The sequence below is a fragment of the Pseudomonadota bacterium genome (assembly GCA_039028155.1).
Lineage (GTDB): Bacteria > Pseudomonadota > Alphaproteobacteria > SP197 > SP197 > JANQGO01.
This window is the reverse complement of the sequence record JBCCIS010000014.1, coordinates 57,672-100,953: the sequence shown is the minus strand read 5'-3', so window position 1 is coordinate 100,953 and position 43,282 is coordinate 57,672. Positions and strand designations below refer to the sequence as shown.

Here is a 43,282-nt window from a genome sequence, read left to right as displayed (position 1 = left end):
GGGGTTGCAGGCATTCATCTGATGGCGTATCGCCAGGAAGAAGCCGTCGCCGAAATTATTGAACAATCGGGCGTCTTGCGGGGCCGTGACCCCCATGCCGTTCATCCCACCATTCCCGGCTATATGCAGGATAGAGCAAAGGCCCCTCAATGACCGACACCGTCATCAGCTCAGCGACCAAAGAAGTCGTTATCGGTTTCGACCGCCCGTTCACCGTGATCGGCGAACGCATCAACCCGACCGGCCGCAAGAAACTGGCCGAGGAAATGGCCGCCGGTGACTATAGCCGCGTCGAATCCGACACCATCGCCCAGGTCAACGCCGGCGCGCACATGCTGGACGTCAACGCCGGTGTGCCGCTGGCCGATGAGCCGCAGATGCTGGCCGACAGCATTCAGCTCGTGCAGTCGCTGACCGACGTGCCGCTGTCGATCGACAGCTCCATTGTCGCGGCGCTGGAAAAGGGCTTGTCGGTCTATCAGGGCAAGGCGCTGGTCAACTCGGTGACCGGAGAGGAAGAACGGCTTGAGGTCGTCCTGCCCCTGGTGAAGAAGTACGGCGCCGCCGTCGTCGCCATCTCGAACGACGAGACCGGCATCTCCGAGGACCCGGACGAGCGCTATGCCGTCGCCAAGATGATCGTCGAGCGCGCGGAGGATCACGGCATCCCGCGCAGCGACGTGGTGGTCGACCCGCTGGTTATGCCGATCGGCGCCATCGGCGAGGCCGGGCGCACGTCATTCGCGATCCTGCGCCGCCTGCGCGAGGAGTTGAAGGTCAACACGACATGCGGCGCGTCGAACATCTCCTTCGGTCTGCCGGCACGTCCGCAACTGAACGCCGCGTTCCTGGGCATGGCGATGTCGAACGGCATGACCTCGGCCATCACCAATCCCCTGGAATCGGAGATCATGGACGGCATCATGGCCGCCGACGTCATGATGGGCACCGACAAGAACTGCCGCGCGTGGATCAAGAAACACTCCGGCGCGACACGGGCCGCGGGTGGCGCGGATGTGGCGGAAGCGCGCGCCCGACGCCGGGAGGGCCGCCGCCGTCGTGGCTGACGATCCGCTCGTTGTCTTTACCCCGTCGGGGCGTCGCGGCAATTTTCGCCGCGGCACCAATCTGTTGCAGGCCGCGCGTGAATTGGGCGTCGATCTGGATTCCGTCTGTGGCGGCCGCGGCATCTGCACGCGCTGTCAGGTCACGATCGGCGAAGGCGAATTTGCCAAGCACGGCATCTCCTCTTCCAACGACCATCTGACGCCCTATACCGAGCCGGAGCTTCGCCAACAGAAGTCGGGACAACTGAAGGCCGACCGGCGGCTTTCCTGTCAAGCGCGTATCGGCGGCGATCTGGTGATCGACGTGCCGCCGGAATCCCAGGTTCACAAACAGGTCGTCCGCAAGCGCGCGGAAGCCCGCGCGGTGAAGCTGAACCCGGTGGTGCATCTGCACTATGTCGAGGTAACGCCCCCGGACATGCACGAGCCCGCAGCCCACCTGCGGCGACTGAAGCAGGCGCTGAAGGAGCAGTGGGACCTGGACGCCGAGACCGCCGATATCCCGCTCCTGCAGAAACTGAACAAGACGCTTGAGGAAGGCGAGTACAAGGTCACGGTCTTCCTGCGCGAAGGCAAACGCATCCTGGATGTTCGTCCGGGCTTTTACGACAAGCTCTACGGCATGGCGGTCGATGTCGGCTCGACCACAATCGCTGCGCACCTCTGCGATCTGCAGACCGGCGAGGTCGTCGCGTCCGCCGGACGCATGAACCCGCAGATCCGCTTCGGCGAAGACCTTATGAGCCGGGTCAGTTACGTGATGATGAACCCGGGCGGCGATGAGGAGATGACGGCGGCCGTGCGCGAGTCGCTTAACGAGCTGGCGCTGGAGACTGCCAAGGAAGCCGGCATCAACCCGCTGGACATCATGGAAGTCACGATCGCCGGCAACCCGATCATGCATCATCTGGTGCTGGGCATCGATCCGACGCCGCTGGGCTTTGCGCCCTTCGCGCTGTCGACGGACGAATCGACGGAGCTTTGGGCGAGCGAAATCGACCTGCATCTGAACCCGGGCACCCGGGTCTATGTGCTGCCGTGTATCGCCGGTCATGTCGGCGCCGACGCGGCGGGCGTCGTCTTGTCGGAGATGCCCTATCACGCCGACGACATGACCTTGATCGTCGATGTCGGCACCAATGCCGAGATCATCCTTGGCAACAAGGACCGCCTGCTCGCTGCCTCCAGCCCGACCGGACCGGCGTTCGAGGGCGCCCAGGTCAGCAGCGGCCAGCGCGCCGCGCCCGGCGCCATCGAGCGGGTACGCATCGACCCCGAAACGCTGGAGCCGCGCTTCAAGGTGATCGGCGACGATACCTGGTCGGACGACCCCGGCTTCGCGTCGACGCCGACCGGCATCTGCGGTTCCGGCATCATCGAGGTCCTGGCGGAGATGTATCTGGTGGGCCTCTTGACCACCGACGGCGTGATCGACGGCGCCATGGCCGAACGCACGCCGCGTCTTATCCAGCAGGACCGCACCTATGCCTACGTGATCCACGAGGGCAACCCGACGATCACGGTGACCCAGAACGACATTCGCCAGATCCAGCTCGCCAAGGGCGCGCTCTATGCCGGCGCGCGACTGCTGATGGACCACATGGGCATCGAGACCGTCGACCGCGTGACCTTGGCCGGCGCGTTCGGCAGTCACATCGACACCAAGTACGCGATGATCCTGGGCATGATCCCGGACTGCGACCTCGACAAGGTCGGCAGCGCCGGCAACGCGGCCGGCACCGGGGCGCGCATCGCGCTGCTGAACAAGGACGCGCGGCGCGAGCTTGAAGATGTCGTACGCCATATCGAAAAGATCGAGACCGCGGTCGAGGCGAAGTTCCAGGAACACTTCGTCGAAGCGATGGCGATCCCGCACAAGACGGCGTCCTATCCCAACCTGACCAAGGCCGTCACCTTGCCGGAACCGAAGTTCGCGGCAACGGACGATGAGAGCCCGCGCCGGCGCCGACGCCGTAAGGCAGGTTGAGCTGGCCGATCGATCCGTAGCACGCGCGACCAAGCCCCCTCACCCAGCTCCGGCTAGGGCGCTGACGCACCCAAGCCTCTACGTCCCTCTCCCTCGTTGGGGAGAGGAAATCAAAGAAGGTCTCCCTCTCCCCTTGAGGGAGAGGGCCGGGGTGAGGGGTTGCGCGCCAGCGCGTCAACGACGTGGAGGGAGCGCGCCGTGAATTTCGTCACAGACGTCCTGCTACCGCTGGCACTGGCCTTCATCATGCTCAGCATGGGGTTGGCGCTGACGCCCGGCGATTTCCTTCGCGTTGTGCGCCAGCCGCGTGCTGCCGTTATCGGCCTTATCGCCCAGATCATCGCGTTACCCCTGATCGCCTTCGTCATGATCGTGGCTTGGCGCGCGGTTGGTGTCATGGATCCGGTGCTGGCTGTCGGTTTCATGATCATCGCGGCTTGTCCCGGCGGCGTCACCTCGAACCTCCTGACCCACCTGGCGCGCGGCGACACCGCCCTGTCGATCAGTCTGACCGCTGTCACGAGCGTTCTGGCCGGCATCACCATTCCGCTGATTGTCACGGTCTCCAACGCGTGGTTCCTGGGCGCCGAAGCGCCGCCCCTTCCCCTGTTCGGCACAATCGTCGGTATCTTCGGCATCGTGACCGTGCCGGTCCTGATCGGCATGGTCATCAAGGGCGTCGGTCCGGACTTCGCCGCGCGGATCGAGCCGACCTGCCGCCATGTCGCGACGGCGCTCTTCGTCATTATCGTCATTGCCGCCGTTGCGTCGGAATGGCAGCTGCTGACCACCCATTTCAATGAGATCGGACCGCCGGTCCTCGTGCTCAATCTGGTCTGCATGGCGATGGGCTGGTCGTTTGCCAAGGCCGCCCGGCTGGGGCGCGATCAGTCGGTCGCCATTACGCTGGAGGCCGGCTTGCAGAACGGTACGCTCGCCGTTCTGATCGCCGCCACGTTCCTGGGCAACGAACTGATGGTCGTACCCGGTGCGGTCTATAGCCTGGTCATGTTCTTCACGGCCGGCGTTTACGTCGCGATGGCTGCAGCACGGCGGCCGGTCAAGAGCGAGACTTGAATCGGCGATCAGCCTTTCAGGCGCTCGTCGATAAAGTCGTGGCACACCTGGATCGCACCCTTGCGGTCGACGGCGCCGACTTCCAGCGACAGATCGAGCCATAGTCCGTCGATCAGCGCGACGAGGCCGAGCGCCGCGCGCGATGCGTCGATATCGCAGCCGAGCTGAACCGCCGCCCTGGCGAAGAGTTTTTCGGCGCGTTCGCGATAGCCGATATAGAGCTCACGGTTGGCGTCGCGCACCGCCGGGTTGAAACGGATCTCGTGCCACAGGGCCAGGAACGCGGCGCGGTTGGTCGGCGAGAAAACGGTGGTTGAAAACATGCCTCGCGGCCAGGCATAGAGCCGGGCAACCATATCGTCACCGGCCGCCGCAATCGCCTTGCTGGTACCGTCGACGATACGCCCGAACAGGTGCTGGAGGGCCGCGACGAGCAACTCGTCCTTGTTGGCGTAATAGTGTCCGATGAGGCCGTGCGATGTCCCCGCCTGCTTCGTGATGGCCCTGACCGTCGCGCCGGCGACTCCCTTCTTCGCCAACATGTCGATGGTCGCTTCCATGAGGAGCCGCCGGCGGTACTCGTTGATCTCTGGTTGGGTTCTCGGCCGCTGCTCGGTCGTCGTCATTATCGTCCTGAAGGTCACGGATTGGCGGCTGAACCTAGCCGATCTGGACAGCGTGTCCAACTTTTCCTGGACAGTTGTCCATGTTTTGCTATGTTGCGCCAACTTCCGACCGAACCATGAGGTGACACGATGAGCGCCGCGGTGACACGCCTGCCCGGACATAGCCCGGCCGCCACGATCAGCGAGGCCCTTGACCACGACGGCGTGGTCATTATCGAGGACTTCTTCTCCGCCTCTTGGCTCAACCGCTACAACGGCGAGGTTCAGCCACTGATCGACAACCATCACCGCACCTATACCGGTGTCGAGGCGTTCGACGATTTCCTGGGCTACAAGACAGTCAGGCTACAGGGCCTGGCGGCCAAAACGCCGTCGTTCATCGACGCCCTCGTCGACGATCGTCTGCTGGCCGTCATGGATCATCTGCTGTTGCCGGTTTGCACGAGTTATCTTTTGTCAGCCGGCGAACTGATCGAGATCAGGAGCCGGGAAACGGCGCAGCGCCTGCACACCGACAACAACTCCTGGCCGACGCCGATCCAGAACATGGGGCCGCTGGTCGCCAATGCCATGGTTGCTCTGACCGATTTCACTGAAGAAAACGGCGCGACCCTGGTTGTGCCCGGCAGCCACCTGTGGGCCAAGGGCCATCTTCCTGAACCCGACGATATCGCCAAAGCAGTGATGCCGGCGGGATCGGTCGCCATCTTTAGTGGCGACACCGTTCACGCCGGCGGCACCAGCAACGCAGATGGCATTCGACGCGGTCTGTCGATCTCCTATTGCGCCGGCTGGCTGCGTCCGGTCGAAAACCACTACCTGAACCTGGACGTCGAAACAGTGCGCGCGATGCCGGAGGCCGCCCGCGCCCTGCTTGGCTACGACGTCTATGACGGCACCGGACGCGGCAACGGCGTGCTCGGTTACTACGAGATGGGCAGCCCGAAAGATCTGTTCAAAGAAGCCGCCGACTGAGCGCGCCCTCTGCGACAGCACACTGATCCTCGTCGAGCAACGGCCGGACCAACGCGACGGTCTCGGCATAGAGCGTCAGAGCCGCCGCGGCCCGATCAAAAGAACCGGCGTCACCAAATCCAGCTGCACGGCGCATCGACGAGGCCCAGTCCTTATGAGCGGCCATGAGATCCAGCGCGCTCTCGAAAAGGCGGTTTTCGGAGATGATGAAACCACGGCGGTGGACCACCATGGCTTCGGCAAGGCCCAGCACAATGCCCATTGTGGCGTAGATGATCTGGGACTCGATGCCCCGCTCCATTCCATCGACGATCTTCAGCGTCTCTTCGGCATAGCCGGTCACCTCACGTGCGACGTGGCGGTCCGGTGCCGCGCCCAGATCTGCCCAGTCGAAACGACGGGCCTTGTCGACTAATCGTGCGGCATCGCCATCGCGATCATAGAGAATGACCGCCGACGCCAAGGTCGGCGCCTGCCAGACGGCCCTGCCCGGCAGCATAAGGCCCTCTTCTTCGCTCGCCGGATCGAACGTCTTGAGTGAGATGAGGCGCCCGTCCGCGTCATTCATGTAAAGAGTCGGGTGCCGCGTGCCCTCAGCCTTCACGTGGCGGGCCAGATCGATATCGCTTGATGGCGCGTGATCGCCGCGCGCGCGGCTGCCAACAAGAAGCAATGCCGACGTTCCATCATCGACAAAACGCCGGATCAGGTCGTCACGGTTAATGTCGTCGTTGGTCAATGCGGCCGAACGGTCAGATCACCCCACCGAGCGACGCTCCTCGCGCGGTGTGCGGCCGAAGTACTCGCGGTAGCGGCGCGAGAAGTGGGACGCCGAGACGAAACCCGAAGCCAGCGCGATCGCCAGGATCGAGCTGGTGCCCTGCATCAGCATCATGCGCGCCTGGTTCAAGCGGATCTCGCGGTAATAGCGGGAAGGCGTTCGGCCGAGGTGTTTTTTGAACAGGCGCTCCAGCTGGCGTGTCGACAGGCCGACGGAATCGGCGATATCGGGAAGCGCCAGCGTCTCCTCCAGGTTCTTTTCCATCTCCGCGATGGCGGCGAGCAGCTTGGGATCGCTGACGCCAACCCTGGACTGCAGCGCCATTCGTTGATGGTCGTGGGCGTCGCGAATGCGGTCATGGATGAACTGTTCGGAGACCTTGCCGGCCAGTTCCTGCCCGTGCGACATGCCGACCAGATGCAGCATCAGGTCTAACGATGCCGTACCGCCGGAACAGGTGACGCGGTTGCGGTCGAGTTCGTAGATATCGTCGGTGACCTCGATATCGGGGAAGGCCTCCTGAAACGTCTCCAGGTCCTCCCAATGGATCGTGCAGCGGTAGCCGTTCAACAGACCGGCGCGCGCCAGGATGTGGCTGCCCGTGCACAGACTGCCAACCCGTGCGCCTTGGCGCGCCAGCTTCCTCAGCCAGGCATAGACGGAACGATCATCGAACCGATGGGCGTCGATGCCGGAGCACACGAAGATCGTCGCACAGTGATCGACATCGGCGATGCCGGCGTCGGCGATCACCTGCAACCCGTTGCTGGCGGCGACCGGCTGGCCATCGCGCGAATAGACTTTCCAGTTATAGAGCTCGCAGCCGCTCATGCGGTTGGCCGAACGCAAGGGCTCGACTGCCGCGGTGAAGGCCATCATCGAGAACTGGGGCACCAGGAAGAAACTGATGGTTTCAGGGCCCGAACGATCGGGCTGCATGGCCGGTGACGCGCGCTGAACCGGCTTTGCCCGGCCATTGCCGCTGTGACAGCTTGGTGAGATCTGCCTTCCGTCCATGCTCACGGAACCGCGCCTGTCATTCCAATTCAGACAAGTAAGTGTCGGAATCTGGCCAAGAGTCAATAAATTCCGCCGTGAGGCCGATTCAGGCGCATGCGGACCGACCGGGACCTAAAGGTCCAAGCCGGCCAAACGCAGCCCCTCGAACAGGTGTTGGTTGTCGTCTTCGTGCTCGAGCTTGGCTTCCCGACGCCACACGGCCTGCCATTGGTCCGAACTGGTCGGCACCACCGTCAGGTCACGCTCAACAGCCTTCAGGTACGCGGCCACGGTCGCGCGCGCTTCATCCGTGCGGCCGGCATAGGCTAGGCTCGCGGCAAGCCATCCCTTCGCCGTGGTGACTCGTGAGTCGATCTGCGTCAGCGTCGCAATGGCGTCGTCGTAGCGCCGCGCCGTGAACAGCATCGATCCCTTGATCCAAGGGATCCACACGAAGCTGCAGGGATCGAGGCGCTCGGCGATCTCAAGCTGCTCAAGACCGCTCTCGCCGCCGATGAAGGAACCGTAGAGCGCGCGCGTCTCGACATCATTGGGATTGAGGTCCAGGGCTCTCTCAAAATGCCGCCCCGCTTCGGCAAACCGTCGCGCGTTCTGCAGAATTTCACCAAGCTGCGCATGAACCAGGCCATCTGACTCATCAAGAGCGAAGGCCTTCTGGCCAATCTCGATCGCCATGGCCAAAGACCGCTCGGGATCGTCGGACCAGCTTTGCATGAAATCCATGTTGTGGATCGCCGCCAAGACAACGTGGGCGCGCGCATAGTTGGGGTCCAGTCTGATCGCCTCTTCCAGGATCGGGCGGGCCTCGGCGTTCGCCGTGCGGGATATCTCGTAATAGAGCGACTGCGCGCGCAGGACGCAGTCATAAGCGGTCGGGTTGCCGGTGCGCGACTGAACCGCCCGATGGCGATCCTCTGCCTGCAGACGCCCGCCGATCTTGGTCGCGACCATCTGGGTCAGTTCGTCCTGCACCGCGAAGATATCGGCGAGCTGCCGGTCGTAGCGCTCGGCCCAGACATGCTCCTCGCTGGCCGCTTTGACCAGCTGGACCGAGACCCGAACGCGGTCGCCCGAACGCCGAATGCTGCCCTGCACCAGGTGCGCAACGCCCAACTCCCGTCCGACATCCTGTGCCTTGACCTGCCTGTCCTTGAACGTGAATGACGAGTTGCGTGCGATCACGAACAGCGATCGAAACCGGCTGAGCTCGGTGATGATGTCCTCGGTAATGCCATCGGAGAAGTACGCCTGCTCGGGATCGTTCGACAGGTTGGCAAGCGGCAGGACGGCGACAGACGGTTTGTCAGGAAGCGGCAACGCGGAGGCCGCCGGCGCCGGTTCCGTCACCAGCCTGAGACCGTAGACATGGATCGGCTCGGCGATGTTCTTGACCTGCTGGCGGCCCATGTCCTCGAAGGACACGTCAAGTTTGCCCCGCACATTCTGATAGACGGTGTCGGCTACGCAGATACCGCCGGGTTCGGCCAGACCCTCAAGACGCGCGGCGACATTGACGCCGTCGCCATAGATATCGGCACCGTCGACGATGACGTCGCCCAGGTTGACACCGATGCGAAGCTGGAATTCCCGAGCGGATGACGAACCGTCGTTGCGTTCCGCCATGCCCGCCTGAATGGCGACAGCACACGAGACCGCCTCGACCACGCTGGCGAACTCGGCGAGCAGCCCGTCGCCCATCAACTTGACGACCCGGCCTTTGTGTTCGGCGATTGCTGGTTCGACGAGTTCCGCGCGCACATCCTTCAACGCCTGAAGCGTGCCGGCCTCGTCGGCGCCCATCAGACGTGAGTAGCCGACCACATCGGCGGCCAAGATCGCGGTGAGCTTACGTTCCATGCACCTTTTCCATCGCAGCGAGACTAGCGAGCGCGCCGGTTAGCGTCCATGCTGCGCCGCCTCGAATCGGGCCGCCGTGCCTGATTGAAAGTTTCTCTTAACCTACTACCGGATGGCCAGCATGGCGGACGACCAAGGTATCTTCATCGGCGGCGGCGAGAGCCCTCAGACCCTGAACCTGGGCTACGCCAACCGGCACGGGTTGATCGCTGGCGCCACGGGCACAGGCAAGACGGTAACGCTGCAGATCCTGGCCGAGGGGTTCTCGCGATCCGGCGTGCCGGTCTTTCTGTCCGACGTGAAAGGCGACCTCTCAGGTCTATCGCAAGCAGGTGTCGCCAAGCCGAAGCTGCTGCAGCGCGTCGAAGCGATCGGCATGGACGGTTTCGAACCGGCGCCGACACCGGTTGTCTTCTGGGACCTGTTCGGCAAACAGGGCCATCCCGTGCGAACGACCGTCTCGGAGATGGGCCCTCTCCTTCTGGCGCGCCTCCTGGAGCTGAACGACGTACAGGAAGGGGTCCTGTCGATCGCGTTCCAAGTCGCCGATGACGAGGGCCTCCCGATCCTGGATCTGAAGGATCTAAAGTCGCTGCTGCAATTCGTCGCCGACAACCGCAAGGACCTGTCGACCGAATACGGCAACGTCTCGGTGCAGTCGGTCGGCGCCATCCAGCGGCGCCTGCTGACGCTCAAACAACAGGGTGGCGATAAGTTCTTCGGCGAACCGGCGCTCGATCTGAACGACTTCATGCGCACCGCGCCCGATGGCCGCGGTTATGTCAGCATCCTGGCCGCCGACAAGCTGATGCTGACGCCACAGCTTTACGCGACCTTTTTGCTGTGGCTGCTGTCGGAGTTGTTCGAGGACCTGCCGGAGGTCGGCGACCCCGAAAAGCCGAAGCTCGTTTTCTTTTTCGACGAGGCCCACCTGTTGTTCGACAACGCGCCGAATGCCTTGATCCAGAAGATCGAGCAGGTCGTGCGATTGATTCGCTCCAAAGGCGTCGGTGTCTATTTCGTGACGCAGAGCCCGCTGGACGTGCCCGACGAGGTGCTCGGCCAGTTGGGCAACCGTGTGCAACACGCGTTGCGGGCGTTTACGCCGCGCGACCGCAAGGCGGTCAAGGCGGCGGCCGAGACGTTCCGCGCCAACCCGAAGCTGGATGTCGCGACGGCCATCACCGAACTGGGCGTCGGCGAAGCCCTGGTGTCGACGCTGCAGGATCGGGGCGTGCCGAGCGTGGTCGAACGCACGCTGATCCGCCCGCCGTTCTCGCGCATGGGTCCGGCCAAGCGGGCCGAGCGTCAGGCCGTGATCGCCGATAGTCCGGTTGCCGGCCTCTATGACGAGACGATCGACCGCAAGTCGGCCCATGAGATGCTGGCCACGCGCGCGGAAAAGGCCGCTGAGGAGCAGGCCAAGGCCGATGAACGCGCGAAGGCCGAGCGGACATCGTCGCGCAGTGGCAGATCATCGGGCGGGCGACGACGTCAATCGGCCGCCGAGACCATGGCCAAGAGCGTCCTGCGCAGCGCCGGGCGCACCATCGGGCGCGAACTCGTACGCGGCATCCTGGGGTCGCTGTTCAAAGGGCGCTGATCGTCGATGGGCGCGCTTTACTCGCTGTGTTTCGCCGCTATATCGCCGCGCACCTGCGGATGTTCCTCGTGGGCCTCTGATCCATCATCGGCTGTCGGGGTTTCCTGCTGCGGCGGTTCGTCATCCTCGGCATCGATGCGCACATGGGCCGGCGGGGTGCGGCCGTTCCTGACCTCGCCGAAATAGAGCGACATGTGCGGGAATGGAATTTCGATGCCTTCCTTGTCAAAGCGCAGCTTGATGCGGCGCAGGTATTCGCGCCGGACGCCCCACTGGTAGCCGGCCAGCGTCTTGACGCGCACGCGCAAGGTCACAGCCGAATCATCGAGCGAGTTGACGCCAAAGACCTCGAGATCGCCGCTTAGATGCTCGGCGAACTCCGCATCCTCGCGCGCGACCCGATCGATATCCTTGATGACGTCCAGCACGTGATCGGTGTTCTCCTGATAGGCGACGCCGATATCGATGACGGCATAGCCGTAGTCGCGCGTCATGTTGGTGATCGCAGCGACCTCGCCGAACGGCACCGTGTGCACATAGCCGTCGAGATCGCGCATCTTCAGGGTGCGGATCGAGAGGCTCTCGACCGTGCCCATCTTGCCGCCGGCCTCCACGAAGTCGCCGATTTGCACCTGGTCCTCGAACAGGATGAAGGCGCCGGTGATAACGTCGCGCACCAGCGCCTGGGCGCCGAAGCCGATCGCCAATCCGATCACGCCAGCTCCGGCCAGGAGTGGGCCGATGTTGACGCCCAACTCAGACAGGATCGTGATGATGACAATGGTGCAGATGGTCACCAGCAGCACGTTGCGCAACAGCGGCAAGAGGGTGATCAGGCGCGGGCTTGCGGCGTGATCGCCTTCGCTGGTGACGTAGTTGGTCAAGGCGCCATCGCCCAGTTCCCACACTGCGATGGCAACGACAATGATGATGAGCGTGGCAATGACCCGCCCAATGATATGCGCGCCTTCCGGCGAGGCGAGCAGGCTCAAGACGTCAATCCGCCAAGCTTCCAGAATGACGATCGCGGCGAAGATCCAGATCAACGCGCTGATGAACCAGGTGAGGACGGAGACATAGCGGTTGACGCGTTTCTTCAGACCCGGAAAGCGTCGCCGGAACTTTGTGTCGACATGAAAGATCTTATCGAACAGACGGCGCTGGCCCGTCGACAGAATCAAGGCGACAAAAAACGCCACCGTCGAAATGGCAAAAGCCCTTAAGACATAGGTAAAGTCGTCCTTCAGGTTCAGCGCATAGACAACGTAGACCAGCACGACAATCAAAACGGCGAAGATGTGCCAGATGTCGGCCAGACGGTTGCGGATCATTGCCGCGCTACCGTCGGACTGCTCGCGGATCCAACCCGAGACCGGCCTGCGCAGCTGCAGAATCAGAACAAAGGCCATCAAGCCGATGACGAGGCCAATCAACCGCTCGATAAGTTCATAGCTGCTGTTGGGAATGCCGAGTGTCAGCAGCAGATCGGCAATGAAGAAGCCGTAGACGCCCACGACAATGAAACGCGCCGCCCAGATATAGATATAGGCGGCCGTCTCGTCGCCCAGGGGCACGGGACGAACGTAGGCCAACAGCGGCGATGTCACACAGCGCGCGACAGCCAGCAGTACCTGGGCAATAGCGATCGCGTTGACGAGGGCCGAGGCGACGTTGTCCGTCAACACCGGCGGCTCGAGGAGCGCGATCAGCGCATGGCCGATGCCGGCGAAGACGACCACCGGCGCGATGGTCAGCAAGAGGCGGAAGAACGCCATCAGCAGCCGATCCGCCCACGTGGTGCCGTGCTGGCCTTCGATCTTGCGCCGTTGTCCGCGCAACAGGAATCGCAAAACGAGAGCGCCGGCCAAACCGCAAGCCAGGATCGCCGCCATCTGCCACAACGCCGTCAGCCAGGCATCCCGCTTCGCCGGGTCCTCCGCCTGGTCGACCGCCCAGGCCCACAGGTCGCCGCCGTCGTCGACATCCTGAAGCAGTTCGCCGACGTTTTGGTCCAGAACGCCCACCTGTTGGGCGATCTCGCCGACAATATCCTGGTTGCTTCCGCTATCCGCCGATGCGCTCTCGTCGGCGACCGCGCTCTCGTCCGACGTGGCGGTTGCCTCGGCCTGCGTTCCCTGTCGTTCTTTTTCCGCCTCGATCAGCGCCTTCAACTGACCGACAAAGGCCGCGCGCTGGTCAGGGTCTTCCAGCGTCGTGACCAGGCCTTCCAGTTCTTGAATGGTGACGGTCTGGGCGTCGGCGGTCGTCTCGCCGGCGCCAGAAGCATCACCGTCCTGCGCCAAAACCGGGGCGGTGAGCGCCATGGCCGCGATCACGAACAGTCCTGCCGCGACCATCGCGGTCCGTGGTAGAATTGCGGTACAGAAACGCATCAAAGACCCGGTCCAACCAGTTTTCGGCCGGGAAGCTGCCACGTTGTCGAGGCGGAAGCGAGTATGAAGAACCTCATCGCCGCATTCTTGCTGTTGATGCTGGCACAGACAACGGCTCAGGCCGGGTTTCTTGCCGGTGAAGCCGCCTTGCATGCCGGCCAATTCGAAAGAGCCCATGCGGAACTGGCGCCGGCCGCCGAGCGGGGCGATGCGCGGGCGCAGAACGCCCTGGCGCTGCTCTACCTGAACGGCTGGGGCGTCAGCGCCGATCATGGTGCCGCCGCCCGTTTGTTCCGGCTGGCGGCCGACCAAGGCTATGCCCGGGCCGAGCACAACCTGGCCCTGCTCTACCAGACCGGACGCGGCGTCGAGAAAGACGAGACACTGGCAGCCGATTGGCTGAAACGGGCGGCGAGACGAGGTTACGTTCCCTCACAATCGGACCTGGGCTACGCCTACTACACCGGCCAGGGTGTGCCACGCGACCTGCTGCGCGCCTATTTCTGGTGGACGCTGGCGGCCAAGCGGTTGGATCTGGAGGCAACCCGCGCGCGCGAAGACATCATTTTCATGATGACCGCGCACCAGAAAGACATCGCCGAACTGCTGGCCGCGCAATTCGTGCCCGACCGCTGACATGCGGGTCGACCGAAACCACTTTCCCTGACACCCTCGATTCGCCTATAACCGGCGCTGGCGCGCGGGCGCCTTGATGAGACGTCTTGGGACCGAGGTTTCGACATGGAGCATACGCCTTCGGATTGGGAAAACGCCGATAAGGCCCATTTGGGCACCTATCGCGGGTTTATGAAGATGACGCTCTATTCGACTGTTTTCCTCATCATCCTGCTTCTTTTGATGGCGCTCTTCCTGGTCTAGGCCCTGGCACCGGGCGCTGCCCTTCCTTGTCTTGGATCCCTGACCGGCTGGTTTCCGGGGGACAGACCGGCGTCGACCGCGCCGCGCTTGACGTTGCACTCACCTTGGGGGTGCCGTGCGGCGGGTGGTGTCCGAAGGGCCGGCGCGCCGAAGATGGCCCGATCGACGAGCGTTATCCGCTAAAGGAAACACCCCGTGTCGACTACGCCGAACGGACGGCGTGGAACATTCGTGATTCCGACGCCACGCTCATCATCAGCCCCGAACCGCTGGCCGGCGGCACCAAACTGACCGCCGAACTGGCCAGACGACAGCCGCGTCCATGCATGGCCGTCGATCCGGTCAGCGACCCCGACGCCGCGGCGAAAGCGCGTGCGTGGTTGGATGACCTTAAGCCGGACGTTCTCAACGTCGCGGGCCCGCGTGCGAGCAAGACGCCCGACCACTACCGCATCGCCTATGATTTTCTGATCTCGCTGCTCGGCGCCGAGACAGCCTGACGAGCCGAGTATTATTCCAATCCAACGACGCCGCTGCGCACCCGGTCCGGCTCAAGCGCCAGGGCATGGCACAGGTCGTCGAAGGTCCGGACCTCGTTGGGCAGGACACGGTTGTCGGCGGCGATGATCAGCCAGGCGACGCGCATCAAGGTGCGGGCCCGCTTCGGCTTAGCCGCCATGCGTTCAATCTTGGCCATCAAGATGCGCCGCGACCGCTCGGGCTCGGTACGCAACGCATGGATGTACTCGTCGAAGATCGAGATCGCCTTGCCGGTATCGAAGCCGGACAGGATGGGTTCGCGCTCCAGAATGGCGTCGATGCGATAACGCTCCTCCAGCGAGACGTCGCCGTCGGCCTGAGCCGACAGCGCACTGACCGCCATCGCCGCTTTTAGAAACGGCCGGTCGCGGAACCGCTCGACTTCCGCCGATAGTTTGACCATCAAGGGGCCGCGGTGTTCGCGCCTGCCCCCACTTTCGACTGCCATCACTACCCCCAACAAGAACCCAGAAACCGGCAAAGAGCCGCGAACCTACAGCCAATTTCGGGCCCTGTCCCTATCCACAGTTCGTTGGGCCCGGTGTGATCTAGCGCATTGGCAGATGGGGCGTAAGCAGACATGCTTAGGCGTTCGCCCGTTCGATGTGCCGTAACTCGCCGGAAGCCATGAAAAAACCGTCCGCCTCGACCATCCTGCCGACCGTATTCGCCGAGTATCAGCCGATTATCGACCTGTCACGTAATCGCATGGTTGGGTGTGAGGCGTTGGCGCGCTGGACGCCCAAGGGTAAAGAGCCGATCAGTATCGGCAACGTGATCCACGATATCGAATCCGACGAAAAGCACGCCATGGACCTGACGCGGCGCATGCTGACCTGCATCCGCAACGATCTGGAACCATTGTTGGCCACGCACCCTCACTTTTGCGTGCATGTGAACATCCCACCTATCGTGATCGGCAGCAGCGGGGTCGCAAGCCTCTTGGAAGAAGCCGACCTGGCCGCCTATCACAGTCAGCTCGTCGGTGAGATCACCGAACGCCAGGCGCTCGACGACCTGGGCCGCAGCGCCATTCACATGGCACGCGACGAACTGGGCATGAAGGTCGCCATCGACGATTTCGGCACCGGCCAATCCGGCCTGGAGCAATTGATCGGACTGGAGGTCGATATTCTGAAAATCGACCAGACCTTCATCGAACTGATCGGCAAGGACGAAGCGGCCGAGCGTCTGGTTCGCGCCATTACGGCACTCGCCACCGTGTTGGACAACGAGGTCATCGCCGAAGGCGTCGAAACATCGGCCCAGGCGACCTTCCTGCGCGAGATCGGCGTGACCCGGGGCCAGGGCTGGCTGTGGTCAAAGGCGATCGGTCCGTTGGAGCTGGAGACGTGGCTGGAAGCAGCATCCGTCTAGAAACCTGCACGCCAAAACGATGACGCATGGCGATATCACCCGGGGTCACCTTGTCCGAACCGAACGCGTCGACAACGCCGTCGCCGTCATCGCGCTCAACAAACCACCGCTCAATCTGATCGATATCCCCTTGCTTGACGCGCTGCTGGCCGCGCTGCGTGCGGCCCGCGACGACGACACGGTCCGCGCAATTGTCATCACGACGGATCTGGACCGCGCGTTCAGTGCTGGTCTCGACCTCGTTCAGGTGCTCGATGGCGGCTCGGCAGTCATGCGCGCCATGCTGCAAAGGCTCTATATCGACCTGTTCGATATCCAGCACACGCTCGGCAAACCATCGATCGCCGCGATCAATGGTCTGGCGCGCGGCGGCGGCTTGTCGATGGCGGTCTCGTGCAACGTGATCGTGGCGGCGTCGGATGCCAGCTTCGGCTATCCCGAGCTCAATGTCGGCATCCTGCCGGGCCTGCACTTCACCCACCTGCCCCGCGTCGCCGGCCGCCACAAGGCGTTCGACCTGCTGTTCGCCGGTGAGCCGTTCGATGCCGCCGAGGCGCACCATCTGGGACTGGTCACCCGGCTCGCGGAACCTGGCGACGCGCTGGCATCGGCACTCGCCATGGCGCGGACCTTCGCCCAAAAACCGCCCGAAGCGATGCGGCACGCACGCGAACACTTCATGCGCATCAACGACCACGGCTACCGTAATGAGATCGCCAGCGTCGTCGACACCATGGCCGCCATGATCGACAGTGCCGAGACCCGCGCGGCGCTTGAGCGGTTCCTGAAGCGGTAATACGCCGTATGATCAGGCCGGCGGCCTGATGTTCGGCCGGTGTTTGCGAGAGTAGCATCATGGAAGCAGCATCTATTCTGAAACCAGGCGCGGTGGCGCTCGTAACTGGCGCCAGCGTTGGCATCGGCAAGGCGATCGCCATGCGCTTGTTGGAACAGGACGCCAGGTTGATTGCCGTCGCGCGCAACCGCGATCGGTTGGAGGCATGTTTCAGCGATCACGGCGATAGCGTTCACGTCCTGCCGCTCGATGTGACCGACGGAGCCGCGGTCGCCGGTCTTGTCGAGAGCCTGCCGGCGTCATGGCGCGACATCGATGTTCTGGTCGCCAATGCCGGTTCGGATGTCGGCGGTCGGCAGCCGTTCTGCGATGGCGATGTCGAGGACTGGGTCTTGACCGTCGAGACCAACGTCAACGGCGTGGTCCGTGTTTGTCACGCCATCCTGCCGGGCATGCTGGCACGCGGCCGCGGCCACGTCGTGATTATTGGTTCCGTCGACGCTCTGGGGACCCGCCCCGGCGCCAGTATTTACGCGGCGACAAAACATGCGGTGCATGCGCTGGCCGACGGGCTGCGCCAAGACTATGGCTCCGATCCCGTTCGCATCACCGAAATCCTGCCCGGGCTGGTGCGCACAGGCTTCGCCGAAGCGCGCTATCGCGGCGATGTGGAACGCGCTGATGCCTACTATGACTCGTTTCCCGCCTATCTCGATCCCGACGACATCGCGCGCAGCACCATGTTCGCACTGAACCAGCCGGACCAGGTTAACGTCGCGCAGATGGTCATCGTGCCAACAGGCTACAAATAGCGGGTCAGTCTGCCTTGCCGAGCTCGGCCCGATCGCGCCGCGCGGTCCACCAGTCGCGCGCCTGATAGAACCAATAGGCCGATTGGGCCGCGATACTGCCGAACGGACCGCCGGCCCAGTCCAGGCCGAACGGCTCGAACAGGCGGATGCGGTCGCCGTCGCCCGCGATCGCCTCGGCCAACACCTCGCCCGCCACCGTGGTCGTGCCCATGCCGCTGCCGCCGAAAGCCTGGGCATACCACAGGCCCGGCTGACGCTGGCCGATCTGGGGCATGCGGTGGCGCGCATAACTCATGGTGCCCATCCACGCGGTCTCGTAGCGCGCGATGTCGGCGAGCTGCGGATAGACCCGCTTCAGGTCGCCCAGCATGCGTTCGGCCAGTCGGGCAGGCTCGCCGCGCCGCGCGGTCATCCGCCCGCCCCAAAGGACACGGCCGTCGGGCAGTGCGCGGTAGTAGTCGCCGGCATCGCGCGTATCACCGATCGCCAGATTGCATTTGATGGCATCGGCCAGTCGCTCAGCCGCAATCGGCTCGCTGGCCATGACATAGGTCGCGACCGGCAAGACGGCACCGGACACCGGCGCATAGAGGCCAGGACCATAGCCGCCCGCCGCCAGCACCACATGGCGCGCCCGCACCCGTCCGGCCGGTGTGATGACGAGCTTGTCGTCGCGGTCCGGATCCAGCGTCACGACCGGTGCGCCCTCGAAGATCCGTACGCCCCGCGCCTCGGCCGCACGCGCCATGCCCAGGCAATAATTCAACGGGTGGAACTGGAACGCGCCACGGTTCAACAGGCCGTCGAAGTAGCACGGTGAATCCGCGAACTCGGCGCGCAGCCGGTCACGCTCAATGAACTCGAGCTGCGCGCCGAAGGTCTCTGCCATCAGGTCGCGATGGGCGCGTAGACCATCAGGCGATCGGGTCCACGAGGCGACCAACACACCATCCGGGTTGGGACCGCAGGCGATTTCATAGGCGCCGATGCGTTTGCGGATCAGCGCCAGCGCTTCGGCGGTCAGATCGTAGAGCGCGCGCGTGTGGTCGACGCCGACCCACTTGATCAGCGTCTCCGTCCCTTGTGAGTAGCCCGGACCGACGAAGCCGCCGTTGCGGCCCGATGCGCCGAAGCCGACACGCTCGGCCTCCAGCAAGACAACGCCTTGAATGCCACGTTCGGCTAAGGACAGCGCCGTGTTCAGCCCCGCCAATCCGCCGCCGACAATACAGACCTCGGCATCGAGCGAACCCTCCAATGGCGGACGTTCAGCATCATCGGTGCGCGTCTGCGCGTAGAAGCTGTCGATGTAACCCATCAGCGAGAACGAGGCCTGAAGACCATTTAAGGCGTGGACACGGTCAAGGTCAGCCCCGAGCGGCGTGCAGGCGGTCGATACCGGCGCGGGCCGCGTCGCGGGCCTGGACGCGATGGCGCAGGACCTCGCCATAGATCTTGCCGAACGGACCACCGGCCCAGTTCAGGCCGAACGGCTTGAACAGGTGCCACGTCTCGTCGCCCTGAGCGATGGCGCCTGCCAGCACCTCGCCGGCGACCGTCGTGGTGCCCATGCCCTGGCCGCCGAAGCCTTGTGCGTACCAGTAGCCCGGCTTCAGCTCGCCGAGCTGGATCATGCGGTGGCGGGCATAGCTCATGTAGCCCTGCCAGGCGCTTTCGGCGCGAATGCCGGCAAGCTGTGGATAGACCTTAAGAAGGTCGCCCATCATCATCGACTTGAGGTTCTTCGGTTCGTTCAGTCTGAGTGTGCCGCGCCCGCCCCACAGAATGCGGCCATTCTCCAGGCGCCTGTAATAGTCCAGGCTGAACCGGGTATCGTAGATCGCGTGATCACACTTGATCGCCGAGCGAAGCAGGTCTTCATCAACCGGTTCGGTCGTCATGACATAGGTCGCGACCGGCTGGACTGCGCCGTTCAATTGTGCTGCCGAGCCGTTGCCGTAACCGCCGACCGTGACCACGAGCTGATCGGTCTCGACCACGCCCTTGTCGGTCGAAACCTGTTTGTCGGCACGGTCGCCGTCGATCACGGTCACGGCGCTGTTCTCGTAGATCTTGACGCCCAGGCTTTCGGCGGCGCGCGCCACGCCAAGGCAGTAGTTCAATGGATGAAACCAGAAGACGCCGCGATGCAGCATGCCGTCGAAGTAGACGGGGGAGTCGCAGAACTCCTCGCGCAGCCGCTCGCGCGGAATGAACTCGAACTGTTCGCCGAAGTTCTCCGCCGCGAAATCACGCCACGCCTTCATCTCGTCGGGGTTGTCGAACCACGATGCGCCCAGGTGCCCGTCGGGGTTGGGACCGCACGCGATATCGTACTTGGCAATCCGGCTTTTGATCAGATGCAGCGCGTCGACGGTCAGCGCGTGGAGCTCCTGGGTGTGCTTAAGGCCGACCTGGCGGATCAACCGGTCGTCGCCCGCCGCGTAACCGGTGCCGACAAAACCGCCGTTGCGACCCGAGGCGCCCCAACCGACCCGCTGGGCTTCCAAGACGACGATGTCGCGCACACCCCGCTCGGCCAGGCCGAGTGCGGTGTTCAGACCGGCAAGACCGCCGCCGACAATGCAGACCGAGGCCTTGACCATGCCTTCCAGCGCGGGGCGTGGCTCGTTTTCGCTCGCCGTTTGGGCGTAGTAGCTCTCGATGTAGTCGCTCATGATTGCCTGCTCAGGGGCATGGGTAAGTATAGCGGTGATGAATGTCTTCAATCGCCTCTAGGGTCTCATCATCCAGCGCCACGTCAAGACACGTCATGGCCGTCTCAAGCTGCGCCATGGTGGTCGCGCCGATGATGCTGGAGGTCAGAAACGGCTGGCGCGCTACCCAGGCAAGCGCCATGGCGCCTGGATCCAGGCCCTTCTCGCGCGCCAGGTCGACATAGGCCTGGGTCGCAGGCTCCGCGTTGACCGGCTTCAGGTAGCGCGTGTTGCCTGGGTTCAGCGTCATGCGCGCGCCTTCCGGGCGGGCACCGCCCAGGTACTTGCCCGAGAGCGCGCCCGCGGCCATTGGCGCGTAGGCCAACAGGCCGACGCTTTCGCGCATGGCAACCTCGGCACAACCGGCCTCGAAGGTGCGGTTCAGCAGGCTATAGGCATTCTGCACCGAGACGACACGCGGCAGTCCCATGGTCTCGGCCAGGTGCACGAACCGCATCATGCCCCACGGCGTTTCGTTGGAGAGGCCGATGTACCGCACCTTGCCGGCGGCGACGAGATCGCCGAGCACGGCAAGCGTCTCTTCGATCGGCACCATGTCCTCCTCGTGGTCATGACGATAGCCGAGTTGGCCAAAGATATTGACCTCGCGGTCTGGCCAATGGAGCTGATAGAGGTCGACATAGTCGGTCTGGAGCCGCTTAAGGCTTGTGTCGATCGCCTGCTCGATATGCCAGCGGTTCAGGCGCGGATAGCCGTCGCGGATATAGGGGAAGCGTTCACCGGGCCCGGTCACCTTGGTCGCCAGGATGACCTTGTCGCGATTGCCGCGCGCCTGCATCCATGTGCCGATGACCTCCTCGCTGCGGCCGGAGTGCTTCTCGGAGGGTGGGACGGCGTACATCTCCGCCGTATCGATGAAGTTGCAGCCGCGCTCGAAGGCATAATCCATCTGCTGATGACCCTCAGCCTCGGTGTTGCGCGAACCCCACAGCATGCTGCCAAGGCAGATCAGCGAAACCTTGATATCCGTGTCGCCCAGCCGGCGGTACTCCATGACATCCCCTCATTCGATGCGGCGGCGCATTCTAACGAGCGGACGCGGGCTTCCAAGGGGGATTACGCCGCGGCGCGGCCCAGGCCCGGCAGGCGGCTGATCAGAAACAGGATGAAGGTGGCAACGACGACGGACGGGCCCGACGGCGTGTCATAGGTCAGCGACGCACCGAGGCCGATCAGGACCGAGAGGCATCCGATCAGGGCGGCGGCCACCGCCATCTGTTCCGGGGTGCGGGTAAAACGCCGTGCGGTAGCGGCGGGAATGATCAGAAGCGAGGTGATCAGCATGATGCCGACCACCTTCATGGCAACGGCGATGACCAGGGCCAGCAGGACCATGAAGGTAAGCCGCACCGCCGCGACATTGACCCCTTCGACCTCGGCCAGTTCCTCATGCACGGTGAGCGCCAGCAGGCGCCGCCAAAGCAGCCCCGCGGCGATCAGCACAGCGGCGCCACCGGCGTAGATCCAGATGATGTCGCTGATGCCGACGGCCAGGATATCGCCGAAAAGATAGCCGATGAGGTCAACGCGCACATTGGGCATAAACGCCATGACGACGAGCCCGAAGGCGAGTGTACTGTGCGCCATGATGCCGAGCAGCGTGTCGGTAGCCAACATGCCGCGGCGCTGCATCGCGCCAACCACCAACGCCACGACGACACAGACGACGGCAACGCCGGCGATGAGGTCCACCTCCAACAGAAAACCCAGCGCGATTCCGAGCAACGCGGCATGTGCCAGCGTATCGCCGTAGTAGGCCATGCGCCGCCACACGACAAAACAGCCGAGCGGCCCGGCGACCAGCGCAACACCAATTCCCGCGACCACCGCGCGCACCATAAAGTCATCAAGCAGTGTCATCGATGGCTCACTGGGCCGCACCCGCCTTGCCGTCAACCACGTTGCCGGCCATGTCGTGGCTGTGGTCGTGTTGATGGTGGTAAACGGCGAGGTCTGGCGCATAACCGCCAAAGAGCGCGAGGTATTCGGGGTTGCTTTGGATCGAGTCCGGCCTGCCCGAGCAGCAGACGTGGCGGTTAAGGCAGACCACGGTGTCGCTCTCCGCCATGACAATGTGCAGGTCGTGGGAGACCAGCAGGACGCCGAAGCCACGCTCGTCGCGCAGCCGTGCGATCAGCCGGTAGAGCGTACCGAGGCCGGACACATCGACACCGGCCGACGGTTCGTCCAAGACCAGAAGATTGGGGCGGCGCAGCAGCGCGCGGGCCAGCAGGACGCGCTGGCGTTCACCGCCGGAAATCGCCTGGAAGGCGCTTGCGGCGACATGCAGCGCACCGACCTCGCGCAACAGGCCGTCGACCTCATCACGCCGGACGTCCGGCGCGCCAAGCGACAGAAAGCGGCGCACGGTCAACGGCAGCGTGTCGTCGACGGCGATGCGCTGGGGCATGTAGCCGATCTTCAGACCGGGCCGGCGGGTGACCATGCCGGCGTCCGGCTGCAGCAGGCCGACGACAACACGCAGCAGCGTCGACTTGCCGGACCCATTGGGCCCGATCACGGTGACGACTTCGCCGGGCCCAACCGTCAGATCAACTTGGGACAGGACCTGCGTCTCGCCGAACCGAACGTCGACACCATGTGCCTGGACCAGCGGTGAGGAATCGTTTGTCGTCACACCGCACCGGCCGAGCAGTCGGCACAGGTCCCGATGATCTCGACAGTTTGGCGGCCGATGACAAAACCATGGTCCGCCGCGCCCTTGTCGATGGCGTTCTTAATGCGGCGATCGTCCATCTCGACCGCGCGCCCGCAATCACCGCAGATCAAGAACTGCCAGGCATGGACGTGGGCGGGATCGGCGCAACCGACATAGGCGTTCAGCGACTCCAACCGATGCACCAGGCCCTGCTCGATCAGAAAGTCGAGTGCCCTGTAGACAGTCGGCGGCGCCGCCTTGCCCTGCTCTTCGCGCAACAGATCGAGCAGCTCATAGGCGCCAATCGGGCGCCCGGCCGCCACGACCAGATCGAGAACCGCACAGCGCAGCGGCGTCAGCCGAACACCGCGCTGATCGCACAGGCGTGCCGCCGCATCGCTGGGGCGATGTCTGTTGGCAGTCATGGATCCATCTCTCTCATTGGGAGTGTTACTTTATAACTCCAGCGCCCATGGCGCCAACGCCTTCTGCCCCGCCCCGGAGCCCGGCGCAAGAGTCCGGTTGTGGACGGTCCAGGATGCGACGAGAGGGGAATCACCCGCATTGATGGTGTCGCGAGGCGATTCCATCAAATCAGGATCTGCTCTAGGTTCAGCCCATGACACGAACACTCCCGCCAGTACGGCTGCATATTAACGACCGTTTCGACCCCAGCGAAGCTTATGGCGACGCGCAGCGAGCGGTCATCGGACCGGATGCGCGGACCCAGGCGCGCGACACGATCACAGCCTGGCCGCGTTATGCGCCGACGCCGCTGATCGAGCTCGACGGCCTTGCCGAACACTGCGGCATCGACCGGCTGTGGCTGAAACACGAAGGCAAGCGGTTCCATCTGAAGAGCTTCAAGGCGCTCGGCGGCGCCTACGCGGTGCAGCGGTTGTTGGGCGAGAAAGCGGGCGGCGACGCCGGTGACCTCACCGTGTGCTGCGCCACCGACGGCAACCATGGCAAGGCTGTGGCCTGGGGCGCGCAGCAGGCGGGCATCCGCTGCGTCATCTATCTACACGCCCATGTCAGCCAGGGCCGCGAGGACGCGATCGCCGCGTTCGGCGCGGAAATCAAGCGGGTCGACGGCACCTATGACGATTCGGTGCGCCAGGCCGCCGCCGATGCCGAGACCAACGGCTGGACCGTCGTCTCCGACACATCCTGGGACGGCTATACGGAGATCCCCTCCTGGGTGATGCAGGGCTACACGGTCATGGTCGCGGAGATCATGGAGCAGTTGGGGTCGGAACGTCCGACCCATCTGTTTGTGCAGGGCGGCGTCGGTGGCCTGCCGGCGGCGGTCATTGCGCCGTTCTGGGCCGACTGGGGCGCCGAACGGCCGCGTCCGATCGTCGTCGAACCCCATGCCGCGGACTGCCTCTATCAAAGTGCCGTCGCCGGCAGACTGGCGGAGGCAGAAGGCAATCTGGAGACGCTGATGGCGTGCCTATCGGCCGGCGAGGCTTCGCCCCTTGCCTGGCAGATCCTTGATCACGGCACCGCCGCCTTCATGACCATGGACGATGACTTCGTGCGCCAGGCGATGTTCACACTGGCGAAAGGCTACAGCGCCGATCCCAAGCTGGTGGTCGGTGAATCCGGTTCGGCCGGGACAGCGGCGCTGCTCGCGCTAAAGGACCAAGCCGAACACCGCGCGGCACTCGGTCTGGACGCTGATGCGCGCGTGCTGGTGATTGCCAGCGAAGGCGCGACCGATCCGGAGATCTATCAGCAGGTCGTCGGCCAGCCCCCCGAAACCGTGGGCGAAGCGGCATGAACAACGGCGACGGACTAGATCTCGTCATTCGCGGCGGCACCGTTGTCACCGCGTCCGATACGTTTCGCGCCGATGTCGGAATCCGCGACGGCCGCATAGCGCTCCTGGCCGAGACCATCACAGGCGCGCGCGAGACGCTCGATGCCGGCGGGCTGATGGTCCTGCCGGGCGGCGTCGATGCGCACTGCCATCTGGCGCAGCCGCCGAAGGGCAAGGTCGAGTACGCCGATGACTTCGAAAGCGGCACGCTGTCGGCGCTGGCCGGGGGTACCACAACGGTCATGCCGTTTGCCCTGCAGCTTCCCGACATGAGCTTGCGTGAATCGGTCGACGACTATCACGGCAAGGCGAACGGCAAGGCTGCCATCGACTACGCCTTCCACCTGATCCTGACCGATACCTCGCCGCAGATCCTGGGCCAGGAGCTGCCGGCACTGATCCGCGACGGCTACAACTCGTTCAAGATCTTCATGACCTATGACGATTTCCGCCTGGACGACCGGGAGATCCTGGAAATCCTGGCGGTTGCCGGGCGTGAGGGCGGTCTGGTCATGGTGCATGCGGAGAACCACCACTGTATCCAGTGGATGAGCGACGAACTGGTCTCGGCCGGCAAGAAGGAGCCGAAGTACCACGCGACTTCGCGGCCGATGGCGGTCGAGCGTGAGGCGACGCACCGGGCGATCTCGCTGGCCGAAGTCGCCGATGTGCCGGTGTTCCTGGTGCATGTCTCCGCGCGCGAGGCCGCCGAGCAGATTGCCTGGGCACGCGACCGCGGCCTGCCCGTCTATGGCGAGACATGCCCACAATACCTGTGCCTGAGCGAGGAAGACCTGGACCGACCGGGTTTCGAGGGCGCCAAGTTCATCTGCTCCCCGCCCCCGCGCGACGCGGCCAATCCGGCGGCGCTGTGGCGGGCCCTGCAGCTTGGCACCCTGCAACTCGTTTCGTCCGACCACTCGCCGACCCGCTTCGACGATCCCAAGGGCAAGATGGTCGGCGGCACAGATGCGCCGTTCACCAAGGTGCCGAACGGCATTCCCGGTCTGGAGACGCGGCTCTCCCTGATCTGGACTGAAGGCGTCGCGACGGGCCGCATCACCGCCAACCAGTTTGTCGATCTGACCGCGACGGCGCCGGCCAAGATGTACGGTCTTTCGCAGAAGGGTCGGATCGCGATCGGCGCCGACGCGGACATTGTTTTGTGGGATCCCGATCGGCGGACCACCATCCGCAACGAGGATCAGCACCACAACATGGACTACACGCCCTATGAGGGGTTTGACGTCACGGGCTGGCCGGTTACGACGCTGTCGCGCGGCGAGGTCGTCTGGCAGGACGGCGCCATAAAGGCAGAGCCTGGGCGTGGACGTTTCATCGTCTGCGAGACGCCGGGTCCGATGGTTCAGGCGGCCAACAAGGGGGCCTAACCAGATTTCGCCAAATTCTTGATCGACGATGGCGCGTTGACATGCTTCGGTAGGGCGTGGCCGGCACAAAGCGATCGATTGGGGCGACGATGCGACTTCTTCTTTTGGCGGCGGTGTTCATGGTTCTTGCGTCACCGTTATCGGCGCAACAGACCATGGTGCCCGATGCAACCGCGCTCGCCGTCCAGGAAGGCCTGGCCGCGCTGGGTTACGATCCCGGCCCGACCGACGGCAAACCGGGACCGGCGACAAAGCGGGCGATCGAACAGTATCAGCGCGACAATCAGCTGCCGGTCGACGGTCTCGCGACACGGGAACTCGCCGAGCATATCGATATCGCCGTCGCGCGCGCCGACAGCTCGCCTGAGCTGATCCTGGCGCGCGGCAACATGCTGCGCAGCTATACCCGCGCCATTCAGGAAAAGCTGACGATATTGGGTTACGACCCCGGCCCCATCGACGGCGCCATCGGAAGCCAGACCCGCACCGCGATCATGCAGTACGAAATCGACAATGGCCTGCCCCAACGCGGCCAGGTCAGCAAGGCGCTTCTGGCGCACATGCACGGGCTGAACGGATCGTGAAGCATCAAGGCGAAGGGGCACCCAGCGGCCGCGCTGACTTCCGCCTCCACGCACCGGCGACGGCGCGCAACCGCGATGCCATTCTGGAAAAGGTCGGCGGTCTTGTCGCCGGTGACGACCGCGTTCTGGAGATTGGCAGCGGCACCGGCGAACACGCCGTCCATATCGCGCGCCAAATGCCGGACCTGGTGTGGCAGACCAGCGACCCGGACCCGACCATGCGGGCCAGCACCCAGGCATGGATCGACCACACCGGCGTCACGAACGTTCGCGAACCGCTGTCGCTGGACTGCGGCGTCGACGGCTGGTGGCGCGAGGTCGAGGTTGAACCGGATTTGGTCATCGCCATCAACTTCACCCACATTGTGCCGATCGCCTGCACTGACGGGTTGCTGGCCGGCGCCAGTGCGTTGCTGCACCCGCAAGGTCTGCTCGCGCTATATGGCGCCTTCACGTTCAATGGTGTCTATAGCGCCGCGACCAACCGCAGCTTCGACCGCATGCTGCGCCAGCAGAACGCGGCCTGGGGCCTGCGCGACCTCAACGACATCTCGGCCAGCGCCAACCGCCACGGCCTGAAGCTGGACAAGATCATCGCCATGCCGTCCAACAACCACATGGTGACGCTGCAACATGCTTAAGGCGCGTCCAGCTAGGATGTGTCCGCAAAAACAAGGGTTTGCCAGTGCCCGCCGTCATCTGCTAGTCCCTTCACGGCAGATTGACGGTCGGATCAACGAGCACGAGAAGACCAAGGGGTAGTGAGCGTGCGTCAAGGCAGTTGGGGATTACGCGAAACCGGGCGGCAACAGCGCCGTCGGCGCATCGCCTTCCTGATGCGGATACTGATCTATGTCCTCGTCGTGTGCGGCGTCGCCTGGTTCAGTTACAGCGAAGGCCAACGTATCTCGCAGAGCCGGATCGACAACCTGGAAAGCCAGGTGACGCAGATGCGCAACACGACCGACGAGGCGGTCGCCGCCGCGATCGAGGCGGAGAGTTCCGAACAGGAACTGCGTGCCGCCGTCGACACACGCGAAAGCGCCCTGCGCGACGAAGCCGCCGCCTGGCAACAACGCTATGAGTCCGAGGTACCACACGGCGAAGCCGCCGTGTTGTGGACTCAAGTGACCGAGCGCCTGGAAGAAGGCATCAGCGTCGAGCGGCTGGGCGAGACCATCGCCCTGGTCGAGGAAGAACGAAGCTGCGACTCCGCCGAACCGACCAAGCGCATCGTCGTCAAGACCGAGTTCCATGACGACACGGTCAGCGCCGCGAGCTTCGCCGATGGCCGCATCTCGGTCACCGGCAGCGGCGAAACGGCGACCGACGAGAACGGCTATCCCGCCGCCTGGTTCGATCCGGCCAAACCGGTATCGCTGGTGTTCTCCACCATCGGCGGCGGTGCCGAGACGGTCGAGGGCGCGCTGCCGGTCTATCACAACGTGCTCATCGGCAGCGACCAGTACCGCTTTGCCGTCAGCGAGGGACCGCCCGACTTCGCCATCGTCACCGTCGAACGCTGCGACTATCCGTGAGCGATGCGATGAAGCGGGTACTCGCCTTCTGGTTCGGCGAGAATGGCGATCCTGACTGGGGCGCCATGCGCGAAGCGTGGTTCGAAAAAAGCGACGACTTCGACCGCGCCTGCCGCGACGGCTTTCTGGACCTGCACGAACAGGCAGCCTCGGACAAGCTGGACGACTGGATGGCCAGCGCGGACGGCACGCTTGCCTTGCTGATCCTGCTTGATCAGCTTCCACGCAATATGTTCCGGGGTTCGGCCCGCATGTACGCCACCGACAACAAGGCACTCGCCATCGCCGAGCACGCCGTGGCAAACGGTCTCGACGCCGAGATGACCGACGTCCAGAAGCTCTTTGCCCACCTGCCGTTCGAACACGCTGAAGATCTGGACCATCAAAAGCGCCACGTCGCCTATATCGACGCGAACTATCACGGTCCCAAACGCAAGGAATGCCAGGAGGCAGCAGCACGCCACTTGGAAATCATCGACCGGTTCGGGCGATTTCCCCACCGCAACGAGATCCTGGGCCGTGTGTCGACGGACGAGGAAATCGAGTTTCTGAAGGAGCCGAACTCCTCGTTCTAGCGCCCGGCGTAGTCTTCCAGTTTCTGGTGAAGCGCAGCAGCGATGGCGACACCCTCTTGCGCAACCCGTTCACGCGCCTTAAGCCGGCGCTCGCCCGGTAGCCGGGTGCCCGGCTGATCCAGGATCGCGGTAAACAGGGCGTCCGCGCGGGTTTCGAGATCACCGCCAAAGGCGCTGGGATCGAAGGCCAGGAAACACTGGCCGGTGCGCGGCGGACCACCCTCGTTGCCGCCGAAGGAACTGGCCTGATAGCCAAAGTTGGCGCCGCCCAATCCGGCGGCCATCAGTTCGATCAACAGCGCGAGGTTGGCGCCCTTGCGCCCGCCGGTCGGCACCATCGTGCCCTTCAGCGCCGCGTCGGGGTCGGTAGTCGGCTGGCCTTCGGCGTCGAGCGCCCAGCCCTCCGGGATCGGCTCGCCGCGCTGGGCGTGCACGACCACCTCGCTCTTGGCGACGACGCTCGACGACTGGTCGATGACGAGCGGTGGCTTGCCGGGGCGCGGACAGGCAAGCGCGATCGGATCGGTGCCGAACATGCCCTTGGCGCCGCCCCACGGCGCGATCGCCGCCGGTCCGTTGACGAAACCCAGCGCTAGCAAGCCCTGCTCCGCGATCCGTTCGACGTGATAGCCGACAACGCCGCAGTTATAGGAATTGGTGACGGTCATGACAGCCGCGCCTTGTGCATTGGCGGAAGCGAACAGCTCTGGCAGGGCAAGGTCGATGGCGGGATGGGCGAAGCCGGCGGCCGCATCGGCAACCACCGCGCCTGGCTTCGGCCTGGTGACGGTCGCCACGGCCTTGCCGTCGACCTTGCCGCACAGCACATGCTCCGCATAGGTCGGCAGGCGCGCCAGGCCGTGGCTATGAATGCCGTCGGCCTCCGCGGCAACGACCGAGCGAGTCACCGATTCCGCGTTGAGGTCGTCGGTTCCGCAGGCGCGGAGAACACGGCCGGTCAAATCGCCGACCGCGTCGAGCGTGAGTGTTGCCGTCTCCGTCATCGCCGAGGCCCCACCTGTTGAACGACCTCAGCATACGGCGAATCCTCCGGCGCGCCAGCCGGAAGGCCGCCCACCAACTTGGATCGTGACCGCCTGGGCACCCATCGTTATGATCGCGCGCCATGGAGAGGTCGGATCGTCCCCATACGCTGGTCACCATGTGCCTGCTGGCGGTTGTCGTCGGTATCGTCGCGGCCGCCGGCGCCTGGATCTTCAAGAAGCTGATTGCGTTCTTCCACAACGCACTTCTGCTTGGCCAGTTCGGCTGGTCCTACGACATCTCCGATTACATTGACGTCAATCCGTGGGGTCCGGGCATCATTCTGGTGCCGCCGCTGGCCGCGATCGTCGTCGCCTTCCTGGTCAAGACCTACGCGCCGGAGGCCAAGGGGCACGGCGTACCGGAAGTGATGGACGCGATCCACTACAACGAAGCGCGCATGCGTTGGCAGGTCGTGGTGATCAAAGCGGTCGCATCATCGCTGACAATCGGGTCCGGTGGCTCGGCGGGCCGCGAAGGGCCAATCATCCAGATGGGCGCGGCGATGGGTTCGGTTCTGGGCGCCTTTGTCGGCATGCCGCTTAACCAGCGCATCACGCTGGTCGCCGCTGGCGCCGGTGCGGGCATCGCCGCGGCCTTCAACGCGCCGGTCGGCGGTATCTTGTTCGCCGTCGAGCTGATCCTGATCTCGGTCAACGCGGCCAACCTGTTGCCGGTATCGCTGGCGACGGTCGTCGCCATCTGGCTGTCGCGCCTGGTCGAGGGCCGCTCACCCCTGATCGATATTCCCGAGTTGATGGTCCATGCGGGCGAGACGCTCTCGGTCTGGATCATGCTGCTGTTCGTGCCCCTGGGCATTCTGGTCGGCGTTTTGTCGGCGCTATTCATCTGGTCGCTCGACAAGGCCGAGGACCTGTTCGACCGGATTCCCGGCGGCTACTACGTGCAGCATGTCTTCGGTATGTTCCTGCTGGGGCTGATGATCTACGGCCTGTGGCTCTATGCTGGGCATTACTATGTCGAGGGCGTCGGGTACGCGTCGATCACGCAGATCCTGAAGACGATTCTGGCTGACCCCGTCTTCCTCTTGCTGCTGATGGTGTTCAAGCTGATCGCGACCTGCCTGACCCTGGGATCGGGCGCGTCGGGCGGTGTCTTTTCGCCCTCAATGTTCATGGGCGCAGCGCTCGGGGCGGCGTTCGGCCACCTGTGCCAGGCTTTCCTTCCGGGTATCGAAATCCCGATCGCGATCTTCGCCATCGCCGGCATGGCGGGCGCTGTGGCCGGTGGCACCGGCGCGGTGCTGACGGCGATCGCCATGACCTACGAGATGACGTTCGACTACAACAGCATGCTGCCGGTGATCGCGGTGAGCGTCATCAGCCTGGCCATGCGTCGTTGGCTCATTCCTGAGAGCATCTACACCATCAAACTGCTGCGGCGCGGCCATGTGGTGCCCGACGGGCTGCAATCCTCGGTCGACGCATCGCGCCATGTCGATCAGTTGATGAGCGCCAACTTCTGCGAATGCGACACCGGCTCCGTCACGAGTCACCAGGCCGGACAGACCAGTATCGTGACCACGGACGGCACGATCACCGGCGTCCTGGGTCCGGCCGCGCGCGCCGATGCCGATTTCACCAAGGGTTACATTATTGTCGAGCCAAACGCCTCGATGATTCCGACACTGCAGGCCATGGACCGTGCCGGCGCCAAGATCGCAGTCGTGTCGCGCGATCCCGGTTCGCGCAAGTTTTCCGATGTCCTGGGCGTCGTCACCGCGGCCGAGATCGGCGCCCATGTCGGCCACAGCTCGCTGATGCTGTCTTAACTCTTGGCGTTCACGCCCAGCCCCCGAAGCACCTCGTCAGCGAGTGCCAGAGACGATGTCAAACCGGGCGATTCGATACCGAAGAGGTTGACCAGGCCAGGCACGCCGTGGTCGGCCGGACCCTGGATGACAAAATCCGCCGCCGGCTCGCCGGGCGCCTGCACCTTCGGGCGAATACCGCTATAGCCGGGCTCCAACGCGCCGTTCTGGAGATCGGGCCAAAAGCGGCGAACGGCATCGTAAAAGACATCAGCGCGCGCGGGGTCGACATCGTAGTTGATGGTCTGGACCCACTCGGCATCGGGCCCAAACCGGCACTGGCCGCCCAGGTCGATGGTGACATGCACGCCGAGGCTGACCTGGTTGGGCGCGGGATAGATCAGGCGGCCGAACGGTGAGCGCCCGGAAAGCGTGTAGTAGCTGCCCTTCACCAGGTAGAGCGCCGGCACTTTGTCCACCGGCATACCGTCGATTGCTCCGGCAAGGTCGTTGGCGCCCAGGCCGGCCGCGTTCACCAGCAGGCGCGCGCGAAGCGTCATCGGCGCCGCGCCGCCGACGTTCAGGACGATGCCGTCATCGCCCGCCTCACCGCCGGTTACCGGCGCGTTGAGCGCCAACATGGCACCGGCGTCCTCGGCATCGCCCAGATAGGCCAGCATCAGGCCGTGGCTGTCGATGATGCCGGTCGACGGTGACAACAGCGCGCCCAGGCAGTGAACCACCGGCTCCCGCTCTGCGACCTCCGCCGGGCTCAGATGGATGAGGTCGTCGACACCGTTGACGGCAGCGCGCCGCTTCAGGTCGTCGAGCATCGGCAATTCACTCTCCTCGGTGGCGACGATCAGCTTGCCGCAGCGGTCGTGGCCGACCCCATGCTGCGCGCAGTAGTCATAGAGCCGGAGCTTGCCCTCAACACAGAGCCGTGCCTTCAGGCTCCCCGCGGCATAGTAGATCCCGGCATGGATGACCTCGCTGTTGCGCGACGACGTCACCGTGCCGAACGCCTCTTCGGCCTCCAGGACAATCACCTCGCGCCCTGCCCTGGCGAGTGCCCTGGCGACGGCCAAACCGACGACGCCCGCGCCCACGACAACCGCTTCGACCTGTTCCATGGCGCTCATCCCGGTGTGAATTGGGTCCGGCTGGTGGTCATAGGGGTTGGGTTAGTCTTGAGGCATAGATAGAATTGACATACATCGGAGCAGGCGCATGATCAGCGCCGGGGGAAGCTTCAACCTATTCACTACAGCGCTTCACGACTGGGAGGAAGAGCTTTGGCTAAACATGAGAAAATCAAACCGGCAGATGACAAGGTAACGTCGCGCCGGCGCTTTCTGAAAGGCGGCGGTGTGGCCGCGGTCGGGGGCGCGGCGGCTGTCGCCATGCCCCACGTGGCGCGCGCGCAAGACGCCAAGGTTATCAAGATGCAGGGCGCCTGGGGCGGCGGCATCTTCAAGGAATTCGCCGAAGACTACGTCACGCGCGTCAATCAGATGTCGGGCGGCACGCTGCGCATCGACTATTTGGACGTTGACGCGGTTGTGAAGACCGCTGAAATGCAGACTGCGGTAAGCGAAGAGGTTATCGACGCGGCCCATCTGGTGACCGCCTACTGGTACTCCAAGAACGCGGCGGCCTCGCTGTTCGGCACCGGTCCGTGCTGGGGCTGGACCGCCAATCAGCTGCTGGGCTGGATCAAGTATGGCGGCGGCCAGGCGCTCTATGACGAGCTGCTGAACGACATTCTGCGCCTCAACGTGGTCGGTTTCTTCTCCGGCCCGATGCCCGCGCAGCCCTTTGGCTGGTTCAAGGAGCACATCACCCAGGTCAGCCAGATTGACGGTATCAAGTACCGCACGGTCGGCCTAGCGGCCAACGTGCTCGCCGAGATGGGCATGGAAGTAACACAGTTGCCTGGCGGTGAAATTCAGCCGGCCATGCAAACCGGCCTGATTGACGCGGCGGAGTTCAATAACCCGACGTCCGATAAGGACTTCGGCATGCAGGACGTGTCGAAGCACTATCACCTGGCGAGCTTCCATCAGTCACAGGAAACATTCGAGATCATCTTCAACAAGGACGTCTTCTTCTCGCTGAGCGACACGGAACGCGCGATCCTGCAATACGCATCGGAATCGGCCTCGGCCGACATGTCGTGGAAGTATCAGGACCGCTACTCCAACGACCTGATCGCGCTGCAGCAGGAGTTTGGCGTCAACGTCTACCGCACGCCCGACGAGATCATGGCCGAACAGCTGAAGGCCTGGGACACGGTGTTGACGGACTTCGTCGACAACGATCCCTACTTCGCCAAGGTCGTGGACTCGCAGAAAGCCTGGGCAAAGCGTGTCGGCGCCTACGAGCTGACCAACGCGCCGGATTATGCGGGCGCCTATCGTCACTATTTCGGTGAACCCGTCTAGGCGGACGCCGCAGAAGACCTGAACCGGTATGGGCGGCGCCAAGTAAGGCGTCGCCCCTATCGGCGATAACAAGAACAGGTCCAACGATCAGGTGCGGGGCATGAAGCGCCTACTGTTTTCGATCGACAATCTCAGCGCGTGGACGGGCAAGGCGTTCGCGTGGTGCATCGTCGTCTTGACGTTCGCCACCTGCTACGAGGTCTTCGTCCGCTACGTCGTCAATCAGCCGACGGCGTGGGCCTTCGACATGAGCATCCAGATGTACGGTGCCCTGTTCCTGATGGCCGGCGCCTACACGCTATCGCGCAACGGCCATGTACGGGGCGATGTCATCTACCGGCTGCTGCCGATCAAGGCGCAGGCCAGCATCGATCTGCTCCTCTACTTCATCTTCTTCATGCCGGGCGCCATCGCGCTCATCGTCTCCGGCTATTTCTACGCCTATGATTCCTGGTTCTATAAGGAAGTCGCGTGGTCGAGCCCGGCGCGGATCCAGATCTATTTCTTCAAGACACTCATCCCGGTTTCCGGCGTGCTGCTGTTTCTGCAGGGCGTCGCGGAGATCGTGCGCTGCGTGCACTGCATACGGCGCGGCTACTGGTCCGAGCGCCTGGCCGACGTCGAAGAGACCGAGACCATGCTGATGCATGAGGCCGAGGACCTGCACGCCATTCACCATGACGATGAGGCGGCGTCCTTGGAAGCGCGGGAAAACAAACCTGAGGAGCCGAAGTCATGAGCGATCCCATGGTCGCCATTATGATGCTGGGGCTCTTCATCATCATCGTGTTGCTGGGTTTCCCGATCGCCTTCACGCTGATCGCGATGGGCCTGGGCTTCGGCTACTACGCCTACCTCCGTCCGGAACGGATGGACCACATCTTCGACAACCGGATCTTCGATCTGTTTGTCCAGAACACGTTCTCTGTCATGTCGAACGATGTACTGGTGGCGGTGCCGCTGTTCTTATTCATGGGCTACGTGGTCGAACGGGCCAACATCGTGAACCGGCTGTTTTTCAGCCTGCAGCTTGCCGCCCGCCATCTGCCCGGCTCCATGGCGGTCGCGGCGTTGGCGACATGCGCGGTGTTCGCAACGGCGACCGGGATTATCGGCGCCGTCGTCACGTTGATGGGCCTGCTCGCCTTCCCGGTCATGCTGCGCGCCGGCTATGACGAGAAGTTCGCGTCGGGCGTGATCTGCGCGGGCGGCTGCCTGGGCATCCTGATCCCGCCCAGCATCATGCTGATCGTCTATGCGGCGATTGCCCAGGTGTCGCCGGTCAGGCTTTATGCGGCCGCGCTCTTCCCCGGCTTTATGCTGGCAGGCCTCTACATGGTCTATGTCGTCGGCCGCGCCGCCTTGAATCCGAAGCTGGCGCCCAAACCGCCGGAAGAGATCGTCCCACCGATCGCGCAGATCGCGTTGCAGCTTTTGACCAGTTTCGTGCCGCTGGCCGTACTGATCCTCTCCGTATTGGGCGCGATCCTGATGGGCCTCGCGACACCCGCCGAGGCGGCAGGCGTCGGCTCATTCGGCGGCCTGTTCTTGGCCGTGTGCTACCGCGCGCTGACCTGGCAGCGGCTGAAGGAAGCGGTGTTCCTGACCGCGCGAACATCGGCGATGGTGTGCTGGCTGTTCGTGGGCTCGTGGACCTTCGCGTCCGTCTTCTCCTATCTCGGTGGCCACACGCTGATCGAGGAATGGGTGCTGGCGGCCGAGCTGTCGCCGGTCGAGTTCCTGATCCTGGCCCAGCTCATCATCTTCCTGCTCGGCTGGCCGCTTGAGTGGAGTGAGATCATCATCATCTTCGTGCCGATCTTCCTGCCGATGCTCGCGGTCTTCAACATCGACCCACTGTTCTTCGGCGTGCTGGTCGCGCTCAACCTGCAGACCTCGTTCCTGACACCACCAATGGCAATGGCGGCGTATTATCTGAAGGGCGTGGCGCCACCCCATGTCGAGCTGATCAACATCTTCAAAGGCGTCATGCCGTTCTTGAGCATGGTCTTTATCGCCATGGCGCTGCTCTATGTGTTCCCGGAGATCGCGCTGTGGCTGCCCGTCTTCTTCTTCGGTTGATGGTCGCCTAGGTCATGGCCGATGAGTTGTCGCAGCTTGGCCTTCGCGCGGCCGCCGAGGGTATCGCAGCCGGGCGGTTTTCGTCGGAGGATCTGACACGCGCCTGCCTGGCGCGTATCGAGAAGTTCGACGCCGAGATAGAGGCCTGGGCCTATCTGGATCGCGAACACGCGCTGGCGCAAGCGCGCGATGCCGACGATCAGCACCGGCGCGGGCACGAACACGGGCCCCTGCATGGCGTGCCCCTGGGCATCAAGGATATCTTCGACACCAAGGACATGCCGACCGAGGACGGGACGGTGCTGCACGCCGGACGCACACCCGGCTATGACGCTGCCTGTGTGGCCAATCTGCGTAGCGCCGGCGCGGTCCTGATGGGCAAGACGGTGACCGCCGAACTTGCCACGTCGACCGACTCGCCGAAGACGCGCAACCCCCATAACCACGAGCGCAGCCCCGGTGGTTCGTCGTCCGGATCAGCCGCAGCGGTCGCGAGCTACATGGTGCCGGGCGCGACGGGAACCCAGACGGCCGGCTCCGTCATCCGTCCGGCGGCCTTCTGCGGCGTCTATGGTTACAAACCAACCTTCGGTCTGATCTCGCGCCATAGGGTGCTCGGTATCTCGCGTACGCTGGACACGGTGGGATCATTCGCGCGTTCACTCGGCGACGTCGCTCTGCTCGCTGAATGCATGATGGGTTACGACGACCGCGATCCCGACATGGTCAACCGGGCACGCCCCTCTGTCGCCGCGGCATCCGATGAAACGCCGCCACTGCCGCCGCGCCTTGCCTTTGTCCGCACGCATGTCTGGGATCAGGCTGACGGTGAATGCCAGGAAGCGCTGGCGGAACTGAAAGACGCCCTGGGTGACCGGATCGCCGATATCGACCTGGGTGCGACTTTCGCGACAACGCACGACACGTTCCAGACCATCTGCGCCGTCGAGTCGGCGGCAAGCCTGGTGCGCGAATACGACACGGGCAAGGACAAGCTGACCCCGTCCGTCGCCGCGCTGATCGAAGAAGGCCGGTCCATCGCCGCCGTCGACTACGTCGGAGCAAAGAACCGGCGCGCCGACCTCGATCTCCTGCTGGACGAACTATTCGGCGACTATGACGCGGTTTTGACGCCCGCCGTGACAGGTGTGGCACCGGGTCTGGACAGCACCGGCAATTCGACCTTCAACCGCCCGTGGTCGCTGATGGGCGTGCCGGCGCTGAATCTGCCGCTGCTGGCGAACGAGGCCGGCATGCCGATTGGCGTACAGCTGGTCGGCGCGCGTCATCACGACGTCAGGTTGATGCGCACCGCCCGTTGGCTGTTAAATGAACTGGACATCGATCAAGCCGGAGACCACTCATGAAGAGCGGATGGGACAACCTGATCACGGGCATCATCGGCATGGCATTGATCGGCGCCTTTCTGATCGGTCTTGCCATCTCGATCGGCTCGATCCCGTTCGGCGTTATCGTTGTCGGCGTGTTGGCGCTCGCGCTCTATGAGTTCTACGAGTCCGCCGTATTGCCGCTGAAGGGATCGCGCGACGATTGAGGCGTGCGGAAGCCGGCGCGCACCCAGCGCACCGCCGGTACCGCGACGATCAGCACCAGGGCGATCAGCAGCAGCGTGTAGAGCCAGGCGAGCCGGTCGACATCAAGCGCCTCGTGATAATGCGTCCATCGGTAGGACGCCAGGACACGTTCTTCGCAGAACATGGCAAGCGCCTCGATCTGATCGGGGGCGCATTCGGCGGCGACGGCCGCATCGATCTGGTCACGCCCCGGCGCGCCCTCTTCCGGCAAGCCGTAAGGTTCGTTGACAAGCAACGCCAAGAGCGCGAACGCGGCTGCGAACAGGCAGAAAAACACAACCGCCAGGCGGTCGAAACCCAGCTTGTAGCGGTCGCGCAGCTTCTGTCGTCTCTGAGCCATCCTGCTCCTTCGTGTGTCGCCCTCGCCCTTGTGCTATACAGACTACATGGGGCGACGGCGAGGCCTGCTCAGCGGGTATAGTGCAGGAAGCGATTGGTGTGAACTTTCCGGAAGGCGCGGCCACCCGGCGCGCCATGCCGCGCTGATCCGAAAGCGACTTTCAGCACTCGATATCAACGACCTGAAGCAACGCGCCAGCGACGCCGAGCGCGAACTGCACAATCTGGGCATCACGTTTACCGTCTACTCCGACAAGAATGCGATCGATCGCATTTTGCCCTTCGATGTCGTGCCGCGTCCGCTGTCCCATGAGGACTGGGAGATCATCGACAGCGGCGTCAAGCAGCGCGTCGCCGCCATCAACCTGTTTCTGCACGACGTCTATCACGACAAGATGATCCTGAAGGACGGCGTGGTGCCCAAGGATCTGGTTCTGGGCAACGAGAACTATCAGCCGGCGATGGAGGGGCTCGCGGTGCCGCACGGCACCTATGTGCACATATGCGGCATCGATCTGGTGCGCGACGAAAAGGGTAAGTTCAACGTGCTGGAGGACAACGGCCGCTGCCCGTCCGGCGTCTCCTATGTTGTCGAGAACCGGCACATGATGATGCGCGCCTTCCCCGATCTGTCGGAAGGCATCGATATCCTGCCGGTCTCCGACTATGGCGTTCGGCTGCATCAGGCCCTGGTCGAGATCGCGCCGCCAAACCGGCAGGAGGCCCAGGTCGTCCTGCTGTCGCCGGGTGTCTACAACTCCGCCTATTTCGAGCACATCTTCCTGGCCCGCGAGATGGGCGTGCCACTGGTCGAAGGCAGCGATCTGTTTGTCGAGAACGACCGCGTCTACATGAAGACGACCGAGGGACCAGCGCGGGTCGACACCATCTATCGGCGCATCAGCGACGACTTCCTGGACCCCAAGGCCTTCAATCCGGCGAGCATGCTGGGCGTGCCCGGCGTCATGGCGGCCTACGCGCGCGGCAATGTCGGGCTGGCCAACGCGATCGGCACGGGCGTCGCAGACGATAAGGCGGTCTATGCCTATATGCCGCGCATCATCCGGTACTACCTGGATGAAGATCCGATCATCGCCAATGTGCCGACCCATATCTGCCGCGAAAAGGAAGGGCTAGCCTATACGCTGGACCACCTGGAGAAACTGGTGGTGAAGCCGGTCGGCGAGTCCGGCGGCTACGGCATCACCGTCGGCCCCCACGCCAGCAAGCGCCAGCTCGCGCAGTGCCGCGCGGCGGTCAAGAAGGATCCCGCCAACTATATCAGCCAGCCGATGGTGCATCTTTCCGTCTGCCCGACCTTGATCGGCGATGGGCTGGAGCCGCGCCATGTCGATCTGCGTCCGTTCGCCGTGACCGGCAAGGACACGTGGGTCTTGCCCGGCGGCCTCTCCCGCGTCGCGCTGCCGCGTGGCTCCCTGGTCGTGAATTCGTCTCAGGGCGGCGGTTCAAAGGATACCTGGGTCCTTGCGTAATCTGCTGGCACGGTTCGCGGCGAACGCGTTCTGGACCGGGCGTTACATGGAACGCGCGGAGAATTTGGCGCGCATCCTGGACGTCAACGAGACCTTCGCGCGCGGCGGCACGGAGGAGGAGAGCTGGCTGCCGATCGTCAGGCTGCATGCCGACGAGGACCTGTTCTTCAGCCGACACAAACGGGCCGCCGTAGATCGGGTCGTGCACTTCTATACGATCGACCGCGACAACCCGAGTTCGATCATCGCCAGCATCATCCACGCGCGCGAGAACGCGCGCACCATGCGTCATGTCATCAGCACGGAAATGTGGACGCAGTTGAACGTGTTCCACGGCTGGATCACCGAACTGAACCGTCGCGACATCCGGCTGAACAATCTGTCGCGGGTCTGCGCGACGATCAAGGAGAGTTGCCAGACCCATGCCGGTATCGTGCAGGGTACGCTTTATCGCGATCAGGTCTGGTACTTTTACCTGCTGGGCAAACACATCGAACGCGCCGGCCAGACATCGCGCCTGGTGGATATCAAATCCCATCTGCTGGAGAACCCGATCGGCGAGGCCGAGGTTGCCGCGGATATCTCCCAGTGGAACGCATTGTTGCGCTCGGCCGCCGGCTATCATGCCTTCCGCCGCGTTCATCCACGCGGCATCGAACCGGACCGCGTCATCGAGTTCTTCTTTTTCAATGACGGCTTCCCGCGCTCGGTCATCTCGTGCCTGGACCGGGTGGATACGTTGCTGGCCGGCTTGGCCAAGGCCAACCTGACGGCCGCCCAGGATCTGCGCGACAACCTGGCGCCGTTGCAGGATCTGATCCACGCCGGCAACGTCCAGGAGGTCCGCCGCCTGGGCCTCAACGCCTTTGTCGACGACCTGCAGCGCGAGCTCGACAGTTTCTCAAACGAATTGGTCGAGCGCTTCTTTCACTAAACAAACGCTTGCTTCTTAGGGTATTGCCGCATCGATAGCACCTGCACCGCTTGCATGGACTATCCCGCACATGAATGACTGTGATCCCTGACAATCCTCCGCAGATTGCACCATCAACCGTTCTGCCTCCTGAGAATGGCCGATGCCTCGAAGGTATTGCGCCAGGAAAAAGCGACAGCCTGCAGTTTGGCACGCCTGGATGCTGCTCATATCGTCGGTCGCCATCATGACGGCACTCATGTTGCCCGCGAAGAGGTCGAGGACGAAGTCAACATCCGGCGGACGATCGATGCTGAGCTCGTTTCGATGTCTCAGCGCATGCGCCACGCCTGGATCGTCGTTGCGCTGATGGGCAATCATGGCGACCCAGAACAAGGGGTGCTCGTATGGATCAACACCGATCCACCGCTGGGGCCGCCTTAAAGCGTCGGCCAGTTGCCGTTCTGCGGTATCGGATTGGCCGCGCACATAGTTCAGCATGCCGTGAAGTGCCAAGTATGAGCCCGGGCAGACATTGGGTTCCATTGCTTCACAGTACGGCACCTCGGTGAACGTCGGTAAGCCATCCAGCGCCAACTGACCGGTCATGAGCTGAAGCCGAGTGCTACGGGTGGTCATGTAGTCCCAAACAAGGGACGCCGCTGTTGCCCACTCAGCTTGAGATGTAAGGAGGAGGCGTTCGTACGCATGGACGCCACCGGAGAGAGGCTCGCGAAGTTCTAAGTAAGCGTCTTGGGCTTCGTCGTAGCGTCCTTCAGCTTCGAGAATCGCGGCCTCGGTGTAACGACGAAACCAAGGTGCCCAAGATGCATCTTTAGCGGAATTGTGGATGACGCAATCATCGATTTGTTCGTTCGTCGCCCCCTCGCCCAAACTGCCGATGCACCAGAAGTCGCGGTGTAACTGATCCGACCGCGCGGTGCAGCCGATCATGAACCCGACTTGCCCGGAGCCGTTTCGCGAAAGTGCCTGGCAGTGCATGAGGATGCCGAAGGCCGTGTTGACGACACCGGTCAACCATTGCGAGTACTTGGGGTCGTCACGGTCTGCCAGCGACGTATCAATCTGAAGAGCTTCGGAAGACTGAATGGCGCGCTGCCAGCGATTATCGATGGTTTCGGCCGCTTGCCACATGTCACCGCCCGCGACGATTAGTGCGGCGTCATCGTCGAGAGGCACGATTTGCTTGACTGGGTTGATGAACGGCGCGTCCGCGAACGCTGGTCCAGTGAGCCAAACCAGCACCAGCAGCCATCCGACACCCAATGCGGAAAGGTGGTTCACATCGGCTCCAAACCAGGCGCAATCAATCCAACCCATAGTAGTATAACATAGATTCGCCTCCCCCAAAGGAGGGTGTTCAGCAGGCCAGAATTGACTGTTTTCCCGGGGTAGCCAGCTACCAGCCAAGCGATTGGCAAATGCGGCCCGAGCCGCCTATGATCCCGCGCGCCGGCGGAAAGGCCGGCCCTGACGATTTCACCTTGCCGTCGTCGATTGAGCCCTGATGCGCCGTTTGACCATTCATCACGTGACGACCTATCGCTACGCCAAGCCGGTCAGCTTTGGTGAGCATCGACTGATGTTCCGGCCGCGTGACAGTCACGACCTGCGTCTGATCCACACCGAGCTCTCGATCTCACCGGCGGCCCGCATCCGCTGGTATCACGACGTCTTCGGCAACTCGATCACGATCGCCAATTTCGACGACATGGCCGACGAGCTGCGGTTCGAGAGTACGATCGAGCTGGAACACTACGGCGTTCAGACCACCGAGTTTCCCATTGAGCCGTTTGCCAGTTTCCTGCCCTTTACCTATCCGCCGGAGGAACTTCCGGATCTCACGCGCACGACGGAGCGCTACTACTTCGATCCGGAGCGACTGATCGATGCCTGGGCGCAACGCTTCCTGAATCCGGGCGGCCGAAGCTCGACGCAGGAAGTTCTGGTCGCGATGACCAACGCGATCAAGGACGAGTTCACCTATCAGGTGCGCGAACTGCACGGGGTGCAGACGCCGATCGAGACACTGAACCTGGGCAGCGGCAGTTGTCGCGATTACGCTGTGTTCTTGATGGAGGCCGCGCGCAGCCTGGGCCTCGCCGCGCGCTTCGTCACCGGCTATGTCTATGACCCCGCGCTTGACGGCGGGGCGAACCAGGGCCTGCGCGGCGCGGGCTCTACACACGCGTGGGCGCAGATCTACCTGCCCGGCGCCGGCTGGGTCGAGTTCGACCCGACCAACGGCATGGTCGGCGGCGCCAACCTGTTCCGCGTTGGCGTCGCGCGCACGCCTGAACAGGCGGTGCCGCTTCAAGGCACCTTCATCGGTGACCGCGGTGATCTGCTGGGCATGAATGTCGAGGTCAAGGTGACATCCTCCGATAACGGCACGGCCCTGCCCCGGGCCGTCTGAGCGTCACGTCGTCCCGCCATGTTGCGGTTGCGTGACCGTTCGATGAAGTTTCTGTCTTAAAGGC

General features: G+C 63.7%; 43 protein-coding genes. 27 read left to right on the top strand and 16 right to left on the bottom strand.

The annotated features are described in order from the left end of the window. From AAF563_10020 to AAF563_10005, 4 genes are all read left to right on the top strand, one after another. A partial coding sequence (locus AAF563_10020; protein MEM7121601.1) for a methylenetetrahydrofolate reductase occupies window positions 1-153 on the top strand: 153 nt, incomplete at its 5' end. After that, entirely contained in the window at window positions 150-1,067 is a 918-nt protein-coding gene (locus tag AAF563_10015; GenBank protein ID MEM7121600.1) for a dihydropteroate synthase, read from the top strand. The genes AAF563_10020 and AAF563_10015, both read left to right, overlap by 4 nt. Next, window positions 1,060-3,054 carry an ASKHA domain-containing protein gene (locus tag AAF563_10010; GenBank protein MEM7121599.1) on the top strand — a complete coding sequence of 665 codons (1,995 nt, stop codon included), beginning with the start codon at window positions 1,060-1,062 and terminating at the stop codon, window positions 3,052-3,054. The genes AAF563_10015 and AAF563_10010 overlap by 8 nt, the downstream gene beginning before the upstream one ends. Before the next feature lie 198 nt (window positions 3,055-3,252). After that, window positions 3,253-4,131 carry a bile acid:sodium symporter family protein gene (locus AAF563_10005; GenBank protein MEM7121598.1) on the top strand — a complete coding sequence of 293 codons (879 nt, stop codon included), beginning with the start codon at window positions 3,253-3,255 and terminating at the stop codon, window positions 4,129-4,131. Between the two features lie 8 nt (window positions 4,132-4,139). Here AAF563_10005 and AAF563_10000 read toward each other — a convergent pair whose 3' ends face one another. Beyond that, window positions 4,140-4,757 (bottom strand): TetR family transcriptional regulator C-terminal domain-containing protein, encoded by a 618-nt coding sequence (locus AAF563_10000; GenBank protein MEM7121597.1) that lies wholly within the window; start codon window positions 4,755-4,757, stop codon window positions 4,140-4,142. Between the two features lie 129 nt (window positions 4,758-4,886). Between AAF563_10000 and AAF563_09995 the strand changes: the two genes are divergently transcribed. Next, entirely contained in the window at window positions 4,887-5,732 is an 846-nt protein-coding gene (locus AAF563_09995; GenBank protein MEM7121596.1) for a phytanoyl-CoA dioxygenase family protein, read from the top strand. Here the strand turns inward: AAF563_09995 and AAF563_09990 are convergent. The 3 genes from AAF563_09990 to AAF563_09980 form a co-directional block, all read right to left on the bottom strand. Then, window positions 5,713-6,471: a nucleotidyltransferase domain-containing protein gene (locus tag AAF563_09990; protein MEM7121595.1), complete on the bottom strand. Its 759-nt coding sequence runs from the start codon at window positions 6,469-6,471 to the stop codon at window positions 5,713-5,715. The two genes, AAF563_09995 and AAF563_09990, sit on opposite strands and share 20 nt — an antisense overlap. 18 nt (window positions 6,472-6,489) lie before the next feature. Then, window positions 6,490-7,530 carry a GlxA family transcriptional regulator gene (locus tag AAF563_09985; GenBank protein ID MEM7121594.1) on the bottom strand — a complete coding sequence of 347 codons (1,041 nt, stop codon included), beginning with the start codon at window positions 7,528-7,530 and terminating at the stop codon, window positions 6,490-6,492. Between the two features lie 114 nt (window positions 7,531-7,644). After that, entirely contained in the window at window positions 7,645-9,390 is a 1,746-nt protein-coding gene (locus tag AAF563_09980) for an adenylate/guanylate cyclase domain-containing protein (GenBank protein MEM7121593.1), read from the bottom strand. A 121-nt stretch (window positions 9,391-9,511) separates the two neighbouring features. On the opposite strand from AAF563_09980, the gene AAF563_09975 reads away from it, so the two are divergent. Further along, complete coding sequence (locus AAF563_09975; protein ID MEM7121592.1) at window positions 9,512-10,993, top strand: helicase HerA-like domain-containing protein; 1,482 nt, start codon at window positions 9,512-9,514, stop codon at window positions 10,991-10,993. Between the two features lie 17 nt (window positions 10,994-11,010). Here the strand turns inward: AAF563_09975 and AAF563_09970 are convergent, their stop codons facing one another. Next, entirely contained in the window at window positions 11,011-13,317 is a 2,307-nt protein-coding gene (locus AAF563_09970) for a mechanosensitive ion channel domain-containing protein (GenBank protein MEM7121591.1), read from the bottom strand. Window positions 13,318-13,449: 132 nt separating this feature from the next. On the opposite strand from AAF563_09970, the gene AAF563_09965 reads away from it, so the two are divergent. The 3 genes from AAF563_09965 to AAF563_09955 all read left to right on the top strand — a co-directional run bounded on the left by AAF563_09965 (window position 13,450) and on the right by AAF563_09955 (window position 14,765). Then, window positions 13,450-14,022 (top strand): tetratricopeptide repeat protein, encoded by a 573-nt coding sequence (locus AAF563_09965; protein ID MEM7121590.1) that lies wholly within the window; start codon window positions 13,450-13,452, stop codon window positions 14,020-14,022. Between the two features lie 105 nt (window positions 14,023-14,127). Next, window positions 14,128-14,265, top strand: a complete 138-nt coding sequence (locus AAF563_09960) for an aa3-type cytochrome c oxidase subunit IV (protein ID MEM7121589.1) — start codon at window positions 14,128-14,130, stop codon at window positions 14,263-14,265. A 26-nt stretch (window positions 14,266-14,291) separates the two neighbouring features. After that, entirely contained in the window at window positions 14,292-14,765 is a 474-nt protein-coding gene (locus tag AAF563_09955; protein ID MEM7121588.1) for a putative molybdenum carrier protein, read from the top strand. An 11-nt stretch (window positions 14,766-14,776) separates the two neighbouring features. Here AAF563_09955 and AAF563_09950 read toward each other — a convergent pair whose 3' ends face one another. Next, window positions 14,777-15,253, bottom strand: a complete 477-nt coding sequence (locus tag AAF563_09950; GenBank protein MEM7121587.1) for a TerB family tellurite resistance protein — start codon at window positions 15,251-15,253, stop codon at window positions 14,777-14,779. Window positions 15,254-15,432: 179 nt separating this feature from the next. Here AAF563_09950 and AAF563_09945 point away from each other — a divergent pair, with 179 nt between their 5' ends. Genes AAF563_09945 through AAF563_09935 form a run of 3 tightly spaced genes read left to right on the top strand, consistent with a single transcriptional unit; the run spans window position 15,433 to window position 17,790 of the window. Next, on the top strand, window positions 15,433-16,182 hold the full coding sequence (locus tag AAF563_09945) for an EAL domain-containing protein (GenBank protein ID MEM7121586.1): 750 nt from the start codon (window positions 15,433-15,435) through the stop codon (window positions 16,180-16,182). A 19-nt stretch (window positions 16,183-16,201) separates the two neighbouring features. After that, window positions 16,202-16,978 (top strand): enoyl-CoA hydratase/isomerase family protein, encoded by a 777-nt coding sequence (locus AAF563_09940; GenBank protein MEM7121585.1) that lies wholly within the window; start codon window positions 16,202-16,204, stop codon window positions 16,976-16,978. Window positions 16,979-17,037: 59 nt separating this feature from the next. After that, window positions 17,038-17,790, top strand: a complete 753-nt coding sequence (locus AAF563_09935) for an SDR family oxidoreductase (GenBank protein MEM7121584.1) — start codon at window positions 17,038-17,040, stop codon at window positions 17,788-17,790. A gap of 4 nt (window positions 17,791-17,794) precedes the next feature. Here the strand turns inward: AAF563_09935 and AAF563_09930 are convergent, their stop codons facing one another. From AAF563_09930 to AAF563_09905, 6 genes are all read right to left on the bottom strand, one after another. Next, window positions 17,795-19,240 carry an FAD-dependent oxidoreductase gene (locus AAF563_09930; protein MEM7121583.1) on the bottom strand — a complete coding sequence of 482 codons (1,446 nt, stop codon included), beginning with the start codon at window positions 19,238-19,240 and terminating at the stop codon, window positions 17,795-17,797. Continuing rightward, window positions 19,158-20,468, bottom strand: a complete 1,311-nt coding sequence (locus AAF563_09925; protein ID MEM7121582.1) for an FAD-binding oxidoreductase — start codon at window positions 20,466-20,468, stop codon at window positions 19,158-19,160. Before AAF563_09925 ends, AAF563_09930 begins: the two co-directional genes overlap by 83 nt. A gap of 10 nt (window positions 20,469-20,478) precedes the next feature. After that, window positions 20,479-21,522, bottom strand: coding sequence for an NADP(H)-dependent aldo-keto reductase (locus AAF563_09920; protein ID MEM7121581.1), 1,044 nt, complete (start codon window positions 21,520-21,522; stop codon window positions 20,479-20,481). Between the two features lie 62 nt (window positions 21,523-21,584). Further along, a complete protein-coding gene (znuB, locus tag AAF563_09915) occupies window positions 21,585-22,382 on the bottom strand; it encodes a zinc ABC transporter permease subunit ZnuB (protein ID MEM7121580.1) in 798 nt (265 codons plus the stop codon). A gap of 13 nt (window positions 22,383-22,395) precedes the next feature. After that, window positions 22,396-23,142: an ATP-binding cassette domain-containing protein gene (locus tag AAF563_09910; GenBank protein ID MEM7121579.1), complete on the bottom strand. Its 747-nt coding sequence runs from the start codon at window positions 23,140-23,142 to the stop codon at window positions 22,396-22,398. Window positions 23,143-23,162: 20 nt separating this feature from the next. Continuing rightward, window positions 23,163-23,612, bottom strand: coding sequence for a transcriptional repressor (locus AAF563_09905; protein ID MEM7121578.1), 450 nt, complete (start codon window positions 23,610-23,612; stop codon window positions 23,163-23,165). Window positions 23,613-23,806: 194 nt separating this feature from the next. On the opposite strand from AAF563_09905, the gene AAF563_09900 reads away from it, so the two are divergent. From AAF563_09900 to AAF563_09875, 6 genes are all read left to right on the top strand, one after another. Next, entirely contained in the window at window positions 23,807-24,973 is a 1,167-nt protein-coding gene (locus AAF563_09900; protein ID MEM7121577.1) for a diaminopropionate ammonia-lyase, read from the top strand. Beyond that, entirely contained in the window at window positions 24,970-26,403 is a 1,434-nt protein-coding gene (gene hydA / locus AAF563_09895; protein ID MEM7121576.1) for a dihydropyrimidinase, read from the top strand. The genes AAF563_09900 and hydA overlap by 4 nt, the downstream gene beginning before the upstream one ends. A gap of 89 nt (window positions 26,404-26,492) precedes the next feature. After that, complete coding sequence (locus AAF563_09890) at window positions 26,493-26,987, top strand: peptidoglycan-binding domain-containing protein (GenBank protein ID MEM7121575.1); 495 nt, start codon at window positions 26,493-26,495, stop codon at window positions 26,985-26,987. Further along, complete coding sequence (locus tag AAF563_09885; protein ID MEM7121574.1) at window positions 26,984-27,628, top strand: DUF938 domain-containing protein; 645 nt, start codon at window positions 26,984-26,986, stop codon at window positions 27,626-27,628. Before AAF563_09890 ends, AAF563_09885 begins: the two co-directional genes overlap by 4 nt. 120 nt (window positions 27,629-27,748) lie before the next feature. Next, window positions 27,749-28,525 (top strand): hypothetical protein, encoded by a 777-nt coding sequence (locus AAF563_09880; GenBank protein MEM7121573.1) that lies wholly within the window; start codon window positions 27,749-27,751, stop codon window positions 28,523-28,525. Between the two features lie 8 nt (window positions 28,526-28,533). Further along, entirely contained in the window at window positions 28,534-29,100 is a 567-nt protein-coding gene (locus AAF563_09875; protein MEM7121572.1) for a DUF924 family protein, read from the top strand. Here the strand turns inward: AAF563_09875 and AAF563_09870 are convergent. Then, window positions 29,097-30,104 (bottom strand): Ldh family oxidoreductase, encoded by a 1,008-nt coding sequence (locus AAF563_09870; protein MEM7121571.1) that lies wholly within the window; start codon window positions 30,102-30,104, stop codon window positions 29,097-29,099. The two genes, AAF563_09875 and AAF563_09870, sit on opposite strands and share 4 nt — an antisense overlap. Window positions 30,105-30,226: 122 nt before the next feature. Between AAF563_09870 and AAF563_09865 the strand changes: the two genes are divergently transcribed. Further along, entirely contained in the window at window positions 30,227-31,936 is a 1,710-nt protein-coding gene (locus AAF563_09865) for a chloride channel protein (protein ID MEM7121570.1), read from the top strand. Here AAF563_09865 and AAF563_09860 read toward each other — a convergent pair. Beyond that, window positions 31,933-33,048 carry an NAD(P)/FAD-dependent oxidoreductase gene (locus tag AAF563_09860; protein MEM7121569.1) on the bottom strand — a complete coding sequence of 372 codons (1,116 nt, stop codon included), beginning with the start codon at window positions 33,046-33,048 and terminating at the stop codon, window positions 31,933-31,935. The genes AAF563_09865 and AAF563_09860 overlap by 4 nt on opposite strands. Window positions 33,049-33,210: 162 nt before the next feature. Between AAF563_09860 and AAF563_09855 the strand changes: the two genes are divergently transcribed. The 5 genes from AAF563_09855 (at window position 33,211) to AAF563_09835 (ending at window position 37,996) form a co-directional block, all read left to right on the top strand. Continuing rightward, on the top strand, window positions 33,211-34,359 hold the full coding sequence (locus AAF563_09855; protein MEM7121568.1) for a TRAP transporter substrate-binding protein: 1,149 nt from the start codon (window positions 33,211-33,213) through the stop codon (window positions 34,357-34,359). Window positions 34,360-34,459: 100 nt separating this feature from the next. Continuing rightward, the gene (locus AAF563_09850; protein MEM7121567.1) at window positions 34,460-35,098 is read left to right on the top strand and encodes a TRAP transporter small permease subunit; all 639 of its coding nucleotides are present in this window, start codon (window positions 34,460-34,462) and stop codon (window positions 35,096-35,098) included. Then, window positions 35,095-36,441 (top strand): TRAP transporter large permease subunit, encoded by a 1,347-nt coding sequence (locus AAF563_09845; GenBank protein MEM7121566.1) that lies wholly within the window; start codon window positions 35,095-35,097, stop codon window positions 36,439-36,441. Before AAF563_09850 ends, AAF563_09845 begins: the two co-directional genes overlap by 4 nt. A gap of 14 nt (window positions 36,442-36,455) precedes the next feature. Then, complete coding sequence (locus AAF563_09840; protein MEM7121565.1) at window positions 36,456-37,808, top strand: amidase; 1,353 nt, start codon at window positions 36,456-36,458, stop codon at window positions 37,806-37,808. Beyond that, window positions 37,805-37,996 (top strand): hypothetical protein, encoded by a 192-nt coding sequence (locus AAF563_09835; GenBank protein MEM7121564.1) that lies wholly within the window; start codon window positions 37,805-37,807, stop codon window positions 37,994-37,996. The genes AAF563_09840 and AAF563_09835 overlap by 4 nt, the downstream gene beginning before the upstream one ends. Here the strand turns inward: AAF563_09835 and AAF563_09830 are convergent. After that, the gene (locus tag AAF563_09830; protein ID MEM7121563.1) at window positions 37,951-38,376 is read right to left on the bottom strand and encodes a hypothetical protein; all 426 of its coding nucleotides are present in this window, start codon (window positions 38,374-38,376) and stop codon (window positions 37,951-37,953) included. The two genes, AAF563_09835 and AAF563_09830, sit on opposite strands and share 46 nt — an antisense overlap. A gap of 46 nt (window positions 38,377-38,422) precedes the next feature. Here AAF563_09830 and AAF563_09825 point away from each other — a divergent pair, with 46 nt between their 5' ends. Then, window positions 38,423-39,868, top strand: a complete 1,446-nt coding sequence (locus AAF563_09825; GenBank protein MEM7121562.1) for a circularly permuted type 2 ATP-grasp protein — start codon at window positions 38,423-38,425, stop codon at window positions 39,866-39,868. Then, window positions 39,861-40,802: an alpha-E domain-containing protein gene (locus tag AAF563_09820; GenBank protein ID MEM7121561.1), complete on the top strand. Its 942-nt coding sequence runs from the start codon at window positions 39,861-39,863 to the stop codon at window positions 40,800-40,802. Before AAF563_09825 ends, AAF563_09820 begins: the two co-directional genes overlap by 8 nt. Before the next feature lie 15 nt (window positions 40,803-40,817). Here the strand turns inward: AAF563_09820 and AAF563_09815 are convergent, their stop codons facing one another. Then, window positions 40,818-42,122: a hypothetical protein gene (locus tag AAF563_09815; protein ID MEM7121560.1), complete on the bottom strand. Its 1,305-nt coding sequence runs from the start codon at window positions 42,120-42,122 to the stop codon at window positions 40,818-40,820. 187 nt (window positions 42,123-42,309) lie between these two features. Here AAF563_09815 and AAF563_09810 point away from each other — a divergent pair, with 187 nt between their 5' ends. Continuing rightward, complete coding sequence (locus tag AAF563_09810) at window positions 42,310-43,218, top strand: transglutaminase family protein (GenBank protein MEM7121559.1); 909 nt, start codon at window positions 42,310-42,312, stop codon at window positions 43,216-43,218. The last annotated feature ends 64 nt before the right edge of the window (window positions 43,219-43,282 follow it).

Bases quoted from the DNA above. Each gene is read 5' to 3' on its own strand.
- AAF563_10015 (MEM7121600.1), top strand. From the start codon at position 150: ATGACCGACACCGTCATCAGCTCAGCGACCAAAGAAGTCGTTATCGGT.
- AAF563_10000 (MEM7121597.1), bottom strand. From the start codon at position 4,757: ATGACGACGACCGAGCAGCGGCCGAGAACCCAACCAGAGATCAACGAG.
- AAF563_09995 (MEM7121596.1), top strand. From the start codon at position 4,887: ATGAGCGCCGCGGTGACACGCCTGCCCGGACATAGCCCGGCCGCCACG.
- AAF563_09985 (MEM7121594.1), bottom strand. From the start codon at position 7,530: ATGGACGGAAGGCAGATCTCACCAAGCTGTCACAGCGGCAATGGCCGG.
- AAF563_09980 (MEM7121593.1), bottom strand. From the start codon at position 9,390: ATGGAACGTAAGCTCACCGCGATCTTGGCCGCCGATGTGGTCGGCTAC.
- AAF563_09975 (MEM7121592.1), top strand. From the start codon at position 9,512: ATGGCGGACGACCAAGGTATCTTCATCGGCGGCGGCGAGAGCCCTCAG.
- AAF563_09970 (MEM7121591.1), bottom strand. From the start codon at position 13,317: ATGGCGCTCACCGCCCCGGTTTTGGCGCAGGACGGTGATGCTTCTGGC.
- AAF563_09965 (MEM7121590.1), top strand. From the start codon at position 13,450: ATGAAGAACCTCATCGCCGCATTCTTGCTGTTGATGCTGGCACAGACA.
- AAF563_09960 (MEM7121589.1), top strand. From the start codon at position 14,128: ATGGAGCATACGCCTTCGGATTGGGAAAACGCCGATAAGGCCCATTTG.
- AAF563_09950 (MEM7121587.1), bottom strand. From the start codon at position 15,253: ATGGCAGTCGAAAGTGGGGGCAGGCGCGAACACCGCGGCCCCTTGATG.
- AAF563_09945 (MEM7121586.1), top strand. From the start codon at position 15,433: ATGAAAAAACCGTCCGCCTCGACCATCCTGCCGACCGTATTCGCCGAG.
- AAF563_09940 (MEM7121585.1), top strand. From the start codon at position 16,202: ATGACGCATGGCGATATCACCCGGGGTCACCTTGTCCGAACCGAACGC.
- AAF563_09935 (MEM7121584.1), top strand. From the start codon at position 17,038: ATGGAAGCAGCATCTATTCTGAAACCAGGCGCGGTGGCGCTCGTAACT.
- AAF563_09930 (MEM7121583.1), bottom strand. From the start codon at position 19,240: ATGGCGAGGTCCTGCGCCATCGCGTCCAGGCCCGCGACGCGGCCCGCG.
- AAF563_09925 (MEM7121582.1), bottom strand. From the start codon at position 20,468: ATGAGCGACTACATCGAGAGCTACTACGCCCAAACGGCGAGCGAAAAC.
- AAF563_09920 (MEM7121581.1), bottom strand. From the start codon at position 21,522: ATGGAGTACCGCCGGCTGGGCGACACGGATATCAAGGTTTCGCTGATC.
- AAF563_09905 (MEM7121578.1), bottom strand. From the start codon at position 23,612: ATGACTGCCAACAGACATCGCCCCAGCGATGCGGCGGCACGCCTGTGC.
- AAF563_09900 (MEM7121577.1), top strand. From the start codon at position 23,807: ATGACACGAACACTCCCGCCAGTACGGCTGCATATTAACGACCGTTTC.
- hydA (MEM7121576.1), top strand. From the start codon at position 24,970: ATGAACAACGGCGACGGACTAGATCTCGTCATTCGCGGCGGCACCGTT.
- AAF563_09890 (MEM7121575.1), top strand. From the start codon at position 26,493: ATGCGACTTCTTCTTTTGGCGGCGGTGTTCATGGTTCTTGCGTCACCG.
- AAF563_09875 (MEM7121572.1), top strand. From the start codon at position 28,534: ATGAAGCGGGTACTCGCCTTCTGGTTCGGCGAGAATGGCGATCCTGAC.
- AAF563_09870 (MEM7121571.1), bottom strand. From the start codon at position 30,104: ATGACGGAGACGGCAACACTCACGCTCGACGCGGTCGGCGATTTGACC.
- AAF563_09865 (MEM7121570.1), top strand. From the start codon at position 30,227: ATGGAGAGGTCGGATCGTCCCCATACGCTGGTCACCATGTGCCTGCTG.
- AAF563_09860 (MEM7121569.1), bottom strand. From the start codon at position 33,048: ATGGAACAGGTCGAAGCGGTTGTCGTGGGCGCGGGCGTCGTCGGTTTG.
- AAF563_09850 (MEM7121567.1), top strand. From the start codon at position 34,460: ATGAAGCGCCTACTGTTTTCGATCGACAATCTCAGCGCGTGGACGGGC.
- AAF563_09845 (MEM7121566.1), top strand. From the start codon at position 35,095: ATGAGCGATCCCATGGTCGCCATTATGATGCTGGGGCTCTTCATCATC.
- AAF563_09840 (MEM7121565.1), top strand. From the start codon at position 36,456: ATGGCCGATGAGTTGTCGCAGCTTGGCCTTCGCGCGGCCGCCGAGGGT.
- AAF563_09835 (MEM7121564.1), top strand. From the start codon at position 37,805: ATGAAGAGCGGATGGGACAACCTGATCACGGGCATCATCGGCATGGCA.
- AAF563_09830 (MEM7121563.1), bottom strand. From the start codon at position 38,376: ATGGCTCAGAGACGACAGAAGCTGCGCGACCGCTACAAGCTGGGTTTC.
- AAF563_09825 (MEM7121562.1), top strand. From the start codon at position 38,423: ATGGGGCGACGGCGAGGCCTGCTCAGCGGGTATAGTGCAGGAAGCGAT.
- AAF563_09815 (MEM7121560.1), bottom strand. From the start codon at position 42,122: ATGGGTTGGATTGATTGCGCCTGGTTTGGAGCCGATGTGAACCACCTT.
- AAF563_09810 (MEM7121559.1), top strand. From the start codon at position 42,310: ATGCGCCGTTTGACCATTCATCACGTGACGACCTATCGCTACGCCAAG.